Annotated in this window: 53 protein-coding genes and 2 pseudogenes (1 of these 55 cut by a window edge); 26 read left to right on the top strand and 29 right to left on the bottom strand. The window is 71.9% G+C overall.

The window, feature by feature from the left end:
- Both B072_RS0125440 and B072_RS0125435 read right to left on the bottom strand, forming a co-directional pair.
- A protein-coding gene (locus B072_RS0125440; RefSeq protein WP_026246285.1) for a lipase family protein crosses the window boundary here: on the bottom strand, positions 1-1,021 show its 5' portion. Its footprint begins 401 nt before the window's first position; the window shows 1,021 of its 1,422 coding nt (coding positions 1-1,021); it begins with the start codon at positions 1,019-1,021; the stop codon falls past the left edge of the window.
- A gap of 21 nt (positions 1,022-1,042) precedes the next feature.
- Positions 1,043-2,641, bottom strand: a complete 1,599-nt coding sequence (locus B072_RS0125435; protein WP_018532770.1) for a GMC oxidoreductase — start codon at positions 2,639-2,641, stop codon at positions 1,043-1,045.
- 249 nt (positions 2,642-2,890) lie between these two features.
- Between B072_RS0125435 and B072_RS0125430 the strand changes: the two genes are divergently transcribed.
- The 3 genes from B072_RS0125430 (at position 2,891) to B072_RS44060 (ending at position 5,885) form a co-directional block, all read left to right on the top strand.
- Entirely contained in the window at positions 2,891-3,541 is a 651-nt protein-coding gene (locus B072_RS0125430) for a TetR family transcriptional regulator (protein ID WP_018532769.1), read from the top strand.
- A gap of 143 nt (positions 3,542-3,684) precedes the next feature.
- Positions 3,685-5,343: an alpha-L-fucosidase gene (locus B072_RS0125425; protein ID WP_018532768.1), complete on the top strand. Its 1,659-nt coding sequence runs from the start codon at positions 3,685-3,687 to the stop codon at positions 5,341-5,343.
- 170 nt (positions 5,344-5,513) lie between these two features.
- The gene (locus tag B072_RS44060) at positions 5,514-5,885 is read left to right on the top strand and encodes a hypothetical protein (protein WP_018532767.1); all 372 of its coding nucleotides are present in this window, start codon (positions 5,514-5,516) and stop codon (positions 5,883-5,885) included.
- Between the two features lie 55 nt (positions 5,886-5,940).
- Here the strand turns inward: B072_RS44060 and B072_RS0125415 are convergent, their stop codons facing one another.
- Complete coding sequence (locus B072_RS0125415) at positions 5,941-6,354, bottom strand: VOC family protein (RefSeq protein WP_018532766.1); 414 nt, start codon at positions 6,352-6,354, stop codon at positions 5,941-5,943.
- A gap of 39 nt (positions 6,355-6,393) precedes the next feature.
- Here B072_RS0125415 and B072_RS49995 point away from each other — a divergent pair.
- From B072_RS49995 to B072_RS0125400, 3 genes and pseudogenes are all read left to right on the top strand, one after another.
- Positions 6,394-6,948 (top strand): annotated as a pseudogene (locus B072_RS49995) (hypothetical protein); the annotation flags it as partial.
- 115 nt (positions 6,949-7,063) lie between these two features.
- Entirely contained in the window at positions 7,064-7,603 is a 540-nt protein-coding gene (locus B072_RS49990; protein ID WP_158689243.1) for a hypothetical protein, read from the top strand.
- A gap of 5 nt (positions 7,604-7,608) precedes the next feature.
- Positions 7,609-7,803, top strand: a complete 195-nt coding sequence (locus B072_RS0125400) for a hypothetical protein (RefSeq protein ID WP_018532763.1) — start codon at positions 7,609-7,611, stop codon at positions 7,801-7,803.
- Between the two features lie 46 nt (positions 7,804-7,849).
- On the opposite strand, the gene B072_RS0125395 is transcribed toward B072_RS0125400, so the two are convergent.
- A complete protein-coding gene (locus B072_RS0125395) occupies positions 7,850-8,683 on the bottom strand; it encodes a PIG-L family deacetylase (RefSeq protein WP_026246283.1) in 834 nt (277 codons plus the stop codon).
- A gap of 251 nt (positions 8,684-8,934) precedes the next feature.
- Here B072_RS0125395 and B072_RS0125390 point away from each other — a divergent pair, with 251 nt between their 5' ends.
- Positions 8,935-9,243, top strand: coding sequence for a hypothetical protein (locus tag B072_RS0125390; protein WP_026246282.1), 309 nt, complete (start codon positions 8,935-8,937; stop codon positions 9,241-9,243).
- 63 nt (positions 9,244-9,306) lie between these two features.
- On the opposite strand, the gene B072_RS0125385 is transcribed toward B072_RS0125390, so the two are convergent.
- Both B072_RS0125385 and B072_RS44055 read right to left on the bottom strand, forming a co-directional pair.
- Complete coding sequence (locus B072_RS0125385) at positions 9,307-11,340, bottom strand: glycosyl hydrolase family 28-related protein (protein WP_018532760.1); 2,034 nt, start codon at positions 11,338-11,340, stop codon at positions 9,307-9,309.
- A gap of 175 nt (positions 11,341-11,515) precedes the next feature.
- Positions 11,516-11,791: a hypothetical protein gene (locus B072_RS44055; protein ID WP_018532759.1), complete on the bottom strand. Its 276-nt coding sequence runs from the start codon at positions 11,789-11,791 to the stop codon at positions 11,516-11,518.
- A gap of 267 nt (positions 11,792-12,058) precedes the next feature.
- Between B072_RS44055 and B072_RS44050 the strand changes: the two genes are divergently transcribed.
- The gene (locus B072_RS44050) at positions 12,059-12,427 is read left to right on the top strand and encodes a hypothetical protein (RefSeq protein WP_018532758.1); all 369 of its coding nucleotides are present in this window, start codon (positions 12,059-12,061) and stop codon (positions 12,425-12,427) included.
- 62 nt (positions 12,428-12,489) lie between these two features.
- Here the strand turns inward: B072_RS44050 and B072_RS0125370 are convergent, their stop codons facing one another.
- The 4 genes from B072_RS0125370 to B072_RS0125355 are packed head-to-tail and all read right to left on the bottom strand — an operon-like array spanning position 12,490 to position 18,638.
- Positions 12,490-15,477 (bottom strand): glycoside hydrolase family 3 protein, encoded by a 2,988-nt coding sequence (locus B072_RS0125370; RefSeq protein WP_018532757.1) that lies wholly within the window; start codon positions 15,475-15,477, stop codon positions 12,490-12,492.
- 46 nt (positions 15,478-15,523) lie between these two features.
- On the bottom strand, positions 15,524-16,348 hold the full coding sequence (locus tag B072_RS0125365; protein WP_018532756.1) for a carbohydrate ABC transporter permease: 825 nt from the start codon (positions 16,346-16,348) through the stop codon (positions 15,524-15,526).
- On the bottom strand, positions 16,345-17,319 hold the full coding sequence (locus B072_RS0125360; RefSeq protein WP_018532755.1) for a carbohydrate ABC transporter permease: 975 nt from the start codon (positions 17,317-17,319) through the stop codon (positions 16,345-16,347). The genes B072_RS0125365 and B072_RS0125360 overlap by 4 nt, the downstream gene beginning before the upstream one ends.
- The gene (locus B072_RS0125355; protein WP_018532754.1) at positions 17,316-18,638 is read right to left on the bottom strand and encodes an extracellular solute-binding protein; all 1,323 of its coding nucleotides are present in this window, start codon (positions 18,636-18,638) and stop codon (positions 17,316-17,318) included. The genes B072_RS0125360 and B072_RS0125355 overlap by 4 nt, the downstream gene beginning before the upstream one ends.
- Positions 18,639-18,901: 263 nt before the next feature.
- Here B072_RS0125355 and B072_RS0125350 point away from each other — a divergent pair, with 263 nt between their 5' ends.
- Both B072_RS0125350 and B072_RS0125345 read left to right on the top strand, forming a co-directional pair.
- Complete coding sequence (locus tag B072_RS0125350) at positions 18,902-22,798, top strand: Pls/PosA family non-ribosomal peptide synthetase (RefSeq protein ID WP_018532753.1); 3,897 nt, start codon at positions 18,902-18,904, stop codon at positions 22,796-22,798.
- 71 nt (positions 22,799-22,869) lie between these two features.
- Positions 22,870-24,201, top strand: a complete 1,332-nt coding sequence (locus B072_RS0125345) for a M1 family metallopeptidase (RefSeq protein ID WP_018532752.1) — start codon at positions 22,870-22,872, stop codon at positions 24,199-24,201.
- 28 nt (positions 24,202-24,229) lie between these two features.
- Here the strand turns inward: B072_RS0125345 and B072_RS0125340 are convergent, their stop codons facing one another.
- The 3 genes from B072_RS0125340 to B072_RS0125330 all read right to left on the bottom strand — a co-directional run bounded on the left by B072_RS0125340 (position 24,230) and on the right by B072_RS0125330 (position 26,156).
- Positions 24,230-24,820, bottom strand: a complete 591-nt coding sequence (locus B072_RS0125340; protein ID WP_018532751.1) for a DUF7010 family protein — start codon at positions 24,818-24,820, stop codon at positions 24,230-24,232.
- Positions 24,821-24,915: 95 nt separating this feature from the next.
- Positions 24,916-25,158, bottom strand: a complete 243-nt coding sequence (locus B072_RS0125335) for a twin-arginine translocase TatA/TatE family subunit (RefSeq protein WP_018532750.1) — start codon at positions 25,156-25,158, stop codon at positions 24,916-24,918.
- A gap of 2 nt (positions 25,159-25,160) precedes the next feature.
- The gene (locus tag B072_RS0125330; RefSeq protein WP_018532749.1) at positions 25,161-26,156 is read right to left on the bottom strand and encodes a sporulation protein; all 996 of its coding nucleotides are present in this window, start codon (positions 26,154-26,156) and stop codon (positions 25,161-25,163) included.
- Positions 26,157-26,408: 252 nt separating this feature from the next.
- Between B072_RS0125330 and B072_RS0125325 the strand changes: the two genes are divergently transcribed.
- A complete protein-coding gene (locus B072_RS0125325) occupies positions 26,409-27,761 on the top strand; it encodes a hemolysin family protein (protein WP_018532748.1) in 1,353 nt (450 codons plus the stop codon).
- Entirely contained in the window at positions 27,758-28,783 is a 1,026-nt protein-coding gene (locus tag B072_RS0125320; RefSeq protein WP_018532747.1) for a hemolysin family protein, read from the top strand. Before B072_RS0125325 ends, B072_RS0125320 begins: the two co-directional genes overlap by 4 nt.
- A 9-nt stretch (positions 28,784-28,792) precedes the next feature.
- On the opposite strand, the gene B072_RS0125315 is transcribed toward B072_RS0125320, so the two are convergent.
- From B072_RS0125315 to B072_RS44040, 8 genes and pseudogenes are all read right to left on the bottom strand, one after another.
- On the bottom strand, positions 28,793-29,731 hold the full coding sequence (locus B072_RS0125315; RefSeq protein ID WP_018532746.1) for a M56 family metallopeptidase: 939 nt from the start codon (positions 29,729-29,731) through the stop codon (positions 28,793-28,795).
- Between the two features lie 4 nt (positions 29,732-29,735).
- Entirely contained in the window at positions 29,736-30,125 is a 390-nt protein-coding gene (locus tag B072_RS0125310; RefSeq protein ID WP_026246278.1) for a BlaI/MecI/CopY family transcriptional regulator, read from the bottom strand.
- A gap of 518 nt (positions 30,126-30,643) precedes the next feature.
- A pseudogene (locus B072_RS44045) lies at positions 30,644-31,062 on the bottom strand (TOBE domain-containing protein).
- 68 nt (positions 31,063-31,130) lie between these two features.
- The gene (locus B072_RS0125300) at positions 31,131-32,261 is read right to left on the bottom strand and encodes an ABC transporter ATP-binding protein (RefSeq protein WP_018532742.1); all 1,131 of its coding nucleotides are present in this window, start codon (positions 32,259-32,261) and stop codon (positions 31,131-31,133) included.
- Positions 32,258-33,109, bottom strand: a complete 852-nt coding sequence (gene modB / locus B072_RS0125295) for a molybdate ABC transporter permease subunit (protein WP_018532741.1) — start codon at positions 33,107-33,109, stop codon at positions 32,258-32,260. The genes B072_RS0125300 and modB overlap by 4 nt, the downstream gene beginning before the upstream one ends.
- The gene (gene modA / locus B072_RS0125290; protein ID WP_018532740.1) at positions 33,106-33,951 is read right to left on the bottom strand and encodes a molybdate ABC transporter substrate-binding protein; all 846 of its coding nucleotides are present in this window, start codon (positions 33,949-33,951) and stop codon (positions 33,106-33,108) included. Before modA ends, modB begins: the two co-directional genes overlap by 4 nt.
- A gap of 391 nt (positions 33,952-34,342) precedes the next feature.
- Positions 34,343-34,738, bottom strand: a complete 396-nt coding sequence (locus tag B072_RS0125285) for a TOBE domain-containing protein (protein ID WP_018532739.1) — start codon at positions 34,736-34,738, stop codon at positions 34,343-34,345.
- Positions 34,739-34,802: 64 nt separating this feature from the next.
- Positions 34,803-35,138 (bottom strand): STAS domain-containing protein, encoded by a 336-nt coding sequence (locus tag B072_RS44040; protein ID WP_018532738.1) that lies wholly within the window; start codon positions 35,136-35,138, stop codon positions 34,803-34,805.
- Positions 35,139-35,317: 179 nt separating this feature from the next.
- Here B072_RS44040 and B072_RS0125275 point away from each other — a divergent pair, with 179 nt between their 5' ends.
- The 6 genes from B072_RS0125275 (at position 35,318) to B072_RS0125250 (ending at position 40,492) form a co-directional block, all read left to right on the top strand.
- Positions 35,318-35,980 (top strand): hypothetical protein, encoded by a 663-nt coding sequence (locus B072_RS0125275; RefSeq protein WP_018532737.1) that lies wholly within the window; start codon positions 35,318-35,320, stop codon positions 35,978-35,980.
- On the top strand, positions 35,973-36,806 hold the full coding sequence (locus B072_RS0125270) for a phosphotransferase enzyme family protein (protein ID WP_026246277.1): 834 nt from the start codon (positions 35,973-35,975) through the stop codon (positions 36,804-36,806). Before B072_RS0125275 ends, B072_RS0125270 begins: the two co-directional genes overlap by 8 nt.
- A gap of 73 nt (positions 36,807-36,879) precedes the next feature.
- Positions 36,880-37,929: a LacI family DNA-binding transcriptional regulator gene (locus B072_RS0125265; protein ID WP_026246276.1), complete on the top strand. Its 1,050-nt coding sequence runs from the start codon at positions 36,880-36,882 to the stop codon at positions 37,927-37,929.
- 438 nt (positions 37,930-38,367) lie between these two features.
- A complete protein-coding gene (locus tag B072_RS0125260) occupies positions 38,368-39,012 on the top strand; it encodes a fasciclin domain-containing protein (RefSeq protein ID WP_026246275.1) in 645 nt (214 codons plus the stop codon).
- Between the two features lie 143 nt (positions 39,013-39,155).
- Complete coding sequence (locus B072_RS0125255) at positions 39,156-39,740, top strand: sigma-70 family RNA polymerase sigma factor (protein WP_026246274.1); 585 nt, start codon at positions 39,156-39,158, stop codon at positions 39,738-39,740.
- Entirely contained in the window at positions 39,737-40,492 is a 756-nt protein-coding gene (locus tag B072_RS0125250) for an anti-sigma factor (protein WP_018532732.1), read from the top strand. The genes B072_RS0125255 and B072_RS0125250 overlap by 4 nt, the downstream gene beginning before the upstream one ends.
- A 3-nt stretch (positions 40,493-40,495) precedes the next feature.
- On the opposite strand, the gene B072_RS0125245 is transcribed toward B072_RS0125250, so the two are convergent.
- Genes B072_RS0125245 through B072_RS0125230 form a run of 4 tightly spaced genes read right to left on the bottom strand, consistent with a single transcriptional unit; the run spans position 40,496 to position 44,602 of the window.
- On the bottom strand, positions 40,496-41,296 hold the full coding sequence (locus B072_RS0125245) for a DUF1295 domain-containing protein (RefSeq protein ID WP_018532731.1): 801 nt from the start codon (positions 41,294-41,296) through the stop codon (positions 40,496-40,498).
- Positions 41,293-42,576: an SAM-dependent methyltransferase gene (locus B072_RS0125240; RefSeq protein WP_018532730.1), complete on the bottom strand. Its 1,284-nt coding sequence runs from the start codon at positions 42,574-42,576 to the stop codon at positions 41,293-41,295. Before B072_RS0125240 ends, B072_RS0125245 begins: the two co-directional genes overlap by 4 nt.
- The gene (locus tag B072_RS0125235; protein WP_018532729.1) at positions 42,576-43,304 is read right to left on the bottom strand and encodes a DUF1365 domain-containing protein; all 729 of its coding nucleotides are present in this window, start codon (positions 43,302-43,304) and stop codon (positions 42,576-42,578) included. The genes B072_RS0125240 and B072_RS0125235 overlap by 1 nt, the downstream gene beginning before the upstream one ends.
- On the bottom strand, positions 43,301-44,602 hold the full coding sequence (locus tag B072_RS0125230; protein ID WP_051127288.1) for an NAD(P)/FAD-dependent oxidoreductase: 1,302 nt from the start codon (positions 44,600-44,602) through the stop codon (positions 43,301-43,303). Before B072_RS0125230 ends, B072_RS0125235 begins: the two co-directional genes overlap by 4 nt.
- A 212-nt stretch (positions 44,603-44,814) precedes the next feature.
- On the opposite strand from B072_RS0125230, the gene B072_RS0125225 reads away from it, so the two are divergent.
- From B072_RS0125225 to B072_RS44035, 4 genes are all read left to right on the top strand, one after another.
- Positions 44,815-45,174, top strand: a complete 360-nt coding sequence (locus B072_RS0125225) for a hypothetical protein (protein ID WP_234018921.1) — start codon at positions 44,815-44,817, stop codon at positions 45,172-45,174.
- A gap of 136 nt (positions 45,175-45,310) precedes the next feature.
- Complete coding sequence (locus B072_RS0125220; protein WP_018532726.1) at positions 45,311-46,591, top strand: YhgE/Pip domain-containing protein; 1,281 nt, start codon at positions 45,311-45,313, stop codon at positions 46,589-46,591.
- Positions 46,592-46,859: 268 nt separating this feature from the next.
- A complete protein-coding gene (locus tag B072_RS0125215) occupies positions 46,860-47,846 on the top strand; it encodes a DUF389 domain-containing protein (protein WP_234018920.1) in 987 nt (328 codons plus the stop codon).
- A 367-nt stretch (positions 47,847-48,213) separates the two neighbouring features.
- Positions 48,214-48,414 carry a hypothetical protein gene (locus B072_RS44035; protein WP_018532724.1) on the top strand — a complete coding sequence of 67 codons (201 nt, stop codon included), beginning with the start codon at positions 48,214-48,216 and terminating at the stop codon, positions 48,412-48,414.
- Positions 48,415-48,436: 22 nt separating this feature from the next.
- Here B072_RS44035 and B072_RS0125205 read toward each other — a convergent pair whose 3' ends face one another.
- On the bottom strand, positions 48,437-50,275 hold the full coding sequence (locus B072_RS0125205) for an AMP-dependent synthetase/ligase (RefSeq protein ID WP_018532723.1): 1,839 nt from the start codon (positions 50,273-50,275) through the stop codon (positions 48,437-48,439).
- Positions 50,276-50,545: 270 nt separating this feature from the next.
- Here B072_RS0125205 and B072_RS0125200 point away from each other — a divergent pair, with 270 nt between their 5' ends.
- Complete coding sequence (locus tag B072_RS0125200) at positions 50,546-50,947, top strand: response regulator (RefSeq protein ID WP_018532722.1); 402 nt, start codon at positions 50,546-50,548, stop codon at positions 50,945-50,947.
- A gap of 58 nt (positions 50,948-51,005) precedes the next feature.
- On the opposite strand, the gene B072_RS0125195 is transcribed toward B072_RS0125200, so the two are convergent.
- On the bottom strand, positions 51,006-52,340 hold the full coding sequence (locus B072_RS0125195) for an MFS transporter (protein ID WP_018532721.1): 1,335 nt from the start codon (positions 52,338-52,340) through the stop codon (positions 51,006-51,008).
- Positions 52,341-52,472: 132 nt separating this feature from the next.
- On the opposite strand from B072_RS0125195, the gene B072_RS0125190 reads away from it, so the two are divergent.
- Entirely contained in the window at positions 52,473-52,841 is a 369-nt protein-coding gene (locus B072_RS0125190) for an ArsR/SmtB family transcription factor (protein WP_026246272.1), read from the top strand.
- 17 nt (positions 52,842-52,858) lie between these two features.
- Here the strand turns inward: B072_RS0125190 and B072_RS44030 are convergent, their stop codons facing one another.
- Complete coding sequence (locus B072_RS44030) at positions 52,859-53,947, bottom strand: D-alanyl-D-alanine carboxypeptidase family protein (protein ID WP_078506574.1); 1,089 nt, start codon at positions 53,945-53,947, stop codon at positions 52,859-52,861.
- A gap of 131 nt (positions 53,948-54,078) precedes the next feature.
- On the opposite strand from B072_RS44030, the gene B072_RS0125180 reads away from it, so the two are divergent.
- Positions 54,079-54,528, top strand: coding sequence for a cyclic nucleotide-binding domain-containing protein (locus B072_RS0125180; RefSeq protein WP_018532717.1), 450 nt, complete (start codon positions 54,079-54,081; stop codon positions 54,526-54,528).
- A gap of 179 nt (positions 54,529-54,707) precedes the next feature.
- Positions 54,708-55,289 (top strand): hypothetical protein, encoded by a 582-nt coding sequence (locus B072_RS0125175; RefSeq protein ID WP_018532716.1) that lies wholly within the window; start codon positions 54,708-54,710, stop codon positions 55,287-55,289.
- Here the strand turns inward: B072_RS0125175 and B072_RS0125170 are convergent.
- A partial coding sequence (locus tag B072_RS0125170) for an electron transfer flavoprotein subunit alpha/FixB family protein (RefSeq protein ID WP_018532162.1) occupies positions 55,286-55,714 on the bottom strand: 429 nt, incomplete at its 5' end. The two genes, B072_RS0125175 and B072_RS0125170, sit on opposite strands and share 4 nt — an antisense overlap.

Raw genomic sequence — 55,714 nt, 5'->3', positions numbered from 1 at the left:
CGACGCACATGGTCGAGGCGTCGGCCAGCGCGGCCTTTCCCGCGGGGCTGATGTTGGCGTCGATGACCGAGCGCAGGTCGGGGTCGGCCTGGGCGAAGCCGTTGATGGACCAGGCCAGGGCACCCGCGAGGGCGCTGCCGTCGATGCCCTTCATGACCGAGGTCAGGTTCGCGGGCGGGGCACCCGAGTAGGTTCCCGCAAGCTTGATCTCGGGAGCGTACGAGGCCTGCAGTTCGGCGGCCGACGCGCTCGCGCCGCCGCCCTGGCTGTAGCCGTACAGCCCGGTGGGGGAATCCGCTCCGACCGACGCGCCGGGAACGGCCCGGGCCGCGCGAGCGGCGTCGAGCAGGGCGTGGCCCTGGTCGAGACGGTTGACGTACGTGTGCAGGCGGTCGGTCGCGCCGAGTCCGACGTAGTCGGTGATGACGACCGCGGCGCCGGTGGCGAGGATGCGGTAGATCGCCAGCGCTTCGTAGCCGACCGACACCGTGTCCCCGTTGAGGGTCAGCGGATGCTGCAGGGCGAACGAGGGCGCGCACTGGTCGCCCTGGCCCATGGTGCCCGACGCGACGGCGACCAGCGGGCGTGGCCCGGACTCCTTCCATGCGGCCGACGGTTCGATGTACGCACCGGTCACGGCGACGGGTTGCCCGGTGGAGTCGGTGGACCTGTACATCAGGCGGGTCGCCGTGCCGGGCAGCGGGCGGCCGTCGAGGCCGGGGATGCTCAGGCCGAGGGGAAGCGCCTCGGTCCGGATCAACGCGCCGTTGGCGGAGGGGAGTTCGGCCGGCGGGTTGTAGAACGTGGGCAGGGTGACCCCGCGGGAGGTGACGGGCGTCGTGTCGTCGGCGGTGGCCGGTACCGCCGACAGGCCGAGGCACACCGTGCCGGCGACGGCACCGGCCAGCAGACGCAGACCTGTTGGCGCGGTGCGGCGGGAGGCGGACGGCCCCGTGGGGGCGGCTGTCCGTGTCGGGTCGGTGTGGAGAGGGGAACGGTGACGGGATCTGTTGCGGCTCATGCTGTGCTCCTCGCTCGTCGGTCAGATGACGGTGTCGATGTCCTTGGCGGTGATGGCGTCCATCGCCCGTTCCGCCACGGCGGCGATGGTCATGGAGGGGTTGCACGCACCGGTCGTGCCCGGGATCAGCGCGCCGTCGAGGACGTAGAGGCCGCGTTGGCCCTCGACCCGGCCCTCCAGATCGCAGACCGTGCCCATCGGCGCACCGCCCAGGGGATGCCAGGTGCTGTTGACCAGGGAGTTGGTGTCGGTGAGGACGCCGAGACCCTTCGACATGCGCGTGACGCGCCGGTGGATGTTCCGGTAGCTGTCGGCGTCGCCGTCCTTGGGCCAGTGCAACGACACGGAGTCGGTGGCGGCGTCGTAGTCGAAGCGGCCGCGGTCGGCGCTGACGCCGAATCCGACCAGCATGGTCGTCCTGGCATCGAGGCCCAGGGGCGGGAGTGAGGCCTGGATGACCGTGTTCGCCGTCGCGGGGTCGTCCCAGGCCTTGCTGCCGAACACGACGGGTCCGCCCTGCTCGCTGCCGAAGTCCTCCCGCAGGTTCGTCCAGGCGTAGATGCGGTCGCCGTTGGTGCCCCAGCCCTCGCCGAGCCCGTCGGGCAGATCGGGGATGGCGCCGGTGGCACCCGCGCGCACCAGGAGCTTGCTGGTGTTGATGCTGCCGGCCGCCATGATCAGGGCCCGGGTGGAGAGAATCTTCTGCTCCAGCACGGTCCCCGAGTCGTCGGTACGGTCCACGTGTACGTGCCAGCGCCCGTCGGCGGCGCGCGCGACGGAGGTGACGTTGTGGTGGGTCGCCACGGTGACCTTGCCCGTCGCCTCGGCCTGCTGGAGGTAGGTCACGTCGACCGAGTGCTTCCCGCCGTTGTTGACCCCGAGGGCGCAGTCGCCGTTGGTGTACGACGGCTTCATCTCGCCGCGCAGCTCGGCCAGCGCGTAGTCCCAGTCGATCGGCATCGGGATCTTCTCGACGCCGTACCCGGACGAGCGCGCCCGCTCGGCGAAGACGCGGGCCGCGTAGTAGGTGGGCGAACCGATCAGCTCGTCGGGTGCCGTCGCCGCCTTGAGCATGTTCGCGACCCGTGGGTAATGGATCTTGTCCATGCGGCGGTAGTCGAGCTGTTCGGGCAGCCAGGTGTTGAACACCGACTCCGAGGGCTGGAGCGTCATGCCCTGGTACACGAGCGATCCGCCACCGACGCCGGCCGCGCACACGCTCAGGATGTTGTCGCCCAGGACGGGCTCGAGAAGTCCTGTGTAGGGAGTGAAGTTCAGCGGTGTGCCGATCAGACGCGCGAGGGGCCTGACGGCTTCGGGGACGGTTCCGTACCAGAGCATGCGCTTGTCGAGGCCCGAGACATGGGGGAAGGTCTCCGCGTTCGGCCCCGTCGGCCAGCGCCGGCCGCGTTCCAGCACGGTCACGGGGACCCCGGCCCGGGCGAGCCGCAGCGCTGCCACGCCACCGCCGAAACCCGATCCGATGACGACGACCCGGTGCTCCTCGCGGGTCAGTGCGACGCGGGCCGGTGCGGCTGAGGCGGGTGACGGCGCCAGGACGCTCGCGGCGGCGAGTCCGGCGGCGCCGGTGAGTAAGGCGCGCCTGCTGGGAGTGGGCATGGGGGACTCCTTGATGAGGGTGGGGGTCCGGCTTCGGAGGCTGGGCGCACGTGCGACAGCGGGCATGCATGGCCTGGGCATGCATGGCGTGGGCATGCCAAAGAACAGGTGAGGCAAGTGTGGTTACTTGCCGGTCACTTACTGCAGCGTAAAGTTGCGTGTCACTCACTGACAAGGTGTCTGCGAGCGTCATCGTCGAACACTTTCGCTATGCTGCGGTTGATCTGAGGGGGAGGCGGCGGAGTGAGGGTGCCCGAGGTGTCGGTCGCGCAGGAACCGGGGAGGCCGACGCGCGCGGACGTCCCGCTCTCGCTCGCCGAACGGCGCAAAGCGGCTCTGCGGATCGAGATCGCGAGCGAGGCCGTGCGCCTCTTCACCACGCAGGGCGTCAGCGCGACGACCGGCGAACAGATCGCGCAGACCGTGGGCATCTCCTCCCGGACGCTCTGGCGTCATTTCCCCACCAAAGAGAGCTGCGTGCTGCCGCTCCTCACCGCGGGACTCGAATTCGCCATGGAGCAGCTGCGCCACTGGCCGGCCGGGACGAGCCTGCTGGACTACTTCACCGACGCGGGACGCCGGGGCGGGCTGCCGTCGGCCACCCCCGAGATTCTCGACCTGATCCGGATGACGTCCACCGATCCGGCGCTGCGCGCGGTCTGGCTGCAGGCCCACGACGAGGCGCTGCCGGTCCTCGCTCGCCTCCTCGCCGCGCGATCGGGCGGCGCCGCCGACGACTTGAGGACAAAGGTGCACGCGGCGACGCTCAACGGCGCGCTGCGAGCGGCGGCGGAGGAGTTCGCCCGGCGGTACGCGGACGACCCCGAGGCTTCGGACCGCGAAATCACCGCCTGCCTGCTCGCTTCCCTGCGTGCGGCGTCGGAGGGCCTGCCCTACTGACGGGTGGAAAGTTGCCCCGGCCGCCCGCCCCGTCATACATAGGATCTCTGCCGCCGCAACTCTTACCTTCAGTCCATTTCTGCGCCATGATTCCCCGGAGTTCAGCGAAGAGATCCGAGCAATGTGCCCTTTAGGAGGGAACAATGACGTCTCGCCGCCAGATCCTCGGCGCTCTGGGAGCCACCCCCGTGATCGCCGCACTCGGCAGCGCGGGCGCGCAGGCCGCCGACGCGCCGACGGAGGCGCAGGCGACAGGTCCGGCCCGTGTCCGTCCCGCCTCGATCATTCCGATCACCGCGGAGGACACCCCGGAACGGATCATCGCCAAAGCCGCCGACGTGGTCCCCAGGAAAGGGCAGTTGGGGTGGCAGCGGCGGGAGATCACGGCGTTCACGCACTTCGGGATGAACACCTTCACCGACCGCGAGTGGGGTTCGGGCGCCGAGGACGAGGCGACGTTCGCGCCGACCGCGGTCGACGCCGACCAGTGGATCCGGACGTACAAGGCGATGGGAGCGGAGCTGGCGATGATCACCGCCAAGCATCACGACGGTTTCACGCTCTTTCCCAGCCGCTACACGCCGCACTCGATCCTCAAGAGCCCTGGGAAGCCGAACATCGTGCGCCAGTACGTGGATTCGGCGCGGGCGCACAAGCTGCGCGTAGGGATCTATCTCTCGCCCTCCGACGGCTCCGAGCTGCCGCACGCCTGGCACGCCACGTGGATCGAGTCGCTGCGCAAGAAGCAGTCCGAGGGCGGGACGCTGAGCTCGGTGGAGCTCACCGCACTCGAGGACGGCGACCGTGCTCCCGGCGGCCTGGGCCGGTTCGGCAACGGCAGCGCGGTCAAGGAGCACACCATCCCCACCCTCGTGGAGGGCGACGACCGGGCCGACGACGTGCGATCGGGCAAGCTGCCGACCTTCACCGTGCACGTCAACGACTACGACGCCTACTACCTGAACCTGGTCTACGAACTCTTCACCGAGTACGGGCCGTTGGACGAGTTCTGGCTGGACGGCGCCAACCCGTGGACCGACGCCGGGATCACCCAGGAGTACCGCTTCGACGAGTGGTTCCAGGTGATCGAGGCGCTGTCGCCGGACACCGTGGTCTTCGGCGGCCCGACGGGCGTCCGCTGGGTCGGCAACGAGGACGGGATCGGCCGCGAGACCGAGTGGAGTGTCGTGCCGACGACCGCCGACCCGTGGACGTACCACGGCGAATGGCTGCTGCCGCACGGTCCGTCCGCCGCGGACATCGGCTCCCGGACCCGGCTCACCGAGTCCGGCGTGACCCATCTGTCCTGGTTCCCCGCGGAGGCCGACGTCTCCAACCGGCCCGGCTGGTTCCACCACCCCGACCAGAAGTCGAAGACGGCGGCCCAGCTCTTCGACCTGTACGAGAAGAGCGTCGGGCGCAACACGACGCTGCTGCTCAATGTGCCGCCGTCGAAGGCGGGGACGATCGATGCCGCGGACGTCGCCGAGCTCACCGCGTTCGGGCAGCGGGTACGGACGGTGTACGGCCGGCCGGTGGCGGAGAACGCCGACGGAACGACCACCTTCGACCGGGTCGCGGTGCGCGAGGACATCGAGCACGGGCAACGGGTCGAGGAATTCGCCGTGGAGGCCGAGATCGGCGGCGCCTGGCAGCGGATCGCCACCGGCACGACCATCGGCCACCAGCGGATCCTGCCGCTCGCCGCACCCGTCACCGCGCGCCGCGTCCGCGTCAAGGTCCTCGCCGCCCGCGCGGAGCCCCGCCTGGGACGGACCACGCTGCACCGGGCGGCCGACTGAACCGAGGGGGGCCTTTCGGGCGGGCACGGCCGAGGCTGATGCCGGGTGTTCCGTGAACGGGGCGTTCGCACAGGTGCGAACTCGGACGCCCGGAGGGAGGCGGTCGTCGCTGCAGCGGCCCACCGACACCGGCGCGGTTAAGCTGCAGGCCGGGGCGGGGCAGACCCCCAATGCGCCTTGAGGAGTTCTCCTTGTTCACGCCACTTCCAGACACCGGGGGCGGCCGCTCCTTCCCGGCGGATTGTGCCCATACCCATCTCTTCCCGGGCGCTCGCTGCCGGATCCGGGACCTGTCCGATCCCCAAGGTTTCGTCGAGGCCCCGGCTCCACTCGGCATCACGCTGTGCTTCTCCGACGGTGTGGCCGTTCCCGCCGAACTCCTGGTCGCCGGCAAAGGAGACGTCGTCATGGCCGTGGAGGAACACAAGACCGCCGCTGGTACTTCCGTGCCCGAACGGATCTGGCAGATTCGAGAGATCCACCTCGCCGCGGGCGAGGTGGACGTGTTGGTCGGACGACGTCAGGACCTCGGCCGCCCCTGAGGAACGGTGGACCAGCGGGCCTGCACGAGCTCCGCGAAGGGCTCGGACGGGTGAGTCAGCTCCGCGGCGCGCCGATGTTCACCATCCACGGAATGCCGAAGCGGTCCGTGCACATGCCGAACACGTCGCCCCACATCTGCTTCTCCAACGGAACCGCCACGGAGCCGCCCTCGGACAGCTTCTCCCAGTAGCCGCGGAGCTCGGTCTCGTCGTCTCCGCTGAGACTCACCGAGAAATTGGTGCCCGGCGTGCGGTCCATGCCGGGCGGGGTGTCGGCCCCCATCAGGGTGAAGCCGCCCGGGGTCTCCAGCATGCCGTGCATGATCTTGTCGGCCAGCGGGGTGTCGGCCTGACCGGCTTCACCGAACGTGTTCAGCGCCAGCGTGCCGCCGAAGACGTGCTTGTAGAACTCCAGGGCCTGACGGGCATCGCCGTCGAAGCTGAGATACGGGTTCAGGCGCGAGGCCATGACACCTCCTGAGTCGGACTACGGGGTCCCTCTGCCGGGATGCTAACGGCGGCCACTGACAGTCGCCCCCGGAGCGGCGCCCGTCATCCCGCACCCTCATGGCTCACGCCCCTCGCGGGCGGCGGCGTCCGGCTGCGCGGCGCCGAGTCGCTGTCCTCCCGGCACCGGCAGAGCCTCGTCGCCCGCCGTCAGCAGCACACCGGCTTCACGTTCGACGCGGAGGTCGCCTTCGACCCCGCCTCGCCACGGCAGACGGCGGGCCTGGTCCATCTCTACACCACGGGCCTGTGGCACTACGCCCACCTCACCCACGACGAGGAGCCGGGCCGCGTCCTGCGCCTGGCGACCCGCGACCGGGGCCGGCACGTGGAGCCGGCCGCCGCCGTGGCCGTACCCGGAGACCGCCCGCAGCGCCGCACCGTCGTCTTCCCGCGAAGACAGCGGTGCTGGCCCACCACGGCACGCGGGGGTGACGACGGATCAGGCGGACGGGAACAGGCGGCACATGACCCAACGATCAGCGGCGAGGTGACCATCGGCACCATCGCGGCCGAGGCCGGCGTGCCCACGGCGACCGTGTCGAAGGTGCTCAACGGACGCGTCGACGTCTCCACGGCGACCCGCGACCGGATCCGCGCGATCATGGCCCGGCCGCCACCACCAGCCCCGGCGGGCACGACATCGGGGCGGAGTCGTCGACCTCGTCCTCATCGAGCTCGACAGCCTGTGGTCGATCGAGATCATCCGTGGCGCGGAGCAGGCCTTGCGCGACGGGGGCGTCGGCATGACGCTCTCCGCCGCGCACGGCAGCACCGTCGACACCAACGCCCGGCTCGACCAGCTCGCGGCCCGCCGCTCGGACGGCGCCATCCGCGTCGTCTCCGACCTCGCCCCACGGCAACGTACGAAGCTGGGCGCGCACGGCATCCCGTACGTGCTCGTCGACCCGGTCGGCAACGTCGACCCGGCGGTACCGACGAATCGACGGCGAGGACGTGAACCTGCCCCGCGTCGAACTCGCCACCCCGCTGGTGCTCCGCGCCGGCACAGCGGCGCCCTCGCCCGCCGGAGCCGGGCCGGGCTGAGCCGGGAGGGCCTCGGACACCCGGCGGACCGTCGTCACGGTCCGCGTCCATTCGAGTGGCAGGAGCGACCGTGCGGTCATAGCCTGACCGTTGTGGCAGCGGCCGTGACGGACTGCCACCGGCAACCGCGGGGCGCACCCGCGACAAGCCGGGACATGAGGTGAAAACGATGAACGCCCTGCATCTGCCCGTGTTCCTCGTCCTGATCGTCGCGGTGGTCTTCCTGCTGCGAAAAGGCGACGGAAAGCTCTCCCACATCGTCGTGGGCGCGGCATTCGGCTTCTACCTCGCGGGCACGTCCGCGGCATCCGCCGTGTCCTCGACACTGGACTCCGCGGTGACCGCCATCAGCTCGCTCATGTGACGGACACGGCGCGAACACGTCCGTTCGCGCCGTGAAGACGGACCGGTCAGCGCAGTCCCGCGAAGAGATCGTTCTCGGGCAGGTCCGCGCCGGTGGAGTCCTGGACGCGTACGAAGGTCTCCATGCCCATGAACTCGCCGAACCTCTCCTTGCCCATCTTGAGGAAGAAGATGTTCTCGCCCTGACTGGCGTGCGCGGCCAGCGAGTCGAACTTCTGCCCGCTGAACGCGGTGGTGTCCACCCACGTGGTGATCTCGTCGTCGGGGAGTCCGATCTCGGCCATCGCGGCGGCCTCGGCCGGGTCCGGCTCCGGCATGTCCGGGTGGAACTCGCGCATGATCTCGCCGAACCGCTGCATCCCCGAACGCGGCATCGTCGTCCAGTACACCTTCGGCGTCAGGTCGGTCATCTCCACCGCCGCCATCGTGATGCGGTGCGCCTGAATGTGGTCGGGGTGCCCGTAGAAGCCGTTCTCGTCGTAGGTGACGACCACATCGGGGCGGTAGTGCCGCATGAGCTCCGCGAGCCGGGCCGCGGCTTCCTCCACGGGGGTCCGCCAGAAGGATCCGGGGGCGTCGTTGCTGGGCCAGCCCATCATCCCGGAGTCGGCGTAGTCCAACATCTCCAGATCACTGATCTTCAGGACGTCGCGACTCGCCTCGAGTTCCTGACGGCGCATCGCGGCGACGGCCTGCGCATCGTGTCCGGGATCACCCGGCTTGACACCCCCTGGACCGTCACCGCAACCGCCGTCCGTACACGTCACGAGCACCGTGCGGAATCCCTCCGCCGCGTACCGCGCGAGGACCCCTCCGGTGCTGGTGGCCTCGTCGTCGGGGTGGGCGTGCACCGCCATGAGCGTCAAGGGACGGTGAGTCATAGAAAGTCCTCCTGCGGAAAAACGTCAAAACGTCTCGGTTCGAGTGCGCGGCGGGTCCCGCCGCGCTGTCCTCGTCGATGCAACAGCGCCGGTCGGACCTGCTGTTCCCGGCCGAGCTGGTCTCCAGGAAGTCCGCCGGCCCACACCTCGCACCCTAGCCGTGAGCACTGACAACGCCGGGGTTGACCTCAAGTCCGCTTGAGGTTCTAGGTTCGGGTACGCCCCTGTCGACGTACCCGAGAGGAACGATCATGAGGACGCTGGTGCTGGGAAGGATGCCCGCCAGGGTGACGGAGGTGCTGGCCACACTGCGCGCGGACGGTTTCGACGCGGACGGAGTGAGCTCCGACGAGGAGGCCAGGACGCTGCTGGAGGCCGAGGAGTTCGGCGTGCTGATCATCGGCGGCGGTGTGGAGCCGGACTCCCGCGCGGCGCTCAAGGAGTTCGCGGCCGAGCACCGGGTGCGGCGGGTGATCGACGGCGCGCTGACGGAGCCTTTCGACGCCTACGTGCGGCGGGAGTTCGAACCGCTGATCCGGGAGACGTCCTCCGGGGTGTGACAGGCCTGTGCCCCGGAGTGTCAGGCACCCCGGGGCACACGGTCCGCCTCAGTTCACGTCACCTCACCACGTGCCGGGGGCGGGCGGCGCCACGACCGGCGGGCGGTCGTCGCAGGTGATCGTGTTCGGCAGCTCCCACGCGGCGAGCCAGGGGCCCGTGGTGCCGCCACCGTCGTTGCCGCCTCGGTCCTCGACCGTGAATTCCGAACCGGTGGCGGGGAAGTTGAACGAGCCGCAGTTGTTGACGCCGACCGCGCCGACGTTGCGGGCGTCCACGTTCTCGAACGACGCCGACCCCGCCGCGCGGGCGCTGAGCACCGAGGTGCCGGTGCCGTCGACGCGGATGTCCTTGAAGCGCACGTTCGTGATCTTGTACTTGTCCTTCACCGGGAAGTCGGAGACGAGCATGATCGCGTTGTAGGTGTTGTCGAGGAAGTGGTCCCCGGTGACCTCGATGTCGGCGTCGATGTCCTTCTCCAGGGCGTAGAACCAGATCGCCCCGAGCCCGATCTTCCAGTTCAGCTCGAACGTGCCCGCGCGCACCGTCGTGTTGTCGGTGATCCGGACGTGGCCGGTGAACGGCTCGGCGCCGAAGCGGGAGCCGATCTGGATGGCGCTGCCCTCACGGACCGGGTCGGCGATCAGGTTCCCGGTGACCTTGTTGTCGGTGCCGCCGTACAGGGCGATGCCGTTGGCGAGGACCGGGGTCTGGATCGTGTTGCGGGAGAACGTGTTGCGCGCGTCCTGCCGCTTCTCCGACCACATGGCGAGCGCGTCGTCGCCCGTGTTGCGCACGAAGTTCTGAGAGACGAGCGAATCGGTCACGCCCGTATGGAAGTTGAGGCCGTCGGCGATCTGATCGGCGATGACGTTGCGCGTCACGCGGACGTTCTTCATCGGGCCGTCGAACCACAGGCCGACCTTGGTGTGGTGGAGGTACAGGCCGTCGATCGTGGAGTCGCTCATCGCGCCGCCGATCGCGTTCACCTGGTCCGTGTCGACGCGCTCACGGACGTCACCCTCGATCGCGAAGCCGGACAGGTGCACGTCGGTGCTGCCGCCGTCGGCCGCGTCCTTGCCGTAGAAGCCCACACCGGTGTGCACGGACCCGTCGGGCGCGGGTTCGTCCAATGTGACCTGGTGGCCCTTGATGGTCGTGTACCAGTTGCCCGCGCCCTCGATCGTCACGTCGTCGACGACGATGTGCCGGTTCACCTGGTACGTGCCCGGGGGCAGGTAGACCTTGAGGTGCCGGCGCTTCGCGGTCGCGATCGCCTTGTCGATGGCGTCGGCCGAGTCGCGGCGGCCGGTCGGGTCGGCGCCGTAGACCAGGGGATTCACGGCGCGCAGGTCCACGTGCGGGGCGCCGACCAGCTCCGAGTCGAGGAGGTCGACGACGGTCCAGGCGGCCTTGGTGCCGGTGGGCGCCGTCAGCCGGACCGTGTCCCCGGCCCGGTAGGTCCTGGACAGCTTGACGCGCCGCTCGTCGTAGAAGTGGCTGGGCCGGAACGGCTTGTCGATGACGGGAGCCGGGGTGGTGGCGCTCGGCACGCAGCCGCACTCCGTGATCCACCAGTCGGAGTGCAGCAGGTCGGCCTGCGGGTCGTTGCTGAACGGGTACTGGTTGTACAGCCAGGAGTACTGGGAGGTCAGCGTCACCGGGGCCTGGCGCTTCCCGCCGACCGTCAGGTCCAGCGGGGCCGTGATCCCGCCGCCGTTCGGAGCGTCCGGGATGCTGTAGCGCACGGTCAGCGCGTTCGCCGCGCGGGGGAGTGTGAACTCGACGTACTGGCCCGGCCTCAGCTTCACCGCCGAGCGCCCCGACGCCTCCGACGGCAGGGTGTACGCCGTCCGGTCGGGGCCGATGACCTCACCGTTCGTCCGCGCGCTCTCCGCCTCCTGCTCGACGAACGGGACGTCGGCGCCGCGGCCCGTGACGAGGGACGGGTCGAGTGCCGCGCGGGTCACGGGCGTGGTGCCGGTGCCGGTGTCCGAGGCCAGGGCCGGCTGGACGACGGCGAGCGAGAGGCCGGCCGCGGCCGCCGTCAGGGTGGCGGCGAACCGGGCTGGTCTTCGGCGGGTGGAGGACCACGACATGCGGTGCTCGATTCTCTCGGGAAGGCGTGCGGGGGTGGCGGCCAAGTGCGGTGACAGTAGGGCGACTTGGCCGGATTCCACAAGAGAGTCGTATGAGAATTCCGCCAGCGAGATGCCGAATTGCGGAATGCTGTTTGTTTCTTGCGATTCTTGCGCACGCTTCCGCGCGGCCCGCTCAGGCCGTTTCGGCGTGGTCCGCGCCCGTGTCCGCGTCCGCGCCTGCGGCGGGCGACTGTTGGTCGCGGTGACGCCCGGACGCCTTGCGCCCGCCGCCGTGGATCAGCCGCAGGTGGCGCCGCTGCGCGTGGCGCCGTGGACGAGCGCCCTTTTGATGCTCTGTCAGGTGATCGCCGGTGCGCCCTTCCGGGCGGACGACGCGGTCCTCCAGGCGGTCCATGCCGTAGAGGAGCAATCCCATCAGCGGCAGGAGTAGAACGGCGACGAAGAGCATCAGGGACTCCCTCCCCACGGTCGTACCGTTCGCCTGCCCTGTCCGGGTACGTTCACGAGTGCGACTTTGTGAAGGTCGTGTGACTTCCGCCTGTCCTGCCGTGGCCAACTGGTGTGTGCGGAGGGCCGTCCGTCACCCCGCGGGAGACGTTTCGGTGGGCGCCGGGCGGACATGTGAGGGGCCAGGCGCGCCGGACCGGACGGCCGCGGCCGCGCCGTTCCGTGTCGAGGCCGTCCTACGCCGTTCGCGGCGGAGAGGAGTACGACGATGACCGAGGACCTGACCGCCCCGCACCCTTACGGGACGGACGGCGCGGCCCGGCGCCCGCTCGGCCCCGACCTGGTCGGTTACACGGTGGAGGCGACGGACGGATCGGTGGGCAAGGTGGACGCCGTCTCCCACGAGGTGGGTACCGAGCATCTCGTGATCGATACGAGAGACGTCCTGCTGAGCAAGAAGGTGCTGCTGCCGATCGCGGCCGTCACCGCGATCGACGAGGAGGCCCGGACGCTGTCGGTCGGGCACGACGCGGAAAGGGTCAAGGCCGCCCCGCGGTTCGACCGGGACATGCGGGTCACCGACCCCGGCTACCGGACCCTGATCGACGAGCACTACGGACTCGCCGGTACCGGTTGACCAGGGCGGGGGCGACGGCGCGGGCCTCCGCATGCTCGTCGCCCCGCACCCTCGTCACCGGGTCACGCGTCGTCGCCCGAAGTCCTGAGCCTGAAGGAGGCCAGGCGCACGCCCTTCGTGAGCACCACATACACCGTGGTCCGGCCGCGGGGAGCGCCGTCGAGACGGGCGGACACCGTGGCGTAGTCGTACACCGAGGCCGTCGCGGCGAACGTCACGGCGCCCAGCAGGCGTCCACGGGGGCCGCCCACGCGGATCTCCAGGGTTCCCGCCGCGCCGGCCGTCCGCGCCGTGAACGAACCTGCCCCGCCCGCGAGTCGTGTGTCCGCGAACGACACCCACGCGCCGTCCTCGCTCGCCGCTACCGCCGTGCCGCGCTCCTTCGACTCGTCCACCAGGCGGATCGCGGGGTGTCCGGCGTAGTCGTCGAAGGCCTCCGCGCGCGTCGTGCGCGAGAGGTCGCGCGGCGGCACGGTCTCGCCCGCCACCTTCCAGGTCGTCCGCGCGCGGATGTCCGAGGAGGAGGCGCCGACCAGGATGTCGTACGTGGCGGACTCCACGACCCACTTGTCGCGCGTGACGTCCCAGTGGGCGAGATCCCGGCGGGTGAGGGGAAGCCGGACCGTCCTCCTCTCGCCCGGCGCGAGCGACACCCTGGCGAAGGACCTCAGCCGGCGCAGCGGCTGGATGTCGCGGGAGGTCCGCTGATGGACGTAGAGCTGGACGACCTCGTCCCCGGCGCGGCGGCCGGTGTTCGTGACCGTGACCGCGTAGCCGCCGTCGAAGCGCTTCACCTCGCCGTACGAGAACGACGTGTACGACAGGCCGTGGCCGAAGGGGTGGAGCGGCTCGCCCCGGAAGTACCAGTACGTGCGCTCGTCCTTGATGATGTCGTACGCGAGGAGGGACGGGAGGTCGTCCACGGAGCGGTACCAGGTCTGGGTCAGGCGGCCCGCCGGGTTCGCGTCGCCGAAGAGGAGGTCCGCGAGGGCGTTGCCGGTCTCCTGGCCCGCGTGCGAGGTCCACAGCAACGCCGGTACCCGCGCGGCCAGTTCACCGAGCGCCGTCGGGTAGCTGTTCTCGACGATCACGACCGTGCGCGGGTTCGCCGCGGCCACCGCCGCCACGAGGGCCGCCTGCGCCGGGGCGATGTCGAGGTCCCGGCGGTCGTGGTTCTCACGGCCGTTGATCGCGGGCATCGAGCCGATGACGACGATCGCCGCGTCCTTGCCGGTGACCGCGGCGACCGCGTCCTGCGTACCGGAGCGGACCACCTCGCGCGCGTAGGCGGCCGCCGCCGACTTCTCCACCAGCCCCAGCTGCCCGGTCGTGCCGGTCGGCCCCAGGTAGACGGGCGAGCTCCACCAGGACTCGGTGGTCTCGTACCCCGCGTACTTCACCAGGACGGTGCCGTCCGGCCGCTCCTCCAGGGTGAACTGCTGCTGGACGTACCAACCACCCGGCTGTGTCTGGTCGTTGACGAAACCCGCGTCGCCGCGGCCCACGAACAGGCCGTTCGCCGCGGCCCGCAGCGTGACGATCCCGGCACCCCAGTCGAAGACGTCGAACTGCGCCGTCGTGTCGTCCGCCGCGGCGTCGCTCTCGCGCAGCGGCGCACCCGCCGTGCCCGCACCGGCCGTGATCCGGCCGCCGGTCGTGGTGTTGCGCAGCGCGATGCGGTCCACGCCCTCGCTGCCCGTCACGGCCGCCTCGCCCAGCTTGGCCGCGATGCCGTCCCTCGGTGTCACCGCGTACGGGAGCGTGCCCGCGTACCAGTCCGTGCAGAGGGTGTCGGCGAGCGGGCCGACCACCGCGACCGAAGCGGTGCGGGCCCGGTTCAGAGGCAGCGTGCCGTGCGCGTTCTTCAGCAGCACCGCCGCTTTCGTCGCCGCCTCACGGGCGAGCGCCCGGTGGGCCGGGGTGTCGATCGCGTCCTTGCCGATCCCGCCGTAGCGGCCGCCGCCCGGGTCGAACTCGCCGAGCCTGACCCGGATCGCGAGGACGTGACCCGCGGCGCGATCGATGTCGGACTCCGTCAACAACCCTTCCCCCACCGCCTTCTTGAGGGCTGTCGTCGTCGGTGCGGAGTTGGTGTCGTCCGTCGTGAAGCTGTCGATGCCCGCCTTGAGGGCCGCCGCGTCCGCCGCGACCTGGGAGGGGTGGTAGTCCTGCGATCCGTTGCCGGTGACCAGATTGTTGGGCGCCCAGGCGTCCGTCACGTTCAGCAGGTCCCGGCCGGTCCAGGAGCGGACGGTGTCGCCGAGGTCCGGATTCACCGTGCAGGGACGGCCGTTGACCAGGTTGTACGCCGACATCACACCGGTCACCGCGCCCGCCTCGATCGCCGGGCGGAACGCCGCCTCGTCGTACTCGTGCAGGACGCGCGGGCGCAGGTCGCTCGACGTGGTCGTGCGGTCGACCTCGTTGTTGTTGGCGAGGTAGTGCTTGAGCGTCGGCGCCGTCTTCAGATGGTCGGGGTCACCGCCGGTCAGGCCCTTCCCGTACGCCGTCGAGATCACGCCGGTCAGATACGGGTCCTCCGAGTAGCCCTCCTCGTTGCGCCCCCAGCGCGGATCGCGGAGCAGGTTCACCACGGGCGCCCACAGGTTGAGGCCCCATCCGGCGGGCCGCTCCTGCTGGAAGCCGCGCGCCTCGTCCCCGACGGCCGCACCGACCCGGGCGACGAGGTCGGGGTCCCAGGTCGAGGCGAGCCCGATGGCCTGCGGGAACACCGTGGCCCTCCCGAGCCACGCGACACCGTGCAGGGCCTCGGTGCCGGTGCGGAACGAGGCGATCCCGAGCCGGTCGATCGCCGGCTGGTACTGGTGGAGGAGGGAGATCCTCTCGTCGAGCGTGAGCCGGCCGAGCAGGTCCCTGACGCGGGCGGCGACGGAGCGGGACGGGTCCCGGAACGGGTACGTGGCCCGCGCCGCGGCGGGCGGGGCCGAGGCGATCAGCGCGCCGGGGACGGCGAGCGCCGCGGTCGCCGCCGCGAGCAGGGTGCGTCTGCCGAAGCCGGGGCCTGCGGGTCTTTCACGGTGGTCGTGCACGGCTGACTCCTCATGTCCAGGTGAGGTAACTGCGGGCTGTGCAGGGCTACTTGACCGCGCCCGCCGCGATGCCGCGGGTCAGGGTCCGCTGGAAGAGCAGGAAGAACACGATCGCGGGCAGGACGCCGAGCAGCGCCGCGGCGTTCGTCATCGTCGCGTCCATCAGGCGCTGGCCCTGGAGCACGCCGAGCGCCACCGACACGGTCTGCTGGTCGTTGGAGAGCAGCATGACGAGCGGCAGCAGGAACTCGTTCCAGGTCCAGATGAAGAAGAAGACGAGCAGCACCCCGATCGTCGGCCGGTTCATCGGCACCACGATCCGCCACAGGACCTGCCACTTCCCGGCGCCGTCGATCCTCGCCGCCTCGATCACCTCGCGCGGGAAGCGGCCGAGCACGGAGGCGAGCAGATAGGTGCCGAACGCCGACTGGATCACCGTGAAGACGATGATCACGCTGAGCCGCGTGTCGTACAGATCCACCTTCTTCGCCAGGAAGTAGAGCGGGTAGACGAGCGACTCCTGCGGCAGCATGTTCGCGAGGACGAAGAAGGCGAGCACCCAGGTGCGTCCCCGCACCCGGCCGATGCCGATCGCGTACGCGGTGAGGAGCGACAGCAGCACGGCGAGAACGGCGACCGAGCCGCTGATCAGCGTCGAGTTCCACAGCTTCTGGCCGAAGTCGACCCGCTCCCAGAAACCGGTGATGCCGTCGGTGTAGAGACCGTCGGGCAGGGCCAGCGGGCCGTCGCTTGAGTACTCCTCGGGAGACTTGAAGGCGTTCAAGGCGACGACGGCGAACGGCGCGAGCATGAACAGGGCCGCGACGACGAGCGCGGCCAGCACCGGATGACGGCGCACGGCGGTCCTCACGCGACACGTCCTTCCTCGGTGTCCTCGGCCCGCGTCTGCAGTCGCAGCCCGACGAGCGCGAGGAGCAGGATGATCAGGGTCAGGACGGTGGAGATCGCCGCCCCGTAGCCGACCTGGGTCTGCTCGAAGAAGGTCGTGTACGAGAAGTAGGACGGCACGTTCGTGGCGCCGCCGGGGCCGCCCTTGGTCAGGACGTAGACCGCGCCGAACACCTTCAGCGCGGCGATCGTGCACCACAGCAGCACCACGTGGATCTCCGGCCGGATCTGCGGCAGCGTCACATGCCAGAGCCTGCGCCACCAGCCCGCGCCGTCCAGCTCGGCGGCCTCGTACAACTGCGGTTCCACGCGCTGCAGTCCGGCCATGAAGACCACGAGCGGAAAGCCGATCTGCACCCACACCATCACGCCCATGACGGACCAGAGCGCGAGGTCCGGATCGCCCAGCCAGTCCTGCTGCCACGAGCCGAGCCCGATCGCCTTCAGGAATGCGTTCAGGGCGCCGTCGTCCGGGGCGAGGATCCAGCTCCACACGATCCCGGCCACCGCGATCGGCAGCACCTGCGGCAGATAGAAGCAGGCGCGCAGCACGGCCGCGACGCGGCTGCCGTAGTGCTTGGCGACGAAGTCGAAGAGCGCGGCGGCGAGCACCAGGCCGACGACCGTCGGGATCACCGACATCGACAGGACCATGAAGAGGCTGTGACGGAAGGAAGCCCAGAACTCCGAGTCCCCCCACAGTTCACGGTAGTTGGAGAGCCCCGACCAGTGGACGGGCCCCACCCCCTGCCAGTCCGCGAAGCTCCAGGCCGTGTTCATCACGAACGGGGCGACGACCACGGCGAGGAACGCGAGCGCGCCCGGCAGGAGGAAGAGGACGTACGAGTCACGGCGCCGGCCGCGCGGCGCACGACCGGCGGCGCCGCTTCGGTCCTCGGCCGCGTTCTCCTTGCGGAGTGCGATCAGGCTCATCCCTTGGACGCGCCCTTGTCGTAGGCGGCCTGGAGCGCGTCCAGATACTCGTCCGGTGAAGCGCTTCCGGTCATCAGCCTCTGTGTCTGGGAGACGAGCGTCTCGTAGAAGCCCGCTACCGGCCAGTCCGGGTAGTAGGCGAGGCCGTCCTTGTCGGACAGTGTGTTGAAGTCCTTGATCAGCTGCTGGGACTTCGGCTCCTTGACGGCGGAGGCGTCGGCCGAGACGGGGACGCCGCCCTTGTTGCCGAGCAGGTTCTGGATCTTCTTCGACATGGTGATGTCGATGAAGTCGTAGGCGAGTTCCTTGTTCTTCGACTTGGCGGGGACGACCCACAGATTGCCGCCGGAGCCGGGGGTGAGGGTGGCGCCGGGGAAGATGCCGGACGTCCAGTCGAACGTCGCCTCGTCCTGGAACCGGCCGAACCACCAGGTGCCGGAGAAGATGATCGGGGACTTCTGCCGGAGCCAGGAGACGCCCGCGTTCTCGGCGGTGGCGCTGGTGGTGTTCTTGGCTATGTAGCCCTTCTTCACCCAGTCGGCGAAGGTCTTCGCCGCGTACGTCCAGGCCGCGTCGTGGAAGTCGGCCTTGCCCTTGAGTTCGTAGTCGTCGACCCAGGCGCGGTCCGCCTTGGTGAGAGCGAGCTGGTAGACGTACTGGTGGGCGAGGTACTCGGCGCCGGAGTTGGCCAGCGGGGTGACGCCCTGCTTCTTGAACTCGGCGAGCGCGGTGGTGAGTTCGTCGAAGGTCGTCGGGACCTTGATGTCGTACTTCTTGAACAGGTCCTCGTTGTAGTACGCCTGGAGGAACTCGCCGTAGTTCGGGACGCCGTACCACTTCCCCGAGCCCATGGTGCCCTGCGGCGAGTAGCGGCTCGTGGTGGTGATCGACGGGGAGAGCTGCTTGTCCCAGCCGCGCTTCGTGACCTCCGCGGTCATGTCGGTGAGCAGCCCCTGCTTGGACAGCAGGCCGGCCGTGGCGTTGCCCTTGTTGTACTCCATGAGGTCGGGGGCGTCGTCGGAGCCGAGGACCATGGACGCGGTCTTCTGGATCTGGTCGAAGCTCTTCTCCTCGAACTTGACCTTCACGCCGGGGTGCTCGGCCTCGAACTCCTTGATGGCCTCGTTCCAGGCGGCGCCCATCGCGCTGTTGGCGGCCTCGTAGTGCCACAGGCGCAGGGTCTTCGCGTCGCCGCCGCTGCCGTCGTCGCTCCCACCGCAGGAGGTGAGGGCGAGGACGCAGGCCAGTGCCGCGCCCGCGGCGCCCAGAGCACGGCGGCGTCGGCCTCTGGTGTACGTGGTGCTTCGTGTCGTCAACATCCGCAGGCTCTCCCCGAGCTCGGCACTGTTTTGTCGAAGCGCTTCGACGGGCGACGGTAGGGCGCGCGGCCCGGGTGGTCAATGGGTCGGACGAATCCGCCGCGCATCGTCGCCGCAGGACCGGCTCTGCCGGCCGTACGGTGCCCAACTCCCGGGAACCGATTAGGATTTGCCGGTTCTTACGTACCGAACCGGACCACAACAGGCAGACCGGGAGCGGCGAGACGGGCTTTCGGGGATGCGCCCTTCGACGACAGGATCCGATGGCAGCCACACGCGCGAACGCCGAACTCGGACCGCTCGACGCGGAGATGAGCGACCGGGCCGAGGCGCCCGCCCTCTTCGCAGGAGGGTGCGCCGCACCGCCGCGCACCCTCATGGACGTGCTGGACGCCACCGTGCGGGCGCACCCCGACGAACCCGCACTCGACGACGGCACCCGCCGGCTGACGTACCGTGAACTGGCCGCCGAAGTGGAACAGTTACGCCGCAGGCTCGACGCGGCCGGAGTGGGATGGGGTGACCGCGTCGGGGTCCGCCTGCCGAGCGGCACGAACGAGCTGTACGTCGCCGTCCTCGCGGTGCTCGCCGCCGGTGCCGCCTACGTCCCGGTGGACGCGGAGGACCCCGACGAGCGCGCCGACCTCGTCTTCGGCGAGGCGCGGGTGCGCACCGTCATCGGGGCCGGTCACGGCTTCACCGTGGACAAGCCGGCCGACGCCCCGGCCGGACGGCCCGGACCCGACGACGACGCGTGGGTCATCTTCACCTCGGGGTCGACCGGAACCCCCAAGGGCGTCGCGGTCAGCCATCGCAGCGCCGCCGCGTTCGTGGACGCCGAGGCGGCGCTCTTCCTCGACCAGGACCCGATCGGCCCCGGGGACCGCGTGATGGCCGGTCTTTCCGTGGCGTTCGACGCCTCCTGCGAGGAGATGTGGCTGGCCTGGCGGCACGGCGCCTGTCTGGTGCCGGTGCCGCGCTCCCAGGTGCGCGGCGGCGCCGATCTCGGGCCGTGGCTGGTCGAGCAGGAGATCACCGTGGTCTCCACCGTGCCGACGCTCGCCGCGCTGTGGGACCCCGAGACCCTCGGCGACGTACGCCTGTTGATCTTCGGCGGTGAGGCCTGCCCGCCGGAGCTCGCCCAGCGCCTGGTCACCGAGGGCCGCGAGGTGTGGAACACCTACGGGCCCACCGAGACCACCGTCGTCGCGTGCGCCTCCCTGCTGACCGGCGGGGGACCGATCCGGATCGGACTGCCCCTGAACGGCTGGGAGTTGGCCGTCGTCGATGGGGGTGACCACCTCGTGCCGATGGGCGGGTGCGGGCACCTCGTCATCGGCGGCGTGGGACTCGCCCGCTACCTCGACCCCGACAAGGACGCCGAGAAGTACGCGCCGCTGGAGTCGACCGGATGGCAACGCGCCTACCGCAGCGGCGACTTGGTGAGGGCCGACCCGGAAGGGCTGATCTTCCTCGGGCGCGGCGACGAACAGATCAAGCTCGGCGGGCGCCGGATCGAACTCGGCGAGGTCGACGCCGCACTGCAGGAACTGCCCGGTGTCGCGGGCGCGGCCGCCGCCGTCCGCACGGCACGCGGCGGCAACCAACTGCTCGTCGGCTACCTCGTCACCGAGAAAGCCGGCGACGCCTTCGACCACGGGGCCGCCGTCGCGCGGCTGCGCGCCGAACTCCCGGCCGCGCTCGTGCCGTTGCTGGCCCGCGTCGCGGAACTGCCCACCCGTACCTCCGGCAAGGTCGACCGGGACGCGCTGCCCTGGCCGCTGCCCGGACTCGACACCGCCGGAAGCACCGAGCGGCTGTACGGGACCGAGGCCTGGCTCGCCGAGCAGTGGAGCGAGACCCTCGGCATCCCGGTGACCGGCCCCTTCGACGACTTCTTCGCGATCGGCGGGAACAGCCTGGCCGCGGCCCAGCTCACCACGCGCCTGCGCACGCGCTATCCGAACGCCGCCGTCATCGACCTCTACGAGCGGCCCGTCCTGCGCAAACTCGCCCACCGGCTCGAAAGGTCCGGCCAGGACGACGGCGCCGAACGCGTCGTCGCGCCCGTGCCCGTACGGGCCCAAGCGGCTCAAGTGGCCCTGCTTCTCCCGCTGTTCACCCTCGTGGGCCTGCGCTGGACGGTCGCGCTCGCCGCGCTCGGCAACGTCCTGCACCACCTCGGCGGCCACCCGTGGGCCCCGACCGCCTCCTGGTGGCCGATCGCCGTCGGCGCCCTCGTCCTGTACAGCCCGCCCGGCCGCCTCGGCATCGCCGCGGGCGGTGCCCGGCTGCTCCTGCGCGGCGTCGGCCCCGGCACCTACCCGCGCGGCGGCTCCGTCCACCTGCGCCTGTGGACCGCCGAACGCCTCGCCGAGTACAGCGGCGCCACCTCCCTGACCGGCTCCTGGCTGGAGCGGTACGCCCGCGCGCTGGGCGCCCGGGTCGGCCCCGACGTCGACCTGCACACGCTGCCCCCGGTCACCGGTCTGCTCCGGCTCGGCCGCGGCTGCGCCGTCGAACCCGAGGTGGACCTGTCCGGGCACTGGCTGGACGGCGACCGCCTGGAGATCGGCGCCGTCCGGGTCGGCGCGGGCGCCGTGGTCGGTACCCGCAGCACCCTGTTCCCGGGCGCCCGCGTCGGCAAGCGCGCCGAGGTCGCCCCGGGGTCGGCGGTGCGCGGACAGATCCCGACCGGGCAGCGCTGGGCGGGGTCGCCCGCCGCCAAGCTCGGCAAGGCGAAGCGGGACTGGCCGCGACACCGACCGCCGCGCGCCGTGCACTGGCGCGCGATGTACGGCGTCACGGGCACGGCACTCAACCTCCTTCCGGCCGCGGCCCTGGTCCCCGCGCTGTGCGTGGCCCACGCCTTCGTGCCGGCCGACGCGGCGCTCGGCGGGGCGGTGACCGGCGCCCTGCGCGCCCTCGTCCCCGCGACCCTGGCCTTCGGTCTCGCCTACGCCGTACTGATCCTCGCCGGCGTGCGCCTGCTCGGCCTCGGCCTGCGCCCCGGCTGCCACCCCACGCACAGCCGGGCCGGCTGGCAGGCGTGGACCGTCACCCAGCTCATGGACCTGTCCCGGCAGACCCTCTTCCCGCTGTACGCCGGGCTCGTCACCCCCGTCTGGATGCGGCTGCTCGGCATGCGGGTCGGTCGCGGCGCCGAGGTCTCCACCGTGCTCGCGCTGCCCGGCCTGACCACGGTCGGCGACGCCGCGTTCCTCGCCGACGACACGCTGACCGCCCCGTACGAACTCGGCGGTGGCTGGGTCCGCGTCGGCCGCGCGGAGATCGGCCGACGGGCCTTCCTCGGCAACTCCGGCATGACCGCGCCCGGTCGCCGCGTACCCGACGACGGACTGGTCGGCGTGCTCTCCGCCACCCCGAAGAAGGCCCGAAAAGGCAGCTCCTACCTGGGACTTCCCCCGGTCGAGCTGCCCCGCGCGGCCGCCCCCGACGACGAACGTCGCACCTACGCGCCTCCCGCCCGCCTGAAAGTGGCCCGCGCCGCGGTCGAGCTCTGCCGGATCGTCCCGGCCTGCTGCTCGGCGGCGCTCGCGCTCCTCACGGTCGCCCTGCTCGCCGCCGCCGCGGCGCACGCGTGGTGGCTCGCGGCCCTGCTGTCCGGGGCGGTCCTGCTCGGCGCCGGCACACTCGCGGCGTTCGTCTCCGTCGCCGCCAAGTGGCTCCTCGTCGGCCGGCACCGCGCCGGGCAGCACCCCCTGTGGTGCGACTTCGTCTGGCGGGGCGAACTCGCCGACACCTTCGTGGAATTGGTCGCCGTGCCCTGGCTCGCCGAAGCCGTCCCCGGCACCCCGGTCCTGAACCTGTGGCTGCGCGGACTCGGTGCCCGCGTCGGCCGGGGCGTGTGGTGCGAGAGCCACTGGCTGCCCGAGGCCGATCTGGTCACGCTCGGTTCCGCGGCGAGCGTGAACCGGGGCTGTGTTCTGCAGACCCACCTCTTCCATGATCGGATCCTGCGGACGGATACTGTGGTTCTCCGCGCGGGTGCCACCCTGGGCCCGGGCGGCATCGCGCTGCCGGGCAGCGAGATCGGAGCCCGCTCGACCCTGGGCCCCGCCTCCCTCGTGATGGCGGGCGAGTCGGTACCGGCGGACACCCGCTGGCTGGGAAACCCGATCGAGGCCTGGCGTCCCTGAGACGGCGGGCCGCCGTCGCAGGACAGCACGGCGGCGCGTCGTACGAGTGCGGGGCAGGGAGCGGACCAGGCGTGAGCGATCAGCGGACGACGGCACCGGACCCCTACTTCCCGGGCCACGGGGACCCCCGCTTCCGGGTGCACCGCTACGAGCTCGACCTGGACTACCGGCCGGTGCCCAACCGGCTCGCGGGCACGGCCCGGCTCAGCGCGATCGCGGGCCGGGCCCCGCTGTCCGAGTTCCAGCTGAACCTGAGCGACTTCCGTATCGCCCGCATCCGCGTCGACGGCCGCGCCCCGCACTACACGCTGCGCGGCGGCAAGCTGCGCATCCGCCCGGCGAAGGTGCTGCCCGCCGGGGCCGCGTTCACCGTCGAGGTGCACTACGCGGGCAACCCGAAGCCGGTCGACAGCCCCTGGGGCGGGCTCGGCTGGGAGGAGCTGACCGACGGTGCGCTGGTCGCCAGTCAGCCGGTCGGGGCGCCGTCCTGGTACCCGTGCAACGACCGGCCCGCGGACAAGGCCTCGTACCAGATCTCGGTCACCGCGCCCTCGGCGTACCAGGTGGTGATCGGCGGCCGCCTGCTGACCCGCACCACCAGGGCCTCGACCACCACCTGGCTCTACGAACAGCCCGCGCCCACCTCCAGCTATCTGGTCGGCCTGACCGTCGGCAAGTACCAGACGGCGCTGCTCGGCGACCCGGGGCTCAGCGGAGTGCCGCAGACCGGGCACTTCCCGGCCCATCTCCTGGCCCAGTTCTCCCGGGACTTCGCGCGACAGCCGCAGATGATGGAGCTCTTCGAGGAACTCTTCGGGCCCTACCCCTTCGGCGAGTACGCGGTCGTCGTCACCGACGAGGAACTCGACATCCCCGTCGAGGCGCAGGGCCTGTCGCTGTTCGGCGTCAACCACGTGGACGGCGCCCGCGGTTCGGAGCGCATGGTCGCGCACGAGCTCGCCCACCAATGGTTCGGCAACAGCGTCACCGTCGCCGACTGGCGGCACATCTGGCTCAACGAAGGCCTCGCCAAGTACGCGGAGTGGCTCTGGTCGGAACGCTCGGGAGCGCGCAGGGCCCACGAACTGGCCGCGCAGGCACACCACTTGCTCACGGGGGAGCCGCAGGACCTCAGCCTGGCCGACCCCGGCCGCAAGGCGATGTTCGACGACCGGATCTACGAACGCGGCGCCCTCGCCGTGCACGCGATGCGCTGCGCACTCGGCGACGCCGCGTTCTTCCGCATGCTCCGGGCCTGGCCCGTCGTCCACCGGCACGGCGTCGTCAGCACGCGGATGTTCGCCGCGCACGTCGAGAGGTTCGCGCCCGGACCGGTGGACGCGCTGTTCGAGGCCTGGGTGTACCGGACACCGTTGCCGCCCCTGCCCGTCGAGGCTCCGTGAGCGGACGCGGGGCGGCGAGGGGCACCCGTCAGCCGCGCAGGGCCAGATGGAACGCGGAGACCCACAGGACCACCGCGGCGCCCAGACCGACGACGACCCGCACGGTCGTGTCCGCGCCCCCGGCCGCGTACAGCAGGAGTCCGGCCACGGCGACGGCGCAGAGCAGCGCGGCCGTCCACCGGTACTGCCCCTGGTCGTAGAGCCGTGCCAGCGGGAAGAAGTGCAGGCCGACGACGAGCGCGATGCCCACGGGGACGAGCCCGGGGCGGCCCGAGGCGTTGGCCGCGGCGATCACCGCGAAGATCGCCAGAACCTCGAGGCCGTTGATGATGCCGACGCCGCGGGCCCAGTTGGCCGGCAGGTTCACGGTCCGGGGCGAGGGCGCGGCGCCCTTGCGGAGGCCGAGGAACAGCGCCGCCACCGTGAGGAGGACGGCCACGGCCTCCGTCGCCAGGGGGACCGCTCCGTCGGCCGGGCCGGTGCCCGAGGCGCCCGCGAAGGCCCACACCAGCGCGAACACGGAGAGCACGACGGTGCCCCTGCGGCGCAGCGTGCGGGTGAGCGCGAGGCACTCCGAGGCTCCGGCGGGGGAGGGAGGCGGCAGGGCGGCAGACGTCATTGGCGGAGGCTACAACGGTGATCGCGACATGCGCGGGGTGTTTCGCCGTACCGGGGTGGGCGGCGCCGGCTCCGCTGACCCCGGGCGTTCGTGCGTCAGGAGGGACGGGGGCCCTGGTCGGTGTCGCGCGGCGGGACGCTCTCGCCGGGGACGACCCGGGGCGGTGGGGAATCGTCGCCGCTCCGCCCGTTCTCCTCCTTGTCCTTGACGGCCTTCGCCTCGGCCTTCAGGATGCGCGCCGACTTGCCCGCGCTGCGCGCGAGTTCGGGCAGTTTCTTCGCGCCGATGACGAGGATGACGACGATGAGAACGATGGCGATCTCGCTGATGCCGAACACGGTCAGTCCTCCCCGTCCTCGTCGTCGCCCTCGAAGAAGTCGCCCACCTCGTCGACGACTTCGGCGGCGACCATACCGCCGACGACACCGACCGCGAGCCCTGCGGCGCCCGCCGCGACAGCCGTCCCGATGCCGGGGCCCGAACGGTGCCCGGCGGGCTCGCCGTGGTCGTGACGGTGGCCGGTGTCGTCGTACGAGGCGTGGTCGGCGTAGGAGGAACGGTGCTCCACCAGTTGACGCACCCAGCCGTCGACGAGCGCGACCCGGTCGTGGTGGTGCACGCCGTCGTGGGCGACGGTGAAGCGGGTGAGCGCGTCGTGACCGCCGGAGCGGAAGTCATCGCGCTTGTCGGCCTCCAGGACCACTTCCATACCGCCGGGAGTGGCGAGGAAGGTCACCTCGATCTCGTTCACGACATGGGCGTACCGCGGGGCCGGGGTCAGCTCGATCTTCTGGTGGAAAGGGAGTTGCCGGCCCGTGCCGCCGATCCGTCCGTACTCCAGGTCGGCCGACCGGAAGCCGAAGCCGAGCTGCCCGAAGGCCTCCAGGATCGCCTCCTGCACGGGGAGCGGGCCGACGGTGAGCCGGTCCAGATCCCCCTTGTCCTTGGCCCCGGCCACCTCGAGTTCGGTACGCACGCCGAGGACGATGCCGAGGTCCTGTCCGTGCAACTCGGTGACCGGGGTCTCCCAGGGCAGCGTCACGGTGAACGGAACGCTGCGTTCAGCGCCTTGGGCGAGGCGGAAGCCGCCGCCGACCACGAAGCGGTCGAAGGCCACGACGCCGTGGCTCTCACCGGCCCCGTGATCGTCGTGCTCGGCCTCGACCCGGGCCACGAGTTCCAGGGCGATGTGCTCGACGGTGAAGTCCCCGCTCCCTCCCGTGATGCGGACCTGGCCGGAGAGGGTCCCGCCGGGCGCGGTGGCACCCGGGGCGAGGACGGTGTCGACGGTGGGCCCGCCCACGCCGAGCGAGCCGAGCAGTCGTTGTAACACCATCGAGGCGTTCACTCCCTTTTGTGCGGACGAGGGTGGCGAGTGCCGTGCGGACACCGGGAACATCCGGGTGGACATCCACGTTCTACAGGCGCGTAGAAGAATACGTCCAGTCGACGAACCGGGATCGTCCGATCCCCCGAGCGAGAAGGAGTCACAGCCCGCGATGGGTGAGCCTCCCAGTAGCCGGCCGCGCGCCGCGCGCCGACCGATGACCAGCGAGAACCGTGCGCGCGGGGCGGAGGTGGGGCGACGATGACCGAACTGCTGCTGCTGGCGCTCGCGTTGCTGCTCACGCTCGCCTGCGCGCTGTTCGTGGCGGCCGAGTTCTCCCTCACCACCGTGGAGCGGTCCGACCTGGAGCGCGCCGAGCGGGCGGGGGAGCGGGGTGCGTCCGGCGCACTGAAGGCCGTCCGCCGGCTGACCTTCCAGCTCTCCGGCGCTCAACTCGGCATCACCGTCACCTCCTTGGTGATCGGCATGCTGGCGGAGCCGTCGCTCGCCGCGCTGCTGCGCGGCCCGCTGTGGGCCCTGGGCCTGGGCGGCGCCGCGTCGTCCGTGGCCAGTGTGCTCGGCGTGGCCCTGTCCACGGTCATCCTGATGGTCGTCGGCGAACTGGTGCCGAAGAACTGGGCGATCGCCCGTCCGGTGGCGGTGGCCAAGGTGGTCGCGGGCCCCCAGCGCGGGTTCACCGCTGCCTTCGGCCCGTTCATCCGGCACCTGAACAACACGGCGAACCGCGTCGTACGGCGCCTCGGCCTGGAGCCCGCGGAGGAACTGGCTTCCGCCCGCACCCCGGAGGAGCTCGTCGCGCTGGCCCGGCACTCCGCCGCCGAAGGGGCCCTGGAGGCCGACTCGGCCGAACTGTTCGTCCGCACCCTGCACCTGAGCGCGCTGACCGCGGAGAACGTGATGACGCCGCGCGTCGACGTCCGGGCCCTGGAGGCGCACGCCACCGCCACCGACGCGGCCGACCTCACCCACACCACCGGCCTGTCCCGCTTCCCCGTCTACCGCGACAGCCTCGACGAGGTCGTCGGCACCGTCCACATCCGCGATGTCCTCGCCCTCGAACCGGACAAGCGCGGGCTGACACCGGTGACCGAGCTGGCGACGGCGCCCCTGCTGGTCCCCGACAGTCTGCCCGCCGACCGGCTGCTCGAGCGGCTGCGCGAGACGCGGACGATGGCCGTCGTCATCGACGAGTACGGCGGCACCGCAGGGGTGGCGACGGTGGAGGACATCGTCGAGGAGGTCGTGGGCGAGGTCCGCGACGAGCACGACCCGGTCGAGCCGCCCGACCTGCTGCCCGCACCCCGCACCGAGGACGGCCGCGCCGTCTGGGAGGCGGACGGCGGTGTCCGCATCGACGAGCTCGCGGCGACAGGACTGACCGCGCCCGAGGGCCCGTACGAGACCGTGGCCGGGCTCGTCGCGACCCGCCTCGCCCGCATTCCCGTCCCGGGCGACACCGTCGCGCTGGACGGCTGGGAGCTGACCGTGCTCGACGTCGACCACCACCGCGCCGACCGCGTCCGCATCACCGAACCTGACGTCACGGCACCGGGTGGCGGCGACAGCGCAGAGCGCATGGAGGACGCGCGATGACCGTTCTGCAACTTGCCATCGGCGCGTTCACCCTGCTCACCAACGCGTTCTTCGTCGGCGCCGAGTTCTCCCTCATCTCGGTGCGGCGCAGCCAGATCGAGCCGCGCGCCCAGGAGGGCAGCAAGCGGGCCCGCTCCGCGCTGTGGGCCCTGGAACACATCTCCGCGATGCTGGCCACGGCCCAACTCGGCATCACCGTCTCCTCGTTGGTGCTCGGCGCCGTCGCGGAACCGGCGATCGCCCACCTGCTGGAGCCGGCCTTCGAAGCCGTGCACGTCCCGTACGCGATGGTGCACCCGATCTCGTTCGTCATCGCGCTGACCGCGGCGACCTACGCGCACATGCTCTTCGGCGAGATGGTGCCGAAGAACATCGCGCTCGCCGCGCCGGTGCGCACCGCCCTGCTGCTCGGCCCGCCGTTGGTCGCCCTCACCCGCGCCCTGGGGCCCGTCGTCCTCGGCATCAACGCCTTCGCCAACGCGCTGCTGCGGCTGCTGAAGGTGGAGCCGAAGGACGAGGTCGAGTCCGTCTTCACCGACGACCAGCTGGCCCGTATGGTGCTCGACTCCAGCGAGGCGGGACTCCTGTCGTCCGCCGACGGTGAACGGCTGCGCGACGCCCTGGAGTTGGGGACACGGCCGGTGGGCGAGATCGTCGTCCCTGCGCAGCGGATGCGCACGGTGACGGACCGGATCACGCCCGCCGAGCTGGAGCGCGTCGCGGCCGGTGCGGGATTCTCCCGCTTCCCGGTCACCGGCGATCACGGGGAGCTGCTGGGCTATCTCCACATCAAGGACACCCTGGGCGCCGCCGAGCGCGACAGTCCCTTCCCGCGCGCGGTGCTCCATCCGCTCACCCGGGTGCGTATCGACACCCCGCTCGACGACGCCCTGACCGCCCTGCGCGCGCAGGGCAGCCACCTCGCCGCCGTCACCGGCGGCAAGGGCACGGTCATCGGCTTCGTGACCATGGAGGACGTGCTGTCCGAACTGGTGGGCCCGGCCGCGCCGGCGACGGCCTGACCCGTCCGGCTACAGGGGTGTCGCCGCGTGCAGCGTGGCCGCCAGCGTGAGCGCCGAGCTCGCGGACGACATGGCGGAGGCCGCGGCGCCGGCCCCCGCCGTCCAGGTGGCCAGCCCGACGGTCGTGAACACCGTCGCGCGTCCGGCCGCGCACGGTGCCGGGGCGAGCAGCGCCGCGACCCGGCGGGGGACCGGGCCCGGCGCGGCGAAGGCCGCGAAGGCGGGTCCGCGCATCGCGCCACCGGAGAGCGCCACCTTGCCGATGGCCCGCGCGACGGTTCTGCGGTCCCCCACCCGGGCGGCGGCCTCCTCGTCGGCCCAGCGCTCGGCGGTGTAGGTGACGGCTGAACTCAGCGGGCGCAGAAAGGGATTGGCGCGGGCCGCGAGCCTGACGGTCAGCAGATACCGGTGGTGGTGCCCCGCAAGATGGGCCCGCTCATGGGCGAACACGGCCCGTCGCTCGCCTGGCCGGAGCCGGTCGAGGAGCCCGGTGCTGACGACGACCCGCCCGTGCCGCTCGCCCCCGCCCGGCAGCGCGTACGCGTACGGCTGTGCATCGGGGAGCACCGCGACCTCGGTGCCGGGCAGCCCGGTGAGTGCCTCGTGGGCACGGCGCCGCAGGGCGAAGTGCCGCCACAGCGTGCGTGTGCCCACGGCGACGACGGCGAGCAGGGCCGGGATGGCCGCCTTGCCCGCGATCTCGTCCTGCGGCACGGCGGCCCGCACCTCGGGGTCCGACCAGCCGTCGGGCAGCGGATTGCCCGGCAGCTGCGCGGTGCCGACCACCATCAGCAGCCCCAGGCACAGTGTGCTGCAGGCCGCCATGACCGCGGCCACCCACGTCAGGAGCCGGGTCGCGGTGCGCGGGTGGAGCCGGTGGGTCGCGAGGCGGGACACCGGCCAGGCCGTGAGCGGCAGCACCAGCGGCAAGAAGACGAAGATTCCCACGGGTTCAGTCGGCGGCTTCCTCGTCGGCGCGGCGCAGCAGGTCGCGCAGCACCTGCTCGTCGCTGTCGGGCAGCGAGGTGAGGAAGCTGGTCAGGACGGCTTCCCGATCCGGCCCCGCGTCCAGCACCTTGCGCATCTTCCGTGCGGCGAGCCCGGCCTCGTCCGAGGTGGGCGTCCACACGAACGACCGCCCCTCCCGCCTGCGCGTGACCACGTCCTTGGCGTGCAACCGGGCCAGGATGGTCACCACGGTGGTGTACGCGAGATCGCCTCCGATCCGGTCACGCACCCATCCCGCGTTCGCCGGGCCGTCCGCCGCGCGCAACGCGGCCAGGACCTCGGTCTCCAGCTCGCCCTGGGCGCGTCGACGGGACGGACGAGATGAATCCGGCACGCTGCTCCTCCTCACTGCGGGGGTAGGGCCGTTCATCGTCCCTACGCGCGTGACGGCTCACGCGGTGCCGCCAGTCTGCTACACGCGTCCCGTTCGACCTGCGCGGACATCGGTCCGGGCGGCACTGCCCGCGGCAGATGCCAAAGTCCAACTCCGCTCCCGTCAAGCACTGTTGAACACAATCCGGCATATGTCACTGCGTTTGGAGGGCAGAATGGGGGTACCTCTTTCTCGCCCCCAGTCCCCGGGCCGACGGAGATCAGACGGCCGGAGTCGCATCGCCGACGAAAGCGACCCCGGCCCCTCCGACGGAAGCGCACCAGCTGGGGATCACTCCCGCGTTCCCCAGGCGCCGACGTCGGAGCAGCGAGGGAGCGCGTGAAGGGGAGTCGCGCCACCTCGCGTGAGTGGCCCCTGCCGATGTTCGGCGCCGATCCGATTTCCGGCGGGGGTCCCTCACTCCTGGAGCTTCTCCAGTGCACGCGCGTAGCAGTCGCGCCGGGGAGCGAACAGGTACCTCAGCCCGTGGTGAGGGAGACGTCGGTCGACTTGATCAGCGCGTGACGGGCGAGCCGACGGCCGGCCCGAGATCGGCGACGGCGTCCTTCGTGATGGCCGAGGTCAGCTCGCCGCCCTCGACGGTGACCTTCACGGCGGCCATCGCCCCGCCGGTCGCGATGTCACCGACCGTGCCGGGCAGCCGGTTGCGGAGGGACAGCCCCTCCACGGCGCCCGTCGCGAGCGACACCTCCGTGGAGTTGACCAGGGCGCTCACGGCGGCCCCCTCGGCGCGGCCGAGTTCCTTGACGGCGTCCACGGTGATGGCCGAGGTGACGTCCTGGCCGCCGTCGAGACGCACCTTGACCGTCGCCATGGCCCCGCCGGTGGTGACCGCGGTGACGGTGCCGGGGATCCGGTTGCGGACTCTCAGACTCATGGGGCGCCTCACAGAGATGGGGGGATTATCCGGAATCCCGGCATGCGGTGGGGCTCACCGTGGTCCGCTCAGGCGGGATAGGCGTGCGTCTGCGCCGCCTTCACCGCCGCCCAGACCTCCGCGCCCGGATGGAGGCCGAGTTCGGCGGCGGCCACCGTGGTCAGGCCGGCGGCGAGGGGCAGCTCGCCCGTCAGGTCGGCGCGGATCTGGTCGCCGTGGGTCTCCATGCCGGCCACCTCGCAGCGCCAGAGGTTGCGGGCACTGGTCCCGGCCGGGCGCTCGCGGTACAGGGTCACCGCGGTCGGCGGGAAGGTGACGAAGACCGGCCCGGTCAGCTCCTCGGTGGTGGTGATCGCGGGCCCGGAGTCCAGCCGTACGGTGTGCCCCTCGGCCTGCCCCTTGTACAGGTTTAGGCCGATGAGGTGGGCGATGTAGTCCGTCCGCGGATGCCGTGCGATGTGGCCCGGTGTCCCCTCCTGGACGACGTGCCCGTCCTCGATGACGACCAGACGGTCGGCGAGGACCATGGCGTCGAGCGGATCGTGCGTGACGAGGACGGCCACCGCCTCGAAGTCGGCCAGATGGCGGCGGAGTTGGGCGCGGACCTCCAGGCGGGTCCGCGCGTCCAGGGCGGCCAGCGGTTCGTCGAGCAGCAGGAGACGCGGATGGGTCGCCAGCGCGCGGGCGAGGGCGACGCGCTGGGCCTGGCCGCCGGAGAGCCGGCGGGGTTTGACCCCCGCGTGTCCGGACAGGCCCATCCGCTCCAGCCACCGCGCGGCCTGCGCGCGGGCCTCCGCCTTGGTCGTGCCGTGGCAGCGCGGGCCGAAGGCGACGTTGTCGAGCGCGGTGAGGTGGGGAAAGAGCAGGTAGTCCTGGAAGACCACGCCGACCGGGCGGGCCTCCGGCGGGGTGCGGTCGAGCTCCACGCCGTCGAGACGCAGCCGCCCGTCGGTGAGCGGGACGAGTCCGGCGAGCGCGCGCAGGGCCGTCGTCTTGCCGGCGCCGTTCGGCCCGAGCAGGGCGACGACGTCACCGGGGGCCGCCGTCAGGGTGACGTCGAGGCGGAAGCCGCCCCGGTCGACCACGAGCCGCGCGTCGAGGCCCTCGCCCGCCTGGAGCGGGGCCGCGCCGCTGGAGGCGGTGGTCTCGGTGCCCGCGGGAGCGGTCTTGTCGAGGCCGGTCTTGCCGAGATCGGTCATGGGGAGGTCATCCAACGGTCGCGCAGGCCCGCGAGTACGGCGATCGAGACGGTGAGCAGGACGAGGCTCAGGGCGATCGCCGCATCCGGATCGCTCTGCAGAGCCAGGTACACGGCGAGCGGCATGGTCTGGGTGCGCCCGGGGAAGTTGCCCGCGAAGGTGATCGTCGCGCCGAACTCGCCGAGGGCGCGGGCCCAGGCGAGCACCGCGCCGGCCGCGATGCCGGGCGCGATCAGCGGGAGCGTGACCCGGCGGAACGCGGTGAACCGGGAGGCGCCCAGAGTGGTTGCCGCCTCCTCGAAGCGAGGGTCGGCGGCGCGCAGCGTGCCCTCGACGCTGATCACGAGGAACGGCATGGCGACGAACGCCTCGGCGACCACGACCCCGGTGGTGGTGAACGGAAGGGTGAGCCCGAACCAGGCGTCCAGCCACTTCCCGACGACCCCGTTGCGGCCGAGCGCGGAGAGCAGGGCCACACCACCGACCACGGGCGGCAGCACCAACGGCAGCGTGACCAGGGCCCGTACGACACCGCGCCCGCGGAACTCGACGCGGGCCAGCAGCCAGGCGAGCGGCACACCGAGCACCAGGCTGACGGCGGTGGCGGCGGTCGCGCACAGCAGCGACAGCTGCAGGGCCTGCCACACCGCGGCGCTGGTCAGCTGGTGCGGCAGGTCGGACCACGGCGTCCGTACGAGCAGCGCGATCAGCGGCACGACCAGGAAGGCCAGCCCCACCAGGGCGGGCAGCAGCAGCGGCAGCGGCGCGGTGCGGGTGCGGACACGACGGCGCCGCGGCCCGCCCGTCAGGGTGTCGGCCGCGGCGCCGGACTTGTCGAGCGAGGTCACGGCTTGAGGAACCCGGCCCCGGTCAGGACCTTCTGGCCGTCGGCGGAACGCACCAGGTCGATGAACGCCTTGGCGGCCGCGGCGTTCTCGGAGTCCTTCAGCCGGGCGATCGGGTAGTCGTTGATGGCGTCGGAGGATTCGGGGAAGTCCACACCCTCCACCTTGTCACCCGCGGCCTTCACATCGGTCTTGTACACCACCGCGGCGTCGGCCTCCTTCAGTTCCACCTTCGTCAGAGCGGACTTGACGTCCTGCTCGTACGAGACCGGAGTGAGCTTCAGCTTGCTCGCGTCCAGAGCCTTCTGCGCGGCGGCACCGCACGGCACCTCCTCGGCGCACAGCACGACCTTCAGATCGGAGTTCGTGAGGTCCTTGAGGCTCTTCACCTTGTCCGGGTTGCCCGGCAGAGTGGCGATCTCCAGCTGGTTGCGGACGAAGGTCGCCGGGGTGCCGGAAGCATCCCCCTTGTCCGTGACGATCTTCATCGTCTTGGGGCTGGCCGCGGCGAACACGTCCGCGGGCGCCCCGCCGGTGATACTCGCGGCCAGCGAGTCGCTGCCGCCGAAGCTGAAGGTCACCTTCGTACCCGGATGCGCCTTCTCGAACTGCTTGCCCAGAGTCGTGAAGCTCTCCTTGAGCGAGGCCGCGGCGAAGACGGTGACGGTGCCGGACAGCTTGTCCGAGCCGCCCGAGGCCGACGCCTTCGACGACGCCGAGGAATCGGCCGACGACGAGTCGTCGGAGGAGGAGCAGGCGCTCACGGCCAGCAGCGCGGCGGCGCTCGCACCGGTCACCTGCAGGACGCGGCGGGTGCGGCGGTTCCGGCGCACTGTACGGGTCATCACGGTTCTACTCCTTCTCGCAGATGTGCATGCGCCGAGCATACTGCCGCAAGTGAGAGGTGTAAGTCCCTAGTTGCATCGCATGAGCTGGGCTGGAGGATCTGCCGGTTGGTATGTGCGTTTGTACGGGGGATCTGTGCGGGTACGGTCCCCGGGGAGGTGGTGGCCCGTGAGCCGGACCCGCGCAGCTGCCCGTACGTCCGCCGCCGCGAGGGCGGAAGTGGTGATCGCCGGTGACCTGGCCCGGCCGGCCCGGCTGACCGTGGCCGATCTACTGGTCTGGCCGCAGCACGGGGTGGCGGTCGCCTTCGAGTGCGCCACCAGCGGGATCCAGCAGCACCGGTTCACCGGGCCGCTCCTGCATGCCGTGCCGGCGGCCGCGCGCCGCGGTTCAGACCCGGTCGATGTGTACGTTCGTCGACTTCACCCGCGCGGTGGCCTCCACGCCGACCTCCAGGCCCAGTTCCTCGACCGCCTCCCGGGTGAGCAGCGACACCAGCCGGTGCGGACCCGCCTGGATCTCGACCTGGGCCGCGACGTCCCCGAGCTTGATCGCGGTCACGATGCCGGGGAAGGCGTTGCGGACCGAGGTGTGGGAGGTCTCCTCCTCGCCGTTGCCGCTCTTGGCGAGGTCCACGGAGAAGGCGGCCAGGTCCTTCCCGTCGATGAGCCGCTTGCCGCTCTCGTCCCGGTGGGTCGCCACGCGGCCCGCGTCGGCCCACCTCCGCGCGGTGTCCGGGCTCACGCCGAGCAGCCGTGCTGCCTGGCCGATCGTGTATGACTGCATGCGCGCCAAGATATGCCCCGGCTCGCGCTCGTGCCGCGCCCGCCCTCGGCTCACCGGGGGAGTGTCACACCGGGTCGGCCCCGGGACGCGTGGACGGCGGCTCGGGGCCGAGCAGCAGGACGCCCGCCGTTCCCGTGATCTCCAGAACGCGCAGGACGGGGCGGGTGACCGCCACCAGTCGCAGGGTGCCGCCCTGGCTCGCCGCCCGCCGCTGGAGCCGTATCAGCAGGTTCACGCCGGTCGAATCGGTGAACGACACTTCGCCGAGGTCGAGTTCGCAGGGCCGGGACAGCAAGGGGGCCAGTACCTGGTCGAGCTGCGCCGCCGTGCAGATGTCCAGTTCGCCGCAGACACGCAGCAACACCGTCTCGCCGGTATCGACCACAGCGACCTCGAACATCGATGAGTTCATTACGCCCTCGACTCGCCACGCTCCGCGGGGAAATCCCCTTGCCGTTGCTGTGTGCCCCTTCAGCGTCGACCTATGGCAGTACCGAAGGAATCCGCTCCGTCGGCCAATTTGTCGCGGACAGGCGCGAGGGCACGTACAAGGCGGCGCGAAGGGGGCAGACTGGCGGGATGGACGACGGTCTCCGGAGGGACAGCGGCGAGCACGCCGATGAGCGGCACCGGGAGGCACACCTTCCGGAAGCCGGCGACGACGAGCGGGAAGCCCTGGCGGACAGTCGGGACGACGCCGCCGACGAGCGCGAGCGGCAGGCCGACCGTCGCGAGCGCCTCGCCGATCGCCGGGAGTCCCTCCTCGACGCGCGGGAGCGCGGGCTCGACCAATGGGAGCGCATCGCCGGCCTTCCCCCCGCGGGGAGCGCCCTGCAGGCGGCCCTGGAGCCGACTGCCCGGGCGCGCGCGTCGATGCGGGCCGGTGAGGCCCGGCTGTCGCGGACGGACGCGGCCCTGGCCCGCGAATCGGCCCGGGACCGACGCGAACAGCGGGCCGTGGCGCGCGAGATGGAGGCCACGCTGCGCCGGTCCCGTGATGCGGTCTCCTCCGCCGGGTCCGAGGCCGAGGTCGAGCGGCTGAAGGACCTCGTGCACAGGGCGGCGGAGGCGCTGGCCACGGCACAGGACACGCTGGCCGCCCACCACGAAGCGCTGGCCGACGACCGTACGCACAGCGGCGCCGCGCACCGCGGCAACGCCGAACGGGCCCGGGAGGAGGCCCGGCGGACCCGCGTCGCGGCCGGCCTGATCGCCGGTACGGGGACGGACGAGGATGCGTGAGGCACAGAGGCGACGCGCGGTGGCCGCGGCCGTGTCGATCGCCTCGTCGCTCGGTCTGACGGCCGACGACGTGACCGTCCTGCACGACTCGAACAAGCTGACTCTGCGCCTGCTGCCCTGTGACGTGCTCGCCAGAGTGGCCCCCGTGGCGGACCAGATCGCGGAGTTCGAGGTCGACCTCGCGCAGCGGCTCGCCGCGTCCGGCTGCCCGGTGGCGTCGCTCGAACCCCGCGCGGATCCGTGCGCGTACGCACGGGACGGCTTCGTCGTCACTCTGTGGACCTACTACCCGTCCGCGCCGCCCGGAGAGACCACGCCGGCCGACTACGCCGACGCTCTCGCACGCCTGCACGCCGGAATGCGCGGCCTCGACGTCCCGACACCGCACTTCACGGACCGGGTCGCGCAGGCCCAACACCTCGTGGCGCACCGCGACCTGACGCCGGCTCTTGCCGACGCGGACCGCGCGCTCCTCGGCGACACACTGCACAGCCTGAGCCAGGAGATCACCGCGCGCGGCGGCGCCGAACAGCTGCTGCACGGCGAGCCGCACCCGGGCAACGTACTCACCACGCGCGACGGGCCGCTGTTCGTCGACCTGGAGACGTGCTGCCGCGGGCCGGTCGAGTTCGACCTCGCCCATGCCCCCGAGGAGGTCGGCGAGCTGTATCCCGGCGCCGACCAGGACGTGCTGCGCGCCTGCCGGCTGCTCGTGCTCGCGATGGTCACGGCCTGGCGGTGGGACCGCGACGACCAGTATCCCGACGGGCGCCGCATGGGCACGGAGTGGCTCGGCCGGATCCGAGCGGCACGCGAGCGCTGTTGATGCCGCGTGACGACGGTTGACGTGTGGACCGCCAGAACAGTTGAGCGCAGCACGCGAATCATCGCAGAAGGTGTTGACGGTACGGTCGAACGGACATCGCCCCACACTGGAGGACGTGGCCCGGTCGGCGGGGGTGTCGAAGTCGACGGTGTCCCGCGCGATCGACGGTGAGCCCAAGGTGCGGGCCGAGGTCGCCGAGCGCATCCGACAGGCCGTGCGCGAACTCGGCTACGTACCCAATCAGGCCGCCCGAAGCCTGGTCACACGCCGGAACAACGCCGTCGCCGTGGTGGTCACCGAACCGCAGAACCGGCTCTTCGTCGACCCGTACCTCGACTGCCACCTGCGCGGCATCCGGCAGGAACTCGTGCGACGCGGCGCCCAGCCGGTCCTGCTGTTCATCGAGGACCCGGAGGACTGTCCGCGGGTCGGCGAATTCCTGGGCGGTGGCCACGTCGACGGCGCCCTGCTGTTCTCCCTGCGCACCGACGACCCGTTGCCGTCCATGGTCGAACGCATCGGGCTGCCCGCCGTCTTCGGCGGCCGCCCGGCGGACGGCTCCGGCCACCACCACCGCAGCCACACGTACGTCGACGCGGACAACCCCGGCGGCGCCCGCGAAGCCGTCCGGCACCTCCTGGGTCTTGGGCGCCGACGGATCGCCACGATCACCGGCCCGCTCAACCAGGCCGCCGCGATCGACCGGCTCGACGGATACCGGGACGTGCTTCCCGACGCCGCGCCCGCTCTCGTCGCCGAGGCGGACTTCACGCTGCGGGGAGGTGCCGACGCCATGGCCGCGCTGCTCGACCGGTGCCCCGACCTCGACGCGGTCTTCGTCGCCTCCGACCTCATGGCGTCGGGTGCGCTGCGCACCCTGCGGAAGCGGGGGCGTCGCGTGCCCGACGCCGTGGCGGTCATCGGCTTCGACGACCTCCCGACCATCGCCGAGGCCACGGACCCGCCCCTGACGACCGTGCATCAGGACGTCGAGGAGATGGGCCGCCTGATGGCCCGGCTGCTCTTCGAACCGCGACCGGACGCGCCCTGGACGGACCCCGGCGATGCCGCTTTGCCCATCGTGGTCACCGCGACCGAGCTGGTCGTGCGCGAGCCCGCCTGAGGCGTTGCGGCGACCGCCCCTGACCGGCGGCGGGCGGCCGCGCCGGGACGGTGCACGGTGACCTCCCCCGTGGCCGAAGGCGCCGCGGATTGGTCGCGCGGCGAGATCCACTCGTCCGTGTGAACGACCAATCCGGAGCCCGGGACGTTCCGGATTCCTCGCTGTGAGGGAACTGACGGGACGGCCGCCGCACGGCCGTGGACGACACGGAGCCGGATCGGCCTGCGGGCCGGTCGCGAGGCCCGACTCGACGGGCCGCACCTTCGGCTGCCCCGACGCGCTGCCCGCCATGGCCGCGTCGACGGCCGGATCCGCGCCGCCCGTCCGGGGCGTCGCCCCTCGTTCCGTCAACTCGCCCTCGCCTGAAGCCGATTGCCCCGGAACATCCCAGATCGCCCCAGTCCAATGACGATCGAGCCACCCCCCGAGGAGAACACCATGCAGTCCCGAATCCGTCGTGTCGCCGTCGCCCTGGTCGCCGCCGCCGCGCTGCCGCTGGCCCTGACCGCCTGCTCGGACAGCGACACCAAGGACAGCGCGTCGGACACCACGAAGGCGTCCTCCTCGCCGTCCGGCACGACCGGTGCCGACGACATGACCGACAAGAGCGAGCCGTTCGGTTCGGCCTGTTCGTCGGTGCCGAAGGACGGTGCCGGTTCGTTCGACGGCATGGCCAAGGACCCGGTGGCCACCGCCGCGTCGAACAACCCGGCCCTGTCGACGCTCGTCACGGCCGTGAAGAAGGCCGGGCTCGTCGACACGCTGAACAACGCCGAGAACATCACCGTCTTCGCGCCGACCAACGACGCCTTCGCCAAGATCCCGAAGGCGGACCTNGACAAGGTNCTGAGCGACAAGGCCCAGCTCACCANGATCCTGACCTACCACGTNGTNGGCCAGAAGCTCNCGCCGAAGGACCTGGAGAAGGGCTCGTTCGACACGCTGGAGAAGTCGAAGCTGACGACGTCCGGTTCCGGTGAGTCGTACAAGGTCAACGACAGCGCGAACGTGGTGTGCGGCAACGTCAGGACGGCCAACGCCAACGTCTACATCATCGACAGCGTGCTGATGCCCAAGAGCTGACGCGGCGGGAACCGACGACACAACGGCACGGCGCGGTGCGCCGTGCCGTTGTGTGTCGCGTGCGTGATTTTGTGGTCGGGACCAATCCAAGACCTTCTTGGTGACGTATTACGCGCGGACATGTACCGACCACGGAGGGCCCCGTGAAAGAAGCCGTGCACATCGGCAGAAATCCATCGACCGAGCCGGACCTGGAGGAGTTGATGCGCCGCGTCTCCCTCGGTGACGAGGACGCGTTCGCCTCGGTGTACGACGTGGTGATGGGCCCCGTCCTCGGCACCGTACGAGCCGTTCTGCGCGATCAGGCGCAGTCGGAGGAAGTGGCGCAGGAGATCCTCGTGGAGGTGTGGCGCACCGCGCCCCGCTACCGTTCCGACCGTGGCACGGTCATCAACTGGATCCTGACCCTCGCGCACCGTCGCGCGATCGACCGCGTACGGTCCGTGGAAGCCGCCGCGGCACGCGACCGCAAGGCCGCGCTCCTGGACCACACGCCCGAGTACGACCACGTCAGCGAACAGGTCGAGGCACGCCTGGAGCGAGAACAGGTGCGGCGCTGTCTGCGCACCCTCACCGACATCCAGCGGCAGGCCGTCACGCTCGCGTACTACCGGGGGCTCACCTACCGCCAGGTCGCCGAGGCGCTGACGCTGCCCCTCGGCACCGTCAAGACCCGACTCCGCGACGGGCTCATCCGGCTCCGTGACTGCCTGGGGGTGACCGCGTGACCGCCGCCGACCTGCACACACTGACCGGCGCCTACGCGCTGCACGCGCTCACCGACGACGAGCGCGAGACGTTCGAACGGCACCTCGCGGTCTGCGAGGCGTGCGCCCAGGAGACGGCCGAACTGGGTGCGACCGCCGCCCGCCTGGGCCTGGCCGCCACGGTCACACCCCGCGCCGGGCTGCGCGACGACGTGCTGCGGCGGATCTCCACGGTCCGCCAGGACACCCCCGGCCACCCCGGACCTCCGCAGACCGTGCGGACCGGAGCCGTCCGGCGGCGCCTGCTGTCGCGGTGGGCACTGGCCGCCTGCCTCGCGGGCGCGGTCGGGCTGGGCGGTGTCGCGGTGTGGCAGCACCAGCGGGCCGAGGACGCGGTCGCACAGGCGCAGCGCGCCGAGCAGAACTCCGACCGGATCGCGGCCGTGCTCGCGGCTCCGGACGCCAGGACCGATTCGGCGCGACTCGGTGACGGGGCGACCGGCACCGTCGTGGTCTCCGACCGCCAGGACCAGGCCGTCTTCGTCGTCGCGGGGATGGAGCACCCGCCGAGCGGCAAGGTCTACCAACTGTGGTTCGACGACGACGGCACCATGCGGTCCGCCGGCCTGATGGACGCCGACCAGAGCGACCAGACGGTGCTGCTGGACGGCGCCGTGGGCGGGGCGTCGGGCATGGGGATCACCGTCGAACCGGCCGGCGGTTCCGACCGGCCGACGTCCGATCCCGTGGCGTTGATGCGCTTCCCGGCCTGATGCTCAGCGACGAGGTGGCAGCGGGAAGAAGCCGCTGGTGCGGGCGGCGTACTCGGCATAGCCGGGACGCCCGGCCATGTGCCGCTCCAGCAGCCGCTTGCCGCTGCCCCTCGTCAGCAGGAGGCTCATCACCACCGGGGACACGACGCTGACGGCCGCCGCGGCCCACGAGTCGCAGGTCATGAGGAACAGGCCCCACCAGACACAGAAGTCCCCGAAGTAGTTCGGGTGGCGGGTGTAGCGCCACAGGCCCCGGTCCATGATCCGGCCCCGCGACGCCGGGTCCGCCTTGAACCGGGCGAGCTGGGCGTCGCCGACCGCTTCGAAGGCGACCCCGACGGCCCACAGCGCCGTGCCCGCCCACGCGACGGCGGTCACCGGGCCCGGAATGTACTGCGCGGCCTGCACCGGCAGCGAGACCAGCCAGACGAGCGCGCCCTGGAGGAGGTAGACCATCCGCAGCGCGTACACGTTCCGGTTCCCCGGCGCCCTGGACAGCATCCGCTCGTAGCGCGGGTCCTCCCCGTGCCCGCGGCCGCGCCTGCCGATGTGCACGGCGAGCCGCAGCCCCCACACGGCCGTCAGGACGGTCACCAGGGCGCGGCGGGCCGGATCGCCCGTGTCCGCCGACGCCGCCCAGGTCACCACGGCGACCGCGGTGAACCCGATCCCCCACGCCGAGTCGACGATCCGGTGCAGTCCCTTGCGCACGGCCACGGCGAACGTGACGAGCATGACGGCGAGCGCGGCGCCGCCCGCCCAGGCGAGGTTCACCCCGAAGTCGCCCCACGGAAACCCGTTCACGGCCGCTCCTCCTTGGTGAGCAGGTACTGCTGCACGTCGAGGTAGCCGGAGCGGAACCCGGCCTCGGAGTAGGCGAGATAGAAGGTCCACATGCGACGGAACGTCTCGTCGAAGCCGAGCTCCGCGACCTCGTCCGCCCGTTCGGTGAACCGTTCCCGCCACAACCGCAGCGTCTCGGCGTAGTGCGGGCCGAAGGCGTCGCGGCGGGTGACGGTCAGCGCGGTGTGCTCGCGCACGGTGTCGGCCACGGCCTCGACCGACGGCAGCAGACCGCCGGGGAAGATGTACTTCTGGATCCAGGTGTACGTGGCGCTGCTGGCCAGCATCCGGTCGTGCGGCATGGTGATGGCCTGGAGCACGGCCCGCCCGCCGGGTACGAGGCGCTCGTCGAGCGTACGGAAATAGGTGGGCCAGAACTCGGCGCCGACGGCCTCGATCATCTCGACGCTCGCGACGACGTCGTAGCTGCCCCGCGCCTCGCGGTAGTCGCACAGCTGGACATCGACCCGGTCGGCGAGCCCGGCCGCGGCGATGCGCTCGCGGGCCAGGTCGCGCTGTTCGCGGGAGAGAGTGAGCGAGGTGACGTGGGCGCCGCGGGCGGCGGCACGGATCGCGAGCTCGCCCCACCCGGTGCCGATCTCCAGGACGCGGCTGCCCGCGCGCACCTCGCCGAGGTCGAGCAGCCGGTCGATCTTGCGGTGCTGGGCGTCGGCGAGCAGTTCGGGAGCCGCGGGAAGCGCGCGGAAGACGGCGGAGGAGTAGCTGAGCGTCTCGTCGAGGAACAGCGCGAACAGGTCGTTGGACAGGTCGTAGTGGTGGCTGATGTTGCTGCGGGAACCGTCCGGACTGTTGCGCTGGGCGGACGGCTGCCGCGGTGCCCACAGGCCGCGCAGGCGTTGCAGCGGCGCGGGCACGAGGTCCGCGGCGTGGGCGGCCAGCACGGTCAGGAAGGCCACCAGGTCCGGGGCGTCCCACTCGCCGGCCATGTACGACTCGCCGAACCCGATCAGGCCCCGCCGGCCGATCCGGGCGTGGAACTCCCGCGGGCGGTGCACGTCCAGGACCGGGCCGCCCCGGCCGAGCACCGGCGTGTCCGCGAGCCGCGCGCGCAGCGGCAGGCGGTCGAGCGCGTGCCGGACGACGGCCGCGGCGACCGCCGTTCTCGCCCGGGACGACGGCGGCGGCGTCGCCACGTCGGGCCAGCGGTCCGGGTCCACGGCGGTGTGCGCCGCGGAGCCGAAGGCAGGGGCGACGGCGGCGGGGGACTGGTCCGTACTCATCAGACGTTCTCCGAACTACGGTGACGGGGGCGGGGCTGGACGGGCAGCCCGCGCAGATACAGACGGATGCCGTGCAGCCGGATGGCCGCCGACACGGCGAGCGTCGACCAGGGCCGGCGCAGCGCGAGCCGCAGGACGGTCCGCGTCCGTACTTCGCGCCGGGTTCCGCGCACGGTTGCGGTGAAGGGCCTGCCGCCCTCGCGCTCCAGGTGCACGGTCAGGTCGACCCGGTCCCCGGGCGCGGGCAGCCGCATCCGGTAGCGGCCGTCGACGGGGAAGAACGGCGACACGTAGAACTCCTTCGCCGTCCGCGCCCACCCGGCGTCGTCCGGGCGCAGCAGATAGCAGTGGCGTTCGCCGTACGTGTTGTGGACCTCGGCGACGACACAGCGCGGGGCGCCGTCGGGGCCGTGGCACCAGTACAGGGTGAGCGGGTTGAACACGTACCCGAAGACCCGTGCGTGGGCGAGCATCACCACCTTGCCGCCCTCCAGGTCCACCCCGTGACCGGACAGGAAAGCGTCCAGCGCGGCCCGGATGCTCGGCCGGTCCCCGTCGAAGTGGTCACGCGGGTCGAAGCGTGCCAGCGGCCGCAGCGCGCGCGGCAGCTCGGGCGGCCGGTCGGGATCGATCAGCCACATGTACGTGCGGTGCCGCAGCGCGTACCGCCGCGGCGCCGTGCGCACATGGGCGACGGCGACGCTGTACAGCGCGGGAGCGGGCGTCACCAGCTCGCCCCGAGCGCCGCGGCGGCGTCCGCCCCCGAGCGGCAGCCGTCCTCGTGGAAACCCCAGCCGTGGTAGGCGCCCGCGAACGCCGTGACACCGGTGTTCAGCTCGTGCAGCCGTCGCTGGGCCGCCACCGACTCCGGCGTGTAGACGGGGTGTTCGTAGACCATGCGGGCCAGGACCCGCTCCGGGGCCACCCGGTCCTCCCCGCCGAGCGTGACCACGTACGTCTCGGGGGCGTCCAGGCGCTGGAGCCGGTTCATGTCATAGCTGACCCGTACCCGGTCGGCCCCCGCGTCGCACGACGGCATCAGGTAGTTCCAGGAGGCGCGGGCCCCGCGGGCGCGCGGCAGCACACCGGTGTCGGTGTGCAGGAGCGTGGTGTTGCGGGAGTAGCGGAAGGCGCCGAGGACCTCCTTCTCCTCGGGACCGGGGTCGGCCAGCAGCTTCAGCGCCTGGTCCGGATGCGTGGCGACGACCACCGAGTCGTACGAGCGGGTGTCACCGTCCTCGGTCGTGATGTCGACGCCGTCCGCGTGCCGCTCCACCGCGCGGACCGGTGCCCCGAGCCGGATCTCGTCAAGGCCTTGGGCGACACGGTCGACGTAGGTGCGCGAACCGCCGACGACGGTGCGCCACTGCGGTGACCCGCCGACCGAGAGCATCCCGTGATGCTCCAGGAACCGGAACAGGTACGCGGCCGGGTACTGCTGCGCGGTGGCGGCGTCGCACGACCACACCGCCGACACCAGCGGGGTCATGAAGTGCGTGCGGAAATAGGTGGAGAAGCCCTCCCGGTCGAGGAACTCCCCGAGTGTGGTGCTCTGTTCGGTGCCCTCTTCGTCCCCCTGCGCGAGATGTCGCCTCGCGGCTTTGTGGAAGGCCGGCACCTGCGCGAGCAGCCGCAGATACTCCGGGCGCAGGACGCTGCGCGGCCGGGCCAGGAGACCGGCCGGGCCGCGCGCACCGGCGTACTCGAGCCCGCACCCCTCGCACCGCACCGACATGCTCATCTCGGACTCCCGCGTCGGGACGTCGAGCTCGGCGAACAGGCGGAGCAGATGCGGATACGTGCGCCGGTTGTGCACGATGAAACCGGAGTCGACGCGGTGGGCCGCACCGTCCGGCGCCGTCAGTGTGTGGGTATGGGCGTGTCCGCCGAGCCGGTCGTCGGCCTCGTACAGGGTGACGTGACGGTCGCGGCCCAGCACGTGCGCGGCGGTGAGCCCGGCCACCCCGCTGCCGATCACCGCCGTACGTCGTCCGCCCCGGTCGGCGCCCCCGGGCGCGTATGGCATTGCGTCTCCTCCCAGTCGACCGCGGCCGCGGTCTCCATGGTTGATCCGGAGCCGACCCGGGCGCGGATTGGTGTGATCGTCGGCAGGTTCCGCGGCGCCGTCGAACGCGGGGCACGACACGCTCCGAGCGGCGCGGGTACCTGAGTACACCTGGCCGGAAGTGAGTACGCGCCCCCATGCCGCGGCCGCCCGCCGAGGGCCAGGATCAGGACATGCGCCCTGACCTCCACACCCGCCTGTACGGCCCCTGGCAGCCTGCGCCGCCGCAGCCGCGCACCGGGGCGGCGTTGCTCACCGGCGTGCTGTGGACGCTCACGCTCGCGTCACTGGCCTGGCTCACGTTCCTGGTGGGCATCATCGGCGTGTTCGTCGCGGCGAGCGGAGAGCCGGTGGGCGGCCTGCTGATGGGCTGGATCGGCTGCGTGGCGGGCGGCGCGGCCGTCCTGACCGCGGTCGCGTTCCTGCCGCCCGTCCGGCGCATGGCGACGCCGCACCGCATGCTGCTCCTCGGGGCGCTGGCCTGCCCCGTGCCGCTGGTCGTCACGATCGTCACCTGGTTCCGGATGGGCTGAGAGTCCGGCGGGTGACGGAGGCCGGGCCGCTCGTGAGGTTGGCGCACGGCGACGCTGTCCGGGGCCGCCCGTTCCGCGATGCTGGGGCGCCCGGGCGCGGCCCGTCGACGCCGTGCCCCGTCTCCTGGGGAGAACCATGGCCGACGACGACAGCGCCTCCCGCCCCGTCGTGCGGGCGACCGCCGCCGCACTGCTGCGCCGCCCCCGCCTGTGGCCGGCGCCCACCCTGCTCAGCGGGCTGTTCGCGCTGCTGCTCTCCCTGCTCTACGTGGGCGGCATCGTCAACCCGCACCGCGAACTGCACGCACTGCCCCTCGCCGTGGTCGACTCCGACACCGGCAGGCCGCTGCCCGGGCAGGACCGGAACCTCGGCGCCCAGATCGCCCGCACGCTCACCGTCGGCGGCGCCACGGACCAGGCCCACTGGCGCCCGCTCTCCCGCGCGGCGGCCCAGGATCAGCTGGACTCCGGCAAGGTGTACGGCGCTCTCGTCGTCCCCGCCGACTTCACCGACTCCGTCCGGGCGCTCACCACGGCCGACGCGACCGCCCGCCCGACGCTGACCGTGCTCACCAACCCCGGCCTCGGCAGTCTCGGTTCGTCGCTCGCCGCCCAGCTCAACACGGCCGCCGCCCACGAGGCGTCGCAGCGCATCGGGGACCGGCTGGCCCGCACCGCCACGGGCGGCACCGCGCGGGTGCTGCTCGCGGACCCCGTCGGGGTCGACACCCGCGTCGGCCACCCGATCGGCGCCGACAGCGGCCTCGGTCTGACCGCGTTCTACTACACGCTGCTCCTGGTCCTCGCCGGATTCATGAGCGCGAACCTGATCAGCGTCGGCCTCGACACCGCCCTCGGCTACGCGGACAGCGAGGTCGGCCCCTGGCACACCCGGCGCCCCACCGTCCCCGTCGACCGCACCCAGACCCTGCTCCTGAAGATCGTGATGACCGCCGCCGTCACCGCCCTGACCACGACCCTGCTCATGGTCGGCACCATCACGATCCTCGGCATGGACGCCGGCCACCTGCCGTTGCTGTGGATCTACTCGTACTGCGCGATCCTCGCGGTCGGGCTCGGCGTGCAGGCCATCAACGCGGCCTTCGGCGGCCTCGGCCAACTCGTCGCCATGTTCGTCTTCATCGTCCTCGGCCTGCCGTCGTCCGGGGCCACCGTCCCGCTGCAGGCCGTCCCCGGCTTCTACCGCTTCCTCTCCCACTTCGAGCCCATGCGGCAGATCAGCGACGGCGTCCGCGCCATCCTCTTCTTCGACGCGCGCGGCGACGCCGGTCTCACCCGCGCCTGGATCATGATCGCGGGCGGAGCGGCCCTCGCGCTCGTCCTCGGGTTCCTGATGACCCGCTACTACGACCGCAAGGGCCTGCACAGGCTCACCCCGCAACCCGCCGCCGCCTAGGCGGCGGCGGGAGGCGTGGTGGACGAGGCCAAAGAGCCCGCCCCGATCTCGCCGGGCACGGCCGGGCGGAGCACCGGGCGAACTCTGGTCCGCTTCGGCCGCGCCGCAGCAACTCTACTGCCCTGTTTGCGGCTTATGATCAAGTTTTGCCGAACGGGCCGTCGCTCGACTCCGCAGCACGGCAGGGCCGTGGGCCCGACCGCGGTCAGGGAGCAGTCAGGAAGGGGACCCCGCCATGGCGTCAGTCGACGTGGCCACTGTCCGGCGCATGACCGACACGCTGTTCATCGAACGCTCACTGCGCAGTCCGAGCTCGACCCGCTTCTGGGGGCTGCTCGTGCTCGCCGCGGTCATCGCGAGCGCGGGCGTGGTCGGTGACTCCACCGCCACCGTCATCGGCGCGATGATCGTCGCCCCGCTGATGACACCGATCCTCGGCACCGCGCTGGCCCTGGTCCTCGCCGACCGGGCGCACGTGACGCGCTGCGTGCTGCTCGTGTCGGGCGGTGCCCTGGCCGTCGTCGCGATCGGCATGCTGATCGGCTGGATCACCGCGCCGCCGGACGCCTTCGCCTCCAACAGCCAGGTGTCGTCGCGGATCAGTCCGCGCCTCATCGACCTGCTCGCCGCCCTGGCCACCGGCACGGTCGGCGCCTTCGCCCTCGTCCGGGCCGACATCTCCGACACCCTGCCCGGCGTGGCCATCGCGATCTCGCTGGTGCCGCCGCTCGCCGTGACGGGGCTGCTCATCACGGTCGGGCGCTACCACGACGCCTCGCAGTCGGCGCTGCTGTTCGCGACCAACGTGGCGGCGATCGTGGCCACCGGCACCGTTGTCTTCCTCGCCTACCGCGTCCGGGTGGCGGCGCAGGAGAACGGCCTGGACGTCGGCCGGTTCCGCGGCCGGACGCTCGCCGTCGTGGTCGTGGCGCTGCTGCTGATCGCGGTGCCGCTCACCACCGGCTCGGTGTCCGTGGCCCGCGACCGGTCACTGGCGGCGGACGCCCGCCCGGTCGCCGAGCGGTGGGCGGCCACCGGAAAGTGGCAGATCGCCTCTGTCGAGGCACGCAACGGCATCGTCGTCATCGGCGTGCTCGGCCTGCCGCCCCAGCCCGCCCCCACCGCGCTGCGCGCCGCCCTCGACGAGAACGGGATGGCCGACGCGGACCTGGAGCTCCACCTGGTGGGCGGCCGCACGCACTGGTGCCCGGCCGACACGCACACCTGCAGCGTGGAGCAGAAGTCCCGCAGCTGACCGAGCTGTCCTCCCGGGCGCCGCGACCGGGACAAACCTGCCTTTCTTGCCATGATTCGTACGAGAGTGTCGCGTGCCCTCGCACGGGAGGGGGCCGGAACGGGAACGGAGGTACGCCGCATGGACGCGAACGAGGAGCGTCGCGTCAGCTTCGAACCGCTGCGCCCCGCCTCCACGGGCACCAATGCGTTCGCCGTCGTGCTCGGCGCGCTCGTCCGGATCGCGGCGCTCTGGATCGCCGTCGTCCTGCTCGGCGGCTCCGCCATCCTGCGGCTCCTGCTCGTGGTCGTCGCCGCCTCCTGGCTGGTGTTCGCCCTGGCCCTGGCCTGCGGCATCGCCCTCAGGCGCCGGGAGGAGCGGCATCGCCATGCTCCAGATCGGCGTGGCCGCCGTCGTCGACCTGCGCCTCGACCCGAGGCTGCTCCTCGCCTGCCTGCTGCTCCCGATCTCTCCTCTGGCCCACTGGCTGATCAGTGCCCTGGCCGCGATCTTCGCGCAGACCCCCGGCCTGTTCCGGGGGCCCCGGGAGAAGCGGGTCGTGTGGGACCTGCCGCGCAGCGAGTCCTGAGGGCCGCACCGTCCCTGAGCGCTCAGGAACGCGGTGGACGCGCTGCGTACAGTTCCTCGATCTCCTGCGCGTACCGCTGGATCGCGGCCGACCGGCGAATCTTCAGCGACGGCGTCAACAGGCCCTCCTGCGTGCCGAAATCGCTCGGCAGTACACGGAACGCGCGGATCGACTCGGCGCGCGAGACCCGTGTGTTGGCCCGCGTGACCGCCCGCCGGACATGGCCGAGCAGTTCCTCGTCCGTCACGAGGGCGGCCGGTGCCTCGGGAGCGCGCCCCTTGAGGGCCAGCCAGCCCGCCACGGTCTCCTCGTCCAAGGTGATCAGCGCGGCCACGAAGGGACGGTTGTCGCCGACGACCAGACAGCCCGAGATCAGTGGATGGCCGCGCAGTTCCTCCTCCAGCGTCAGCGGGGAGATGCTCTTGCCGCCGCTGGTGATGATGATGTCCTTCTTGCGGCCGGTGATGACGAGATAGCCGTCCGGATCCAGGTGCCCGAGGTCGCCGGTGCTGAACCAGCCGTCCCGCAGCACCTTCCCGGTCGCCCCCGGGTTGTTGTGGTAACCGGCGAAGATCACGTCGCCGCGGACCAGGATCTCGCCGTCCGCGGCGATCCGGACGGCGTTGCCGGGCAGCGGCCGGCCCACCGTGCCGTGCCGTACCGCGCCGACCGGCTGCGCGGTGACGGCCGCCGCCGTCTCGGTCAGGCCGTACCCGTCGTAGACGGTGATGCCGCAGCCGGCGAGGAACAGGCCGAGTTCACGCGAGAGCGGGGAGCCGCCGGAGACCGCGTTGCGCACCCGACCGCCCAGCACCGCCCGCACCCGGGCGTAGACGAGACGGTCGTAGACCGCGTGCCGGAGCTTGAGGCGCGGCCCGGGACCACTGCCCAGGCCCGCCTTCCTGCGCTGTTCGGCGTCCGCGTAGCGCACCGCGGTCTTCACCGCCCGTTCGAAGAGGGCGCTGCGACCGTTCTGACGTGCAGTCAGGCGAGCGGCGCGGAAGAGGCGTTCGAAGATGTACGGGACCGCGTACAGGAACGTCGGGCGGAACGCGGCCAGCGTCGGCAGCAGCACCTGCGGTGAAGGGTCGGGCTGGAAGGCGACGTTGACGCCGAAGCGCAGCGAACTGATCACCACGACCAGGCCGTAGCAGTGCGCCAGTGGCAGGAACGCCACGAGCGACGGGTACTCGCCGGGCGCGGCCAGGATGCCGCCCCAGCCGAGCGACAGGGTGTCGCACTCGGCGATCATGTTGGCGTGGGTGAGGACGCAGCCCTTGGGCCGGCCGGTCGTGCCGGAGGTGTAGCAGATGAGCGCGGTGTTCTCCGGGCTGACGGCGGCGCGCAGTCGGTGCACGTACCCCTCGTCGATGTCCGCGCCCGCTGCCTTCAGCATGTCGAGGTCGCCCTGGTCCATCTGCCACAGCCGGGTGAGCGGGTTGCTCGGGCCGTGCGCGGCGGCCACCGTCATCGCGTGGCTCTCGTTCTCGACGACGCAGCCGATCGCCCCGGTGTCCCGGAGGATGTCGCGCACCTGCTCGGTCGAGGACGTCGGATAGATGGGCACGACGACGGCGCCGACGGACCACAACGCGTAGGCGGCGAGCGCCCATTCGTACCGGGTGCGGGCCATGACGGCCACCCGGTCGCCGGACCCGACGTGCTGTGAGACCAGCCCCTTCGCCACCGCGAGCACCTCGGCGGCGAACATTCCCGCGGTGACGGGCTCCCACTGCCCCTCGCCGGCGGGCAGCGAGAACTGGACGCGCCCGGGCGTGTGGTACGCCGTGGTGTACAGCGAGTCCGCGAGTCCGCCCGACACGGGTGGGGCGGTCAGCCGAGGCACGTCGAGTTCCTGCATGTTCCTGCTCTCTGCGGGCGAAGGACGGGCGGGAGGCGGGTGGGGCCGCAGCCCGGCAACGTACCCCGTGGGGACGATCTTTGCGGAGTCCTTGGAGGTGACGATCAGGACACGGTACGCCGCAGGTCGTATGCCCTTCTGCGCGGATCGGCCGCCCGCCGAACGCCCCGCACCGTAATCTCGGACGACGAAGCTCGCGTAGGCGTCGGCGAGCGGCGTACCGATGGGCGCGTGCTCAAGGGTCTCTAGCGCGGAGGCAGTTGAAAATTGATGGCCGACTCCTCGAAGGTCCTGCTGGTCGACGACCGTGAGTCAAACCTGCGTGTCCTGGAAGCGGCCCTCGCTCCGCTCGACGTCCCCATGGTGACGGCCACCAACGGCGACGACGCGATGAAGATCGCGCTGCGCGGCGGCATCGGCGTGATCCTGCTCGACGTGCGGATGCCGGGCATCAGCGGCCTGGAGGTCGCCGACTACCTGCTCCGCCTCGACCAGACCCGGGACATCCCGATCATCCTCGTGACGGGCATCGGCACCAGCGCCCTGGCGAAGACCGCGATCGAACTCGGCGTCGCGGACCTGCTGGTGAAGCCGGTCGACCCCTGGGTGCTGCGGGTCAAGGTCAGCTATCTGCTGAAGGCGGCAGGGCGCCGCACGGCGGACGTCGGCTGAGCCGCGTACGTACCGCGCGGGTCGCCAACTCCCTCGCCTGGGCGCGGCCTTGTCGCAGTCACGTCGCTGGATGCAGCCCGTCCCGCAGATGCCGATGGCGGTGCCGCCAGCCGCCCGGCACCGCGGCCGCACCGCTGACGTGCGGATGGTCCGCGGCCAGCCCGACGTGCTCGTGCTCGACCTCGGCCGCGCGCACGGTGGCGGGCCACAGCCGGACCGCCGCCACCGCCGCGCAGCAGGCCACGGCGCCGAGTACGGCCACCGCGGCTCCGAGGCCGGCCGTCGCGCCCACCCAGCCGGCGAGCGGATAGGTGAGCAGCCAGCAGGAGTGGGACAGCGAGAACTGCGCGGCGAACGCCGCCGTGCGCTGCCCCTCCGACGCGGCCCGCCGCACCAGCCGCCCCGCCGGAGTGAGCACCATCGAGCACGCCGCGCCGAACGCGCACCAGGCCGCGAGCAGCGCGGGCAGCCGCCAACTCCCGCTCCTCGCGGCGGTGATGGCACCGGTCGCCGCGAACACGACGCCGAGCAGCAGCGCCCCGCGCAGCATCACGGGCCGGTCACCGGTCCGCTCCAGGACGCGCGGCAGCGCGAGCGCCACGGCCATCGAACCTGCCCCGTACGCGCCGAGCACGAGCGGCACCACGCTCGCGGGCAGGCCGAGGAAGTCCCGTACGTAGACGACGGAGTCGACCGTGACGAGCGCGCTCGCCGCCGCCACCGCGAGATTGAGCGCGAGCAGCGCGCGCAGCTCAGGGACGGTGCGGAAGAGCCGGGCACCCGCGGTGACCTTCGCGTACCCCCGACCGCGCTGCGGCACGGTGCGCGGCAGCGCGGTCGAGGCCACGAGGGCCGCCGAGGCGAGGAAGCCGAAGAGCGTGCCGGTGAAAAGCCGGTGGTACGAGACCACGGAGAGCAGCGCCGCCGCGAGCGCCGGGCTGAACAGGCTCTCCAGGTCGTAGGCGAGCCGGGCCAGCGACAACGCCCTTGTGTAGTCGCGCTCTTCGGGCAGGACGTCGGGGATCAGCGCCTGGAAGGCGGGAGTGAAGACGGCCGACGCCGACTGCAGCGCGAAGACGAGCACGTACACCTGCCAGACCTGGTCGACGAACGGCAGCGCCGCCGCGACACCGGCCCGCAGCAGATCCGTACCCACCAGCAGGGCCCTGCGCGGCAGCCGGTCGGCGAACGCTCCGACGAGCGGGGCGATCGCGACGTACGCCGTCATCTTGATCGCGAGCGCGGTGCCGAGGACGGCCCCCGCGTCGGCGCCCGCGAGGTCGTACGCGAGCAGGCCGAGCGCGACAGTGGCGAGGCCCGTGCCGACGAGGGCGACGACCTGCGCGCAGAAGAGCCGGCGGTAGGTGCGGTTGCGCAGGACGGTGGCGGGCATGGGGCGAGACTCCAGGGGCGCGTCGGAACAACGATCCAGTCGTCATGTGCGCAGATGCGCACATGACGACTATGAGGCCGTTGCGTCCCGGCGGTCAACCGGTCCTGGCCGGCCGGGCCCTAGGCTGGGGCCATGCCCCACAGCGACCCCATCCCACCTGCGGCAGGTGCGCATCTGCGCGAGCCGGACAGCGCCCGTCTCGCCGAGGCGACGCGGGTGTTCGCCCTGCTGTCGGACGCGACGAGGCTGCACGTGCTGTGGCTGCTCGCGCTGGAGGACGTCGAGGAGTCCGACGTGGGCTCGCTGGCGGAGCGCGTGGCCGCGTCACGGACGGCGGTCAGCCAGCACCTGGCGAAACTGCGGCTCGCGGGTCTGGTGGAGGCCCGCCGCGAAGGCCGCCACATGCACTACCGGCTGACGGACGGTCATCTGCGGCGCCTGGTCATGGAGGCGCTCAGCCACGCCGACCACCGGGTCAGCGGACAGGCGCCCCACGACTAGAGCTGCGGGGACAGGTCTCAGCGCATCGCGCGCCGGGCACGCAGCCGCTTGCGTACGAGGAAGGGCACGCAGGTCAGGACGAGCAGCGCGGCCGCGGCGCCGAGGTGGCGGCCGAGGCCGGGTGCCTCGGCGGGAGCCTGTTCCTCGGGGGCCGGCGCGGGGGCTGCCGCGACGCGCTGCGGCCCGGCCTGCTGGTGGGGCGGTCGCGGCGGCGCGGTGGTGAACCCCCAGTCGAGCAGGGCGCGGCTCTCCTCGTACACGGTGTTGAAGTCCCCGTCCTGCGGGTTCATCACGGTGACCAGGATCGTGCGGCCCTTGTGGGTGGCGGCGGAGACGAGGGTCGTGCCGGCCTGGGACGTGTAGCCGTTCTTGACGCCGATGAGACCGGGATAGGGCTCCACCCCGTGCGAACCGACGAGGAGCCGGTTGGTGTTCTGGATCTCGTACGATTCCGGTCCTGCCGCCGGGAAGCGCGCCCACTTGGTGCCCATGTAGCGCCGGAAGTCCGGGTTCTTGAAGCCCTCGCGGGCGATGAGGGCGAGGTCGTGGGCGGACGAGTACTGGCCCGGGGTGTCGAACCCGTCGGGGGAGCGGACCTGGGTGTCGCGGGCGCCGATCCGGTCGGCCGTGGCCTGCATCTGGGCCAGGGTCCGCGGCAGGCCGCCGTTCATCTGCGCGAGCGTGTGCACGGCGTCGTTGCCGGAGCTCAGGAACACCCCGCGCCACAGGTCCGCGACGGTGTACCGGTGCCCCTCGGCGACGCCGACCTCGCTGCTGCCCTCGGCCACCTCGGCCAGGTCGGCGGTCGTCGCCCGGTGCACCGTGTCCTGGCTCAGCCGCGGCAGCACGGTGAGCGCGAACAGGGTCTTGAGCGTGCTCGCCGGGGGCAGCCTGCGGTGCGGGGCCCCGGCGGCCAGGACGGTCCCGGTGCGCGCGTCCATGACCTCCCAGGACAGCGCGGACACGGACGGCACGGCGGGCGGTCTCTCGGCCCCCCGCGCGGCCCACACGGGGCCGGCGGCGGCCCCCGCCGCGAGCGTCGCGCACACGCCCGACGTCAGGACTGCCCTGGTGATCCCGGGCCGGATGCGGATGAATGTCGCCATGCGGGCAACGTAGGTCCATGATCGTTCGCCCGCGATCCGCCTAGGGCCATCCGGCCGGTGGGGGTTCCGCCCCTTCGGGTCACGCGAGACGTACGTACGCTGGAATGACTCGACGGTGGAGGTGTTCCGCCATGACGGACCGGACACGACTGCTCAACCGACTGCCGCGCGCCTATCGCGACCGGCTGATGCCTCTCGCCGCAGAGGTGTCCTTCCCCCCGGACAGCCGCATCTTCGAGGAAGGGGACCACGCCGACCGCTTCTGGATCATCAAGACCGGGACGGTCACGCTCGACGTGCGGGTCTCCGACCGGGAACGGCTGCCCGTCGACCCGCTCGGACCGGGCGACCTGCTGGGCTGGTCCTGGCTGTTCCCGCCCTACGAATGGGACTTCGGCGCCGAGGCGTTCAGCCCGGTGCGCGCCTACGAGTTCGACGGCCCGTCCGTGCGCGCGCTGTGCGACATCGAGCCGGCCCTGGGCGTGGCCCTGCTGCACGGGGTCGCCGAGGTGATGGCCCACCGGCTGGAGGCGGCCCGGGTCGAACTTGTCGAGGCGCATCGGATGCGGGGACGCGTGTAGGGCGGGGGCGGCGAGCGGGATCGGACAGGGGGCGTTCTGTCGTGGGCCGGTGATCACCCGCCCGTGGGCCTTCGCTCACCCGACTCGACGACTCGGCGCGCGGTCGGCGCGGCCGCGGGGTTGGCTCGGGCGCAGACCGCGCCCGTGGCCGCCCGCCGGCCCCGCCCGAGAGGAACCGCATGCGTCGCACCGCGACCTTGTCGACCGCCACCGTCGCCGCCCTGCTCGCCCTGGGGGCGCCCGTGTGCGCCGCGGCCCGGGCCGACGGGGACGGCGGCGGGTGGGGCGACATCTCGAACTGGCCCGCCGCCACGCCGACCGCGACCGCCACCACCGGGGCCGGGTCGGGCGGCCTGGAACTCGTACCGGCCGATGTGCGCCCCGGTGGGACGGTCACGGCCAACACCACCGCGTGCGGTGCCGACGAGGCCGCCGACGGTGACGCGAGCAGCGTCGGCGCCGGTGAGTTCACCCTGGAGACCACGACCCATGAGGGTGACGTCGTCGGCCGGTTCCAGGTGCCTACGGGCGCCCGCCCCGGCACCTATCCCGTCTCCGTGACGTGTGACAGCGGCACCGTGGCGCGCCAGACCCTCACCGTCTCCGGTGAGGGCGGGTCACAGCTGCACGGGGTGCACGCCGGTGACGGAGGTTCCCTGGGAAACCTGAGCACGGTGCAGCTGGTGCTCGGCGGCGCGCTGATCGCGGGATCGCTGGGCGCGGCCGGGTACCACGTCGTACGGCGCCGCCAACTGTCCTAACCCTTGCGGGTGTTGACCTCTTCGGTGAGTTGGGGGACGACGTCGAAGAGGTCGCCGACGACGCCGTAGTCGACGAGGTCGAAGATGGGGGCTTCGGCGTCCTTGTTGACCGCGACGATGGTCTTGGAGGTCTGCATGCCGGCCCGGTGCTGGATCGCGCCGGAGATGCCGTTGGCGATGTACAACTGCGGCGAGACGCTCTTGCCGGTCTGGCCGACCTGGTTGGAGTGCGGGTACCAGCCGGCGTCGACCGCGGCCCGGGAGGCGCCCACGGCCGCGCCCAGGGAGTCGGCGAGGGCCTCGATGACCGCGAAGTTGTCGGCGCCGTTGACGCCGCGGCCGCCGGAGACCACGATCGCGGCCTCGGTCAGCTCCGGACGGCCGGTGGACTCGCGCGGGGTGCGCCCGGTGACCTTGGTGCCGGT

This window comes from Streptomyces sp. HmicA12, assembly GCF_000373565.1.
Lineage (GTDB): Bacteria > Actinomycetota > Actinomycetes > Streptomycetales > Streptomycetaceae > Streptomyces.
The sequence above is the reverse complement of the archived record's forward strand: the minus strand, read 5'-3'. Positions and strand labels throughout refer to the sequence as shown.

Excerpts from the sequence above, each read along its gene's own strand:
- B072_RS0125435 (WP_018532770.1), bottom strand. The coding sequence starts at position 2,641 with ATGCCCACTCCCAGCAGGCGCGCCTTACTCACCGGCGCCGCCGGACTC.
- B072_RS0125425 (WP_018532768.1), top strand. The coding sequence starts at position 3,685 with ATGACGTCTCGCCGCCAGATCCTCGGCGCTCTGGGAGCCACCCCCGTG.
- B072_RS44060 (WP_018532767.1), top strand. The coding sequence starts at position 5,514 with ATGCGCCTTGAGGAGTTCTCCTTGTTCACGCCACTTCCAGACACCGGG.
- B072_RS0125415 (WP_018532766.1), bottom strand. The coding sequence starts at position 6,354 with ATGGCCTCGCGCCTGAACCCGTATCTCAGCTTCGACGGCGATGCCCGT.
- B072_RS0125400 (WP_018532763.1), top strand. The coding sequence starts at position 7,609 with ATGAACGCCCTGCATCTGCCCGTGTTCCTCGTCCTGATCGTCGCGGTG.
- B072_RS0125395 (WP_026246283.1), bottom strand. The coding sequence starts at position 8,683 with ATGACTCACCGTCCCTTGACGCTCATGGCGGTGCACGCCCACCCCGAC.
- B072_RS0125390 (WP_026246282.1), top strand. The coding sequence starts at position 8,935 with ATGAGGACGCTGGTGCTGGGAAGGATGCCCGCCAGGGTGACGGAGGTG.
- B072_RS0125385 (WP_018532760.1), bottom strand. The coding sequence starts at position 11,340 with ATGTCGTGGTCCTCCACCCGCCGAAGACCAGCCCGGTTCGCCGCCACC.
- B072_RS44055 (WP_018532759.1), bottom strand. The coding sequence starts at position 11,791 with ATGCTCTTCGTCGCCGTTCTACTCCTGCCGCTGATGGGATTGCTCCTC.
- B072_RS44050 (WP_018532758.1), top strand. The coding sequence starts at position 12,059 with ATGACCGAGGACCTGACCGCCCCGCACCCTTACGGGACGGACGGCGCG.
- B072_RS0125360 (WP_018532755.1), bottom strand. The coding sequence starts at position 17,319 with ATGAGCCTGATCGCACTCCGCAAGGAGAACGCGGCCGAGGACCGAAGC.
- B072_RS0125355 (WP_018532754.1), bottom strand. The coding sequence starts at position 18,638 with ATGTTGACGACACGAAGCACCACGTACACCAGAGGCCGACGCCGCCGT.
- B072_RS0125350 (WP_018532753.1), top strand. The coding sequence starts at position 18,902 with ATGGCAGCCACACGCGCGAACGCCGAACTCGGACCGCTCGACGCGGAG.
- B072_RS0125340 (WP_018532751.1), bottom strand. The coding sequence starts at position 24,820 with ATGACGTCTGCCGCCCTGCCGCCTCCCTCCCCCGCCGGAGCCTCGGAG.
- B072_RS0125330 (WP_018532749.1), bottom strand. The coding sequence starts at position 26,156 with ATGGTGTTACAACGACTGCTCGGCTCGCTCGGCGTGGGCGGGCCCACC.
- B072_RS0125325 (WP_018532748.1), top strand. The coding sequence starts at position 26,409 with ATGACCGAACTGCTGCTGCTGGCGCTCGCGTTGCTGCTCACGCTCGCC.
- B072_RS0125320 (WP_018532747.1), top strand. The coding sequence starts at position 27,758 with ATGACCGTTCTGCAACTTGCCATCGGCGCGTTCACCCTGCTCACCAAC.
- B072_RS0125300 (WP_018532742.1), bottom strand. The coding sequence starts at position 32,261 with ATGACCGATCTCGGCAAGACCGGCCTCGACAAGACCGCTCCCGCGGGC.
- modA (WP_018532740.1), bottom strand. The coding sequence starts at position 33,951 with ATGACCCGTACAGTGCGCCGGAACCGCCGCACCCGCCGCGTCCTGCAG.
- B072_RS0125285 (WP_018532739.1), bottom strand. The coding sequence starts at position 34,738 with ATGCAGTCATACACGATCGGCCAGGCAGCACGGCTGCTCGGCGTGAGC.
- B072_RS44040 (WP_018532738.1), bottom strand. The coding sequence starts at position 35,138 with ATGTTCGAGGTCGCTGTGGTCGATACCGGCGAGACGGTGTTGCTGCGT.
- B072_RS0125275 (WP_018532737.1), top strand. The coding sequence starts at position 35,318 with ATGGACGACGGTCTCCGGAGGGACAGCGGCGAGCACGCCGATGAGCGG.
- B072_RS0125270 (WP_026246277.1), top strand. The coding sequence starts at position 35,973 with ATGCGTGAGGCACAGAGGCGACGCGCGGTGGCCGCGGCCGTGTCGATC.
- B072_RS0125240 (WP_018532730.1), bottom strand. The coding sequence starts at position 42,576 with ATGAGTACGGACCAGTCCCCCGCCGCCGTCGCCCCTGCCTTCGGCTCC.
- B072_RS0125230 (WP_051127288.1), bottom strand. The coding sequence starts at position 44,602 with ATGCCATACGCGCCCGGGGGCGCCGACCGGGGCGGACGACGTACGGCG.
- B072_RS0125225 (WP_234018921.1), top strand. The coding sequence starts at position 44,815 with ATGCGCCCTGACCTCCACACCCGCCTGTACGGCCCCTGGCAGCCTGCG.
- B072_RS0125220 (WP_018532726.1), top strand. The coding sequence starts at position 45,311 with ATGGCCGACGACGACAGCGCCTCCCGCCCCGTCGTGCGGGCGACCGCC.
- B072_RS0125215 (WP_234018920.1), top strand. The coding sequence starts at position 46,860 with ATGACCGACACGCTGTTCATCGAACGCTCACTGCGCAGTCCGAGCTCG.
- B072_RS44035 (WP_018532724.1), top strand. The coding sequence starts at position 48,214 with ATGCTCCAGATCGGCGTGGCCGCCGTCGTCGACCTGCGCCTCGACCCG.
- B072_RS0125205 (WP_018532723.1), bottom strand. The coding sequence starts at position 50,275 with ATGCAGGAACTCGACGTGCCTCGGCTGACCGCCCCACCCGTGTCGGGC.
- B072_RS0125200 (WP_018532722.1), top strand. The coding sequence starts at position 50,546 with ATGGCCGACTCCTCGAAGGTCCTGCTGGTCGACGACCGTGAGTCAAAC.
- B072_RS0125195 (WP_018532721.1), bottom strand. The coding sequence starts at position 52,340 with ATGCCCGCCACCGTCCTGCGCAACCGCACCTACCGCCGGCTCTTCTGC.
- B072_RS0125190 (WP_026246272.1), top strand. The coding sequence starts at position 52,473 with ATGCCCCACAGCGACCCCATCCCACCTGCGGCAGGTGCGCATCTGCGC.
- B072_RS44030 (WP_078506574.1), bottom strand. The coding sequence starts at position 53,947 with ATGGCGACATTCATCCGCATCCGGCCCGGGATCACCAGGGCAGTCCTG.
- B072_RS0125180 (WP_018532717.1), top strand. The coding sequence starts at position 54,079 with ATGACGGACCGGACACGACTGCTCAACCGACTGCCGCGCGCCTATCGC.
- B072_RS0125175 (WP_018532716.1), top strand. The coding sequence starts at position 54,708 with ATGCGTCGCACCGCGACCTTGTCGACCGCCACCGTCGCCGCCCTGCTC.